Annotated in this window: 60 protein-coding genes and 2 other annotated features (2 of these 62 cut by a window edge); of the genes, 34 read left to right on the forward strand and 26 right to left on the reverse strand. The window is 39.3% G+C overall.

Going from position 1 to position 57,671, the window contains the following annotated elements; translation table 11 throughout:
- The 7 genes from MK805_RS18120 to MK805_RS05545 all read right to left on the reverse strand — a co-directional run.
- Positions 1-372, reverse strand: the start of a protein-coding gene (locus MK805_RS18120; protein ID WP_420833054.1) for a TraX family protein. Its footprint begins 405 nt before the window's first position; the window shows 372 of its 777 coding nt (coding positions 1-372); the start codon lies at positions 370-372; its stop codon lies off the left edge, out of view.
- Between the two features lie 21 nt (positions 373-393).
- Positions 394-1,158, reverse strand: coding sequence for an ABC transporter permease (locus MK805_RS05525; protein ID WP_240874554.1), 765 nt, complete (start codon positions 1,156-1,158; stop codon positions 394-396).
- A gap of 1 nt (position 1,159) precedes the next feature.
- The gene (locus MK805_RS05530; RefSeq protein WP_240874558.1) at positions 1,160-2,071 is read right to left on the reverse strand and encodes an ABC transporter ATP-binding protein; all 912 of its coding nucleotides are present in this window, start codon (positions 2,069-2,071) and stop codon (positions 1,160-1,162) included.
- Between the two features lie 126 nt (positions 2,072-2,197).
- Positions 2,198-3,115 carry a sensor histidine kinase gene (locus MK805_RS05535; protein WP_240874560.1) on the reverse strand — a complete coding sequence of 306 codons (918 nt, stop codon included), beginning with the start codon at positions 3,113-3,115 and terminating at the stop codon, positions 2,198-2,200.
- A 1-nt stretch (position 3,116) separates the two neighbouring features.
- Positions 3,117-3,818 (reverse strand): response regulator transcription factor, encoded by a 702-nt coding sequence (locus tag MK805_RS05540; RefSeq protein ID WP_240874562.1) that lies wholly within the window; start codon positions 3,816-3,818, stop codon positions 3,117-3,119.
- 228 nt (positions 3,819-4,046) lie between these two features.
- Positions 4,047-4,178 carry a hypothetical protein gene (locus MK805_RS17795; protein WP_255724520.1) on the reverse strand — a complete coding sequence of 44 codons (132 nt, stop codon included), beginning with the start codon at positions 4,176-4,178 and terminating at the stop codon, positions 4,047-4,049.
- Between the two features lie 75 nt (positions 4,179-4,253).
- Positions 4,254-4,934: a TetR/AcrR family transcriptional regulator gene (locus tag MK805_RS05545; protein ID WP_240874564.1), complete on the reverse strand. Its 681-nt coding sequence runs from the start codon at positions 4,932-4,934 to the stop codon at positions 4,254-4,256.
- A 163-nt stretch (positions 4,935-5,097) separates the two neighbouring features.
- On the opposite strand from MK805_RS05545, the gene MK805_RS05550 reads away from it, so the two are divergent.
- The 3 genes from MK805_RS05550 (at position 5,098) to MK805_RS05560 (ending at position 8,773) form a co-directional block, all read left to right on the forward strand.
- Positions 5,098-6,081, forward strand: a complete 984-nt coding sequence (locus tag MK805_RS05550; protein WP_240874566.1) for an aldo/keto reductase — start codon at positions 5,098-5,100, stop codon at positions 6,079-6,081.
- A 767-nt stretch (positions 6,082-6,848) separates the two neighbouring features.
- A complete protein-coding gene (locus MK805_RS05555) occupies positions 6,849-8,024 on the forward strand; it encodes an alpha/beta hydrolase family protein (protein ID WP_240874567.1) in 1,176 nt (391 codons plus the stop codon).
- Positions 8,025-8,317: 293 nt separating this feature from the next.
- Positions 8,318-8,773, forward strand: coding sequence for an SRPBCC family protein (locus MK805_RS05560; RefSeq protein WP_240874573.1), 456 nt, complete (start codon positions 8,318-8,320; stop codon positions 8,771-8,773).
- 163 nt (positions 8,774-8,936) lie between these two features.
- Here the strand turns inward: MK805_RS05560 and MK805_RS05565 are convergent, their stop codons facing one another.
- From MK805_RS05565 to MK805_RS05575, 3 genes are all read right to left on the reverse strand, one after another.
- Positions 8,937-9,656, reverse strand: coding sequence for an MBL fold metallo-hydrolase (locus MK805_RS05565; RefSeq protein WP_240874575.1), 720 nt, complete (start codon positions 9,654-9,656; stop codon positions 8,937-8,939).
- 81 nt (positions 9,657-9,737) lie between these two features.
- The gene (locus tag MK805_RS05570) at positions 9,738-10,331 is read right to left on the reverse strand and encodes a TetR/AcrR family transcriptional regulator (protein WP_240874576.1); all 594 of its coding nucleotides are present in this window, start codon (positions 10,329-10,331) and stop codon (positions 9,738-9,740) included.
- Positions 10,332-10,555: 224 nt separating this feature from the next.
- Positions 10,556-11,899: a helix-turn-helix domain-containing protein gene (locus MK805_RS05575; RefSeq protein WP_240874577.1), complete on the reverse strand. Its 1,344-nt coding sequence runs from the start codon at positions 11,897-11,899 to the stop codon at positions 10,556-10,558.
- A 328-nt stretch (positions 11,900-12,227) separates the two neighbouring features.
- Here MK805_RS05575 and MK805_RS05580 point away from each other — a divergent pair, with 328 nt between their 5' ends.
- Entirely contained in the window at positions 12,228-12,476 is a 249-nt protein-coding gene (locus MK805_RS05580; RefSeq protein WP_240874579.1) for a hypothetical protein, read from the forward strand.
- Between the two features lie 40 nt (positions 12,477-12,516).
- Positions 12,517-12,819, forward strand: coding sequence for a hypothetical protein (locus tag MK805_RS05585; RefSeq protein WP_240874581.1), 303 nt, complete (start codon positions 12,517-12,519; stop codon positions 12,817-12,819).
- A gap of 69 nt (positions 12,820-12,888) precedes the next feature.
- On the opposite strand, the gene MK805_RS05590 is transcribed toward MK805_RS05585, so the two are convergent.
- Complete coding sequence (locus MK805_RS05590; protein WP_240874583.1) at positions 12,889-14,808, reverse strand: MATE family efflux transporter; 1,920 nt, start codon at positions 14,806-14,808, stop codon at positions 12,889-12,891.
- A gap of 330 nt (positions 14,809-15,138) precedes the next feature.
- Between MK805_RS05590 and MK805_RS05595 the strand changes: the two genes are divergently transcribed.
- Both MK805_RS05595 and MK805_RS05600 read left to right on the forward strand, forming a co-directional pair.
- Complete coding sequence (locus tag MK805_RS05595) at positions 15,139-15,990, forward strand: Rpn family recombination-promoting nuclease/putative transposase (RefSeq protein ID WP_240874585.1); 852 nt, start codon at positions 15,139-15,141, stop codon at positions 15,988-15,990.
- 39 nt (positions 15,991-16,029) lie between these two features.
- A complete protein-coding gene (locus MK805_RS05600) occupies positions 16,030-16,257 on the forward strand; it encodes a hypothetical protein (RefSeq protein WP_240874587.1) in 228 nt (75 codons plus the stop codon).
- 192 nt (positions 16,258-16,449) lie between these two features.
- Here the strand turns inward: MK805_RS05600 and MK805_RS05605 are convergent, their stop codons facing one another.
- Positions 16,450-17,799, reverse strand: a complete 1,350-nt coding sequence (locus tag MK805_RS05605) for a tetratricopeptide repeat protein (protein WP_240874588.1) — start codon at positions 17,797-17,799, stop codon at positions 16,450-16,452.
- A 180-nt stretch (positions 17,800-17,979) separates the two neighbouring features.
- Between MK805_RS05605 and MK805_RS05610 the strand changes: the two genes are divergently transcribed.
- Positions 17,980-18,144: a hypothetical protein gene (locus MK805_RS05610; RefSeq protein ID WP_240874589.1), complete on the forward strand. Its 165-nt coding sequence runs from the start codon at positions 17,980-17,982 to the stop codon at positions 18,142-18,144.
- 635 nt (positions 18,145-18,779) lie between these two features.
- Entirely contained in the window at positions 18,780-19,661 is an 882-nt protein-coding gene (locus MK805_RS05615; RefSeq protein WP_240874591.1) for an SMP-30/gluconolactonase/LRE family protein, read from the forward strand.
- A 135-nt stretch (positions 19,662-19,796) separates the two neighbouring features.
- On the opposite strand, the gene MK805_RS05620 is transcribed toward MK805_RS05615, so the two are convergent.
- The 5 genes from MK805_RS05620 to MK805_RS05640 all read right to left on the reverse strand — a co-directional run bounded on the left by MK805_RS05620 (position 19,797) and on the right by MK805_RS05640 (position 24,807).
- Positions 19,797-20,903: a GerAB/ArcD/ProY family transporter gene (locus MK805_RS05620; RefSeq protein ID WP_240874594.1), complete on the reverse strand. Its 1,107-nt coding sequence runs from the start codon at positions 20,901-20,903 to the stop codon at positions 19,797-19,799.
- An 18-nt stretch (positions 20,904-20,921) separates the two neighbouring features.
- Entirely contained in the window at positions 20,922-21,128 is a 207-nt protein-coding gene (locus MK805_RS05625) for a hypothetical protein (RefSeq protein WP_240874595.1), read from the reverse strand.
- Positions 21,129-21,131: 3 nt separating this feature from the next.
- Entirely contained in the window at positions 21,132-22,346 is a 1,215-nt protein-coding gene (locus tag MK805_RS05630; protein ID WP_240874597.1) for a Ger(x)C family spore germination protein, read from the reverse strand.
- A complete protein-coding gene (locus MK805_RS05635) occupies positions 22,339-23,925 on the reverse strand; it encodes a spore germination protein (protein WP_240874599.1) in 1,587 nt (528 codons plus the stop codon). The genes MK805_RS05630 and MK805_RS05635 overlap by 8 nt, the downstream gene beginning before the upstream one ends.
- Before the next feature lie 549 nt (positions 23,926-24,474).
- A complete protein-coding gene (locus MK805_RS05640) occupies positions 24,475-24,807 on the reverse strand; it encodes a MerR family transcriptional regulator (RefSeq protein ID WP_240874602.1) in 333 nt (110 codons plus the stop codon).
- Positions 24,808-24,993: 186 nt separating this feature from the next.
- Here MK805_RS05640 and MK805_RS05645 point away from each other — a divergent pair, with 186 nt between their 5' ends.
- The 9 genes from MK805_RS05645 (at position 24,994) to MK805_RS05685 (ending at position 33,452) form a co-directional block, all read left to right on the forward strand.
- Positions 24,994-26,190 carry an MFS transporter gene (locus tag MK805_RS05645; protein WP_240874605.1) on the forward strand — a complete coding sequence of 399 codons (1,197 nt, stop codon included), beginning with the start codon at positions 24,994-24,996 and terminating at the stop codon, positions 26,188-26,190.
- A 171-nt stretch (positions 26,191-26,361) separates the two neighbouring features.
- Positions 26,362-26,889, forward strand: a complete 528-nt coding sequence (locus MK805_RS05650; protein ID WP_240874607.1) for a hypothetical protein — start codon at positions 26,362-26,364, stop codon at positions 26,887-26,889.
- A gap of 273 nt (positions 26,890-27,162) precedes the next feature.
- Positions 27,163-28,851 (forward strand): arginine--tRNA ligase, encoded by a 1,689-nt coding sequence (gene argS / locus MK805_RS05655; protein ID WP_240874609.1) that lies wholly within the window; start codon positions 27,163-27,165, stop codon positions 28,849-28,851.
- A gap of 44 nt (positions 28,852-28,895) precedes the next feature.
- Positions 28,896-29,017, forward strand: a sequence feature (ribosomal protein L20 leader region).
- A gap of 24 nt (positions 29,018-29,041) precedes the next feature.
- Complete coding sequence (infC, locus tag MK805_RS05660) at positions 29,042-29,563, forward strand: translation initiation factor IF-3 (protein ID WP_240875140.1); 522 nt, start codon at positions 29,042-29,044, stop codon at positions 29,561-29,563.
- Positions 29,564-29,583: 20 nt separating this feature from the next.
- Positions 29,584-29,781: a 50S ribosomal protein L35 gene (gene rpmI, locus MK805_RS05665; RefSeq protein ID WP_028777459.1), complete on the forward strand. Its 198-nt coding sequence runs from the start codon at positions 29,584-29,586 to the stop codon at positions 29,779-29,781.
- Positions 29,782-29,802: 21 nt separating this feature from the next.
- A complete protein-coding gene (rplT, locus tag MK805_RS05670; protein ID WP_240874611.1) occupies positions 29,803-30,156 on the forward strand; it encodes a 50S ribosomal protein L20 in 354 nt (117 codons plus the stop codon).
- A 240-nt stretch (positions 30,157-30,396) separates the two neighbouring features.
- The gene (locus tag MK805_RS05675) at positions 30,397-30,804 is read left to right on the forward strand and encodes a hypothetical protein (RefSeq protein ID WP_240874613.1); all 408 of its coding nucleotides are present in this window, start codon (positions 30,397-30,399) and stop codon (positions 30,802-30,804) included.
- 156 nt (positions 30,805-30,960) lie between these two features.
- On the forward strand, positions 30,961-32,631 hold the full coding sequence (ilvD, locus tag MK805_RS05680; protein ID WP_240874615.1) for a dihydroxy-acid dehydratase: 1,671 nt from the start codon (positions 30,961-30,963) through the stop codon (positions 32,629-32,631).
- 224 nt (positions 32,632-32,855) lie between these two features.
- Positions 32,856-33,452 (forward strand): hypothetical protein, encoded by a 597-nt coding sequence (locus MK805_RS05685; protein ID WP_240874617.1) that lies wholly within the window; start codon positions 32,856-32,858, stop codon positions 33,450-33,452.
- 282 nt (positions 33,453-33,734) lie between these two features.
- On the opposite strand, the gene MK805_RS05690 is transcribed toward MK805_RS05685, so the two are convergent.
- The 4 genes from MK805_RS05690 to MK805_RS05705 form a co-directional block, all read right to left on the reverse strand.
- Positions 33,735-35,297, reverse strand: coding sequence for a SagB family peptide dehydrogenase (locus MK805_RS05690; RefSeq protein ID WP_240874620.1), 1,563 nt, complete (start codon positions 35,295-35,297; stop codon positions 33,735-33,737).
- A gap of 14 nt (positions 35,298-35,311) precedes the next feature.
- Positions 35,312-37,255, reverse strand: a complete 1,944-nt coding sequence (locus MK805_RS05695) for a TOMM precursor leader peptide-binding protein (protein ID WP_240874622.1) — start codon at positions 37,253-37,255, stop codon at positions 35,312-35,314.
- The gene (locus MK805_RS05700) at positions 37,252-39,015 is read right to left on the reverse strand and encodes a hypothetical protein (protein ID WP_240874624.1); all 1,764 of its coding nucleotides are present in this window, start codon (positions 39,013-39,015) and stop codon (positions 37,252-37,254) included. The genes MK805_RS05695 and MK805_RS05700 overlap by 4 nt, the downstream gene beginning before the upstream one ends.
- A 116-nt stretch (positions 39,016-39,131) precedes the next feature.
- Positions 39,132-39,404 carry a heterocycloanthracin/sonorensin family bacteriocin gene (locus tag MK805_RS05705; protein ID WP_240874629.1) on the reverse strand — a complete coding sequence of 91 codons (273 nt, stop codon included), beginning with the start codon at positions 39,402-39,404 and terminating at the stop codon, positions 39,132-39,134.
- Positions 39,405-40,093: 689 nt separating this feature from the next.
- Here MK805_RS05705 and ilvB point away from each other — a divergent pair.
- The 8 genes from ilvB to MK805_RS05745 all read left to right on the forward strand — a co-directional run bounded on the left by ilvB (position 40,094) and on the right by MK805_RS05745 (position 48,122).
- Positions 40,094-41,827, forward strand: a complete 1,734-nt coding sequence (gene ilvB, locus MK805_RS05710; RefSeq protein WP_240874631.1) for a biosynthetic-type acetolactate synthase large subunit — start codon at positions 40,094-40,096, stop codon at positions 41,825-41,827.
- A complete protein-coding gene (ilvN, locus tag MK805_RS05715; RefSeq protein WP_240874632.1) occupies positions 41,824-42,327 on the forward strand; it encodes an acetolactate synthase small subunit in 504 nt (167 codons plus the stop codon). Before ilvB ends, ilvN begins: the two co-directional genes overlap by 4 nt.
- Positions 42,328-42,503: 176 nt before the next feature.
- Positions 42,504-43,514 carry a ketol-acid reductoisomerase gene (gene ilvC / locus MK805_RS05720; RefSeq protein WP_240874633.1) on the forward strand — a complete coding sequence of 337 codons (1,011 nt, stop codon included), beginning with the start codon at positions 42,504-42,506 and terminating at the stop codon, positions 43,512-43,514.
- 31 nt (positions 43,515-43,545) lie between these two features.
- On the forward strand, positions 43,546-45,111 hold the full coding sequence (locus MK805_RS05725) for a 2-isopropylmalate synthase (RefSeq protein WP_240874634.1): 1,566 nt from the start codon (positions 43,546-43,548) through the stop codon (positions 45,109-45,111).
- 3 nt (positions 45,112-45,114) lie between these two features.
- Positions 45,115-46,191, forward strand: a complete 1,077-nt coding sequence (gene leuB, locus MK805_RS05730) for a 3-isopropylmalate dehydrogenase (protein ID WP_240874635.1) — start codon at positions 45,115-45,117, stop codon at positions 46,189-46,191.
- Positions 46,192-46,958: 767 nt separating this feature from the next.
- Positions 46,959-47,114 carry a hypothetical protein gene (locus tag MK805_RS05735; protein ID WP_240874636.1) on the forward strand — a complete coding sequence of 52 codons (156 nt, stop codon included), beginning with the start codon at positions 46,959-46,961 and terminating at the stop codon, positions 47,112-47,114.
- A 184-nt stretch (positions 47,115-47,298) separates the two neighbouring features.
- On the forward strand, positions 47,299-47,490 hold the full coding sequence (locus MK805_RS05740) for a hypothetical protein (RefSeq protein ID WP_240874637.1): 192 nt from the start codon (positions 47,299-47,301) through the stop codon (positions 47,488-47,490).
- Positions 47,491-47,939: 449 nt separating this feature from the next.
- Positions 47,940-48,122 carry a hypothetical protein gene (locus MK805_RS05745; RefSeq protein WP_240874638.1) on the forward strand — a complete coding sequence of 61 codons (183 nt, stop codon included), beginning with the start codon at positions 47,940-47,942 and terminating at the stop codon, positions 48,120-48,122.
- A gap of 10 nt (positions 48,123-48,132) precedes the next feature.
- Here the strand turns inward: MK805_RS05745 and MK805_RS05750 are convergent, their stop codons facing one another.
- Positions 48,133-48,387, reverse strand: a complete 255-nt coding sequence (locus MK805_RS05750) for a hypothetical protein (RefSeq protein ID WP_240874639.1) — start codon at positions 48,385-48,387, stop codon at positions 48,133-48,135.
- Positions 48,388-48,598: 211 nt separating this feature from the next.
- Here MK805_RS05750 and MK805_RS05755 point away from each other — a divergent pair, with 211 nt between their 5' ends.
- Positions 48,599-48,832 (forward strand): hypothetical protein, encoded by a 234-nt coding sequence (locus tag MK805_RS05755; RefSeq protein ID WP_240874640.1) that lies wholly within the window; start codon positions 48,599-48,601, stop codon positions 48,830-48,832.
- Positions 48,833-49,006: 174 nt separating this feature from the next.
- Here the strand turns inward: MK805_RS05755 and MK805_RS05760 are convergent, their stop codons facing one another.
- Positions 49,007-50,215 carry a PhoH family protein gene (locus MK805_RS05760; RefSeq protein ID WP_240874641.1) on the reverse strand — a complete coding sequence of 403 codons (1,209 nt, stop codon included), beginning with the start codon at positions 50,213-50,215 and terminating at the stop codon, positions 49,007-49,009.
- A 275-nt stretch (positions 50,216-50,490) separates the two neighbouring features.
- Positions 50,491-51,531, reverse strand: a complete 1,041-nt coding sequence (locus tag MK805_RS05765) for an aldo/keto reductase (RefSeq protein ID WP_240874642.1) — start codon at positions 51,529-51,531, stop codon at positions 50,491-50,493.
- A gap of 228 nt (positions 51,532-51,759) precedes the next feature.
- Between MK805_RS05765 and MK805_RS05770 the strand changes: the two genes are divergently transcribed.
- The 3 genes from MK805_RS05770 to MK805_RS05780 all read left to right on the forward strand — a co-directional run bounded on the left by MK805_RS05770 (position 51,760) and on the right by MK805_RS05780 (position 53,114).
- A complete protein-coding gene (locus tag MK805_RS05770) occupies positions 51,760-52,443 on the forward strand; it encodes a thioredoxin domain-containing protein (RefSeq protein ID WP_240874643.1) in 684 nt (227 codons plus the stop codon).
- Positions 52,440-52,853, forward strand: a complete 414-nt coding sequence (locus MK805_RS05775; RefSeq protein WP_240874644.1) for a disulfide oxidoreductase — start codon at positions 52,440-52,442, stop codon at positions 52,851-52,853. Before MK805_RS05770 ends, MK805_RS05775 begins: the two co-directional genes overlap by 4 nt.
- Positions 52,854-52,949: 96 nt before the next feature.
- The gene (locus tag MK805_RS05780; protein WP_240874645.1) at positions 52,950-53,114 is read left to right on the forward strand and encodes a sporulation protein YjcZ; all 165 of its coding nucleotides are present in this window, start codon (positions 52,950-52,952) and stop codon (positions 53,112-53,114) included.
- A 196-nt stretch (positions 53,115-53,310) separates the two neighbouring features.
- On the opposite strand, the gene MK805_RS05785 is transcribed toward MK805_RS05780, so the two are convergent.
- Positions 53,311-53,466: a DUF6364 family protein gene (locus MK805_RS05785; protein WP_240874646.1), complete on the reverse strand. Its 156-nt coding sequence runs from the start codon at positions 53,464-53,466 to the stop codon at positions 53,311-53,313.
- 65 nt (positions 53,467-53,531) lie between these two features.
- Here MK805_RS05785 and tnpB point away from each other — a divergent pair, with 65 nt between their 5' ends.
- Together tnpB and MK805_RS05795 are read left to right on the forward strand one after the other, a co-directional pair.
- Positions 53,532-54,647, forward strand: a complete 1,116-nt coding sequence (gene tnpB / locus MK805_RS05790; RefSeq protein ID WP_240874647.1) for an IS200/IS605 family element RNA-guided endonuclease TnpB — start codon at positions 53,532-53,534, stop codon at positions 54,645-54,647.
- A gap of 123 nt (positions 54,648-54,770) precedes the next feature.
- Positions 54,771-55,862: a M42 family metallopeptidase gene (locus tag MK805_RS05795; protein WP_240874648.1), complete on the forward strand. Its 1,092-nt coding sequence runs from the start codon at positions 54,771-54,773 to the stop codon at positions 55,860-55,862.
- 25 nt (positions 55,863-55,887) lie between these two features.
- On the opposite strand, the gene sspI is transcribed toward MK805_RS05795, so the two are convergent.
- Entirely contained in the window at positions 55,888-56,097 is a 210-nt protein-coding gene (gene sspI, locus MK805_RS05800; RefSeq protein ID WP_240874649.1) for a small acid-soluble spore protein SspI, read from the reverse strand.
- A 47-nt stretch (positions 56,098-56,144) separates the two neighbouring features.
- On the opposite strand from sspI, the gene MK805_RS05805 reads away from it, so the two are divergent.
- Complete coding sequence (locus tag MK805_RS05805; RefSeq protein ID WP_240874650.1) at positions 56,145-56,954, forward strand: TrmH family RNA methyltransferase; 810 nt, start codon at positions 56,145-56,147, stop codon at positions 56,952-56,954.
- A 105-nt stretch (positions 56,955-57,059) separates the two neighbouring features.
- Positions 57,060-57,275: a binding site (T-box leader), on the forward strand.
- Positions 57,276-57,310: 35 nt separating this feature from the next.
- Positions 57,311-57,671, forward strand: the 5' portion of a protein-coding gene (gene pheS / locus MK805_RS05810) for a phenylalanine--tRNA ligase subunit alpha (RefSeq protein ID WP_240874651.1). Its footprint extends 641 nt past the window's final position; the window shows 361 of its 1,002 coding nt (coding positions 1-361); the start codon lies at positions 57,311-57,313; its stop codon lies off the right edge, out of view.

Here is a 57,671-nt window from a genome sequence, read left to right on the forward strand (position 1 = left end):
TAGAAAGAAACCAATCCATAATGCAACTTTTTTATACCTTGTAAGCCGGACGGTTGCTAACGTAATCAGAACTCCCATTAAAAAAAAGGTGGCGAAAATATTATCTGCAATCTGAAACTTTGCATCGGGAAAGAATGCTTGTAAGATACAGCTTCCGACAGCCATAACAACTGATCCTATATAAATTCGGACCAAATATTTCTTTCTGCTGCGCGTATGAATGAGTCCCTGGACGATGCAGAACATAAAAACGGGAATGGAGATTCTGCCGATCCATCCAAAAACAACGGGAAAAGTATCGGGAAAAGATCCTTCAAGGTTATCCATCAACATCGCTACAAGAGCAATGATTTTCAAAATAAAAACAGTCATCTATTTATTCCCTCCATCCCCTTAAGATCCACTGTGCACATCTGCCCGGTTGTAATATTGAATGCAAAAGGTTAGGGAGACAACAAATGTAAATATTAGAATGATCAGCGCAGGTGCTGCATAAGGATTTGGACCAGGTTGAGCAATACCTTGAGCTAGATTACGAACAGGCCAGTAAGGAGCCAACCAAGGGAAAAGGATGCTATGCATACTATGTCCTGCCTCACTGATGCCCGCGAAGATGGAGACTATCGATCCTAAAATGGCATTAGGCATAATGGTTTTTCCTACCATGCTTAAAGCTGCTGCCACAGGAATCGTGCCAAATGAGAGTATACAGATCATGATGTTCATCTTCATCCCTAACCATACTATAGAAACATCTAAATGATGCTTGACTAGTATTGTGGAAACAATCGAAAACACAAACGGCAACCAAACAGTTAGCACAATGAGTGAAAATACTACCAACAGTTTTGCTATAAAGAATATGATTCGTGAGGCTGGGTATGAAAAAAGTTGATTTATCGTACGTTCCTGATACTCACGTGTTATAATGTATCCGATCATCAGAGCGAACAAAGCAGGCCCAAGTATGGTTACTACCATCCCTTGACTGTAAAACATATCTTGCATATCAAAAGCTAATGGAATACCTGCAGGAGATATTTTCGGGAATAATGCCTTTGAGCCCATTAGGCATGCTGGCAGTACTCCTAAAAGAACCAGCCAATAAAGCTTTGTATTCTTCAGTTTCATTATCTCTGTATAAAAAACGCTAAACAAGTTATTCACCTCCTGTCAATTTAAGAAAATAGTCTTCTAGGCTATCTCCAGATAGTACAATCTTCTTTACACCGATATCATTTTTAGTCAACGTAAGATTGATCTTCTCTGGTTGATCAAGCTGCTCGTAAAGACGCAGGATACCAGGTTCGGTTACGAGATAATCGGTAATGTTAAGTTTCTGCTCCAAAACATAGGCAGCCCTCTGCCCATCATCAACCTTAATTTCCAGATAGTGTCTCGTTTTTTTCTGTAAGGTCTCGTAGTCAATTTCCTCTAAAAGCCTTCCCTGATGAATGATCCCGATTCTATTCGCTACCTGTTCGACCTCACTTAACAAATGACTGGAAATGATAAAAGTGATGCCACGTTGTTTGGTCAGATCCAAAAATAGTTGCCGAATTTCCTTGATTCCTCCTGGATCTAAACCGTTGGTAGGCTCATCCAGGATCAGGAGTTCTGGATGATGAAGTAAGGCTCGTGCGATTCCTAGTCTCTGCTTCATTCCTAAGGAATAATTTCTCACTTTCTGATGTTTTGCATCGAGCAGGCCGACAGTGGTCAGAACCTCGTCAATGCACTCCTTATTGCCCATCCCCATCAGACGACGATGAATCTCTAAGTTATCAACTGCATTCAGGTTAAGATAAAATCCCGGATACTCGATAATGGCTCCAATACGTTCTAGAGCCTTATTTCGATTACCATTCAACTCTGCACCAAATAATTCGACCTCTCCTGCTGATGGTCGGATCAGTCCCATGAGCATTCGCAGGGTGGTCGTCTTACCAGCACCGTTTTGCCCTAAAAAACCGTAGATATCTCCTGTTTTAATAGTCATGTTAAGGTCATTAACCACCACTTTGTCTTTGTAGCGTTTTGTTAGATGATATGTTTGTAAAACATAGTCCACAGTTAGCACTCCTTTCGATACTTACTATATAGGAGAGTCCTAACAACCCATATAAAAATTCCTTACAAAGTCCTTAAATTTAATCCATGAAAGTTCAGGAAAGTACTTCTAGTTAGTGTTGATCGTCTACCCCTTGGTTAGACAAAATGAAAAAATGGTTTTCTTGTTTGGTGTACTGGTTACCGTAATTCGACCTCCCTGTTTTTCAACCAGATTTTTTGTAATGGTCAGTCCTAGACCAGTACCCTGAAGGGAAGAATTCCTCGACGCTTCTCCTGTATATAGTCGATCGAAAATATGAGGTATATCTTGGGCTGGGATGCCTTTGCCTCTATCCCAAACGTCTACCCAGACAAGGCTTTCTTCCTCTCGGAGAGCAATACCTATTTCCTTGCCGTCTGTACCATAGCGCAAGGAGTTTGACAGAAGGTTGTTTAAGATACGTCGTAAACAGACCTTATCAACTTGGACATAAAGAGGAGTTTCTGGGAGTTTGATTGTAGGTGTAATCTCAGCTTTTACAAAATCAGGATAAAAACTAAGAATAATCTCAGGTACGATCTTTACTAGGTTGATTTTTTCAAGCTTCAGTTCAAAATCATCTGCTTCCAGCTTTGCCAATTCAAAAAAGTCTTGTAAAAGAACCAGCAAAGCATTCCCTTTTTCGGTGGTTATCCGAAAAAAATCTTCTCTTTCCCTTACTGTGAGTGTTGAATCGTGTTTCAATGCCTCCATATAGCCTAGGAGAGAGGTCAGTGGGGTACGTAAATCATGCGATATGTTGGCAATCATCCGTTTCCGCTCTTCCTCTAAAAAAGTGATTCGTTCAAAACCGTTCTGAAAATAATCTATAAGCCGGTTTAACTCTCCTCCCATGTCTTCCATGTTCTTATGCGAAGTCCGCAACCGATAACGCAAATTAAGATTGCCAGTTTGAATTTCCCGTGTGATCTTGCTTATCTTTTTTATTTCACGAATAAGCTGGAAGTGTCGATGCAAGAGAAACAGGATAAAGCATAGGAGAGCAAGCGAAATGAACAGCATACTAACACTCCTCCCCCAGTTTATAGCCAAACCCCCACACTGTTTGAATATAAACAGGATTAGATACGTCTGGCTCTATCTTCGTTCTAAGTCTATTGATATGAACCATAACTGTATTGTCATCAGCCATACTTTCTTCCTGCCAGATGGCTTGGAATATTTGAGATTTACTAAAAACACGAGTGGGATTTGCTAGAAACAGTTTTAAGATGGAGTACTCCTTAGCAGTCAAAAGTTTTTTCTGTCCGCCCAAAGTAACTTCATATGTACCTGTATGGAGTTCTAAATCGCCGTGTTTAAATATCTTTGGTTCCGCTTGTGCAGTATCTGAGTTAAAATCCATATACCGACGAAGCTGAGCTTTAACCCTAGCGATTAGTTCTCCGATTGTAAACGGCTTGGTCATATAATCATCCGCCCCAAGTCCTAATCCAAGTATTTTATCCATTTCTCGATCTCTAGCAGACAAAATAATCACTGGGGTTGTTTTCTTTTCTCGAATTTTGCGTAAGATCTCCTGACCATCAACTTTAGGCAGCATCAAGTCTAAAATAATGAGTTGGTATTCATGGTTGGAAAGATATGAGAGTGCTTCTTTTCCATTATAGACAGAATGTGTATGAAAACCCTCTTTATTCAAGTATCTAGCCACCAACTGGTTTATTTCCACATCATCTTCAATAATCAAAATTTGAATATCCATTTGTTCTCCTCCATTAATGCTTAACAAAAACATCTGTAGTTTTCATGCAATCTGGTTCTAGTGGAGTGTATGTTTATAAAATTCTAGTATAATAAATTATAGCAAAGCTCCCCTTTTTTCAGGTGTTAGGAGAAAGGCATTTCTATACTATTTAAAAAGGTATATAAATTAAAACCACCACTCATCAGTGGTGATTTTTTTATTATCACAATCTAAATGGGTTTAATATTATTTCACATACTTCCGTGTGGCCTCTTCTTTGTATTTATCTAATTGATCAGCTGGATTCATCACGGCATCTCCCAAACCAAGTAATAGTATGTCAATCATCTCATCACAAATGGGGGCTGGGTGTTTCAATAAAACATCTGTACTTTCTGTATCTTCTAAGTATTCATCAAGAACGGGTAAAAAAAGATAGCAATTTTGCTATCATTAGTGATTTTTATACAGGTTTTTGGTAATTTTTTGAGCCATGTACTCCATTTTCGACATCATTCTGGAATCATCTACTGATTGAAGTTTTTCGGGTTTGAATAATTGGAGTTTTTTCAACTTGTAAAAATCAAAGAGTACTTGGTTAATTGTTAAGTTATTTACCATTAAATATTTGACATCCAGCATGTTTTGCAGTAATTCATCTTGCAGGATGAATAACTTGCCATTGATCTCATTAAAGACGCCTTCTCCCATTCCTTCATCTAAAAAAGTCAATATTTGGTGTTCTCGCAGTTTCAGGGCTTCCCTTAATCGATCATAACTTTCTGGATAACTGCTTTCGAGTTCCTCTAAAAAAACATCAGTAATGTATTCATAAACCAAAACGGACTGTTCAAATAATTCCTGGAATCGATTACCAAATTTTTGATCGGCATCTAGGGAATCCCCTATGAGTTCTTTAATATGATCCACATAAAAATTCACAATACATCCAATAATCTCTTCTTTTGACGGAAAATATTTATATAAGGTAGCCCTGCTTACATCCATCATTTTCGCAATCTCTTCCATACGTAAGGATTGGAAACCGCTTTTTCTCACATAAGGTATTAGCTTCTGAATAAGCTTTGCTCTTATCTCGTTTTGTTTGTCTGCTCCTTTGTTTTCGTTGCTCAATTTGCGTTCCTCCTTCCTTTTATTTTACCTCATACCAACCTGAATTATATACAACATAAACATAAAAAATCAAATAGACAAAAAATGATTTTTTTGTTTACATAGTATTTGGTGTCGTGTTACTATGAATTCAACTTCAAGAAAAGAAAGGAAAGTTTACATCATGAAAACGAGAAAATTGGGAAATAGTGATTTGGTTGTTTCATCTGTTGGTTTAGGTTTGATGGGAATGTCGGGGGGTTATGGTCAAGCAGATGACGAACAGTCCATTAAAACCATACATCATGCTCTGGAACTAGGCGTTACATTGCTCGATACTGCTGATATTTACGGCAATGGTCATAACGAAGAGTTGCTCGGGAAAGCTCTTAAAGGCCGTCGGAGTCAAGCGATCGTAGCTACCAAGTTTGCTTACCTTCCTAATTTTGCAGGAATTAACGGCCATCCAGATTACGTCAAGAAAGCAGTGGATGAAAGCCTTCGTCGCTTAGGGATTGAATATATTGATCTGTACTATCAACATCGAGTAGATCCGAATGTTCCGATCGAAGAAACAGTTGGGGCAATGGCGGATCTCGTTCAAGCGGGGAAAGTTCGTTATCTTGGGCTTTCCGAAGCCTCTGCATCTGATATTCGCCGAGCATATGCAGTACATCCCATATCTGCATTGCAAACCGAATATTCCCTTTGGAGCCGGGAAATTGAAGATGAAATACTGCCTGCCGTAAGAGAATTGGAAATTACTCATGTAGCCTACAGTCCACTGAGCAGGGGATTTATATCTGGGGAGCTTCGCAAATTTGAAGATCTGGCAGAAAATGATGTACGCAAATATATTCCGCGTTTCCAAAAAGAGAACTTCCATAAAAATGTGGACATAGTAGATAAAATCAAAGAAATCGCAGAAGAGAAAAACTGCACTCCTTCTCAATTGGCATTAGCATGGACCATGGCAAATGGCGCTTTGCCCATACCGGGAACCAAACGAATCAAATATTTAGAGGAAAATGCAGCTTCTGTCCATGTGGAACTAACCCCTGATGATTTAGCTCGTATCGAAGCAGTTAGTCCCAAAAATGCAGCACATGGCGGCCGGCATATCGACGGCGAAAAATTCCGGAGAAATTTAGACAAAGTGAATAGCTGATGAAAAGTGCGACAAGGGGACGGTTCTCTTCGTAAAAAATGGTCATTCAGTTACAAAAAACTGGATGACCATTTTTTACGAAATACGAGAAACCTTATTTCGCTACTTCATCTTAGTCGAAATAATTCCAATAACCAAAACCTTCCAATTGATGGAGGGTTATTTGTCATACTCATTTGTAGTGTAACAAAAAGTAAAGATAATTTATACCTAAAAACTTGACAAGATATTAGCTGGTTTGTCGCATTTATATTAAAAAAGATAGCATTTAGCAGCTATCATAATCATATATATCCTTATCCATATAATTCAAAGTTCCGATTTATTGCAACATTTCTCTTGGCGGAGGGTTAGTTTGGTAATGAAATAGTCGTGAGGCTAACGTCCCAAGAATCCGACGGCTTTAGTCGTGTGGAGTAGTCAATTCGATGAATTGCTCTAGGCATAATTAATTTTTAGTCAAAAAAGAAACACTCCCTAATCTAAAAAATGAAGGGGGCGTTTCTTTATTTATAATTTTCAGGGAAATAACTATCTTTTCATGATAGATTTACACCTAAATGAGGCGACCTTCAAATGTGTTCCTCATTCTATTTATCGATTTTCAATAATAAAATATTGATTTTCGATAAATGATAGGTATAATGAATATAACTATCACCATCCTCAAACAACTAATAGACTATGTTGAATTTTATTGGGTTATCAGAATATTTGAATGAAATACTGCAAAATGGTGGACTTAAAAAAGAAGGTGTTACTGAAATATGATTTCCAAAAGAAGTTTACTAAGATTGTTTCTATCCCTAATTGCAATAGGATTAGTTGTGTTGATTTTGTTATCAGCCTATTTTTTAATCCAAAGGAATAAAACTTTGGTATTGCCAAAACCAACAGGAAAGTTTCCAGTAGCTAGAATTGGGTATGATTGGATTGATAAATCCCGATATGAGTATTACTCCAAAATAAAAGGCAAGAAAAGAAAATTATCCATATGGATTTGGTACCCTGCAGAATTAAATAAAAATGCTAAAAAAGCAGAGTATTTCCCCTCAAATAAGTGGGGAATTATCCAAGAAAAGATTTCAGGCTTGCCATATTTACAACAAAATTTTAAAACGATCCATACTAATTCTTTTCAAAATGTGCCTTTATCAACCAGACAAAAGACTTACCCTTTAATCGTTTTTGAACCGGGAATGGGTAATATCGTGTTTAACTACACTACATTAGCCGAAAATCTTGCTAGTCATGGATATATTGTAGTTGGGATAAATCCAACATATAGTTCCGATCCTGTTGTGTTTTCAGATGGAAGTGTTGCATACAAGACACCTAAAGGAACAATGTCAGAAGATGATCTAACAGATGAGCAGATGAATGAGATTGGTTCCCAACTAATTAAAACGTGGGCTGGCGATATGAGATTTGCAATTAACAAATTTGCTGAATTGAATACGATTCAGGGAAGCATGTGGACTGGACGTATTGATATGAAGAATATAGGGGCTTTTGGACACTCGTTCGGAGGAGCAACTGCTGATGAAGTATGTTCGCTTGATAATCGAATTAAGGCTGGGATTGATATCGATGGTTACTTGTACGGTGTCAAAAAAATTCCAGAAAAACCGTTTATGTTTATCATGAGTTATCATCCGAAAAACGAAAGTTATTTCCAAGGGTATGAAAAAATACAGGGAGTTTATAACAGTTTGAAGAAAGATGGGTATCTAATAGAGATCTCCAAAGCAGCCCACCCCAGTTTTTTGGATAATGCTCTCTTTTTTTCACCGATATTAAAGGCTTTGGGTATATTCGGGACAATAAATGGGGAACGTGGTTTGCAGATCACAAACGCTTATATAACTACTTTTTTCGATAAATATCTTAAAAATAGAAACAGCAAATTATTAAATAAAAGTCATCAGACTATCCAGAAGTAAAAATTCAATTAAAATAGAATATTCGCGACGAGAGGGAGGTCCTCTTGTCGCAGTTGTAATAAAAAAATAGCACATTGACTGCAAGCATCGGATCACTCCATGATGAGATGACAGGAAATGATAAGAATACAGGTGTTAAACAGTTTCATATAAATCATAATGCGCGGTTGGTTGATGTATATCAGGCATATATAAAGTGAATGATGGGAATAACTGTAACCTTCTAAGAGTGTAAGAATGAAGTATGAAAATGTACGTTTTTCAAAAAAAGTGATTCAAAGGGGGGGTAATACATGTCGGATCTTAAATTCGTTTATGTGACTTATATTGCAACTACAGAAGAAAAACTATGGGAAGCATTGACAAGCAGTGAGATTACGGAAAAATACTTTTTTGGCACAAAAGTTGAATCAGATTGGCAAGAAGGTTCAACTATTCATTATTCTAGAAATGGACAAGTTACTGATCATGGTAAAATACGAAAATATGAACCACATCACATCCTATCTTTTACATGGAATAATACTGGTGACACAACAGATCGTGAAAAGCCAACACAAGTTACATTTAAATTGAAACAAATAGACTCTATTGTAAAATTAACACTCAAACATGAACATCTATTACCGACTGATTTCGTAGAGGAAGAAGATACTTTTATAGGATTTAACAATGGATGGCCTGCTATTCTTAGTAATTTGAAAAGCCTGCTGGAAACAGGAAAAACGTTGCCCCCGATTTCCACGTAGATTGTCCGACAAGGGGAAGGTTCTTTTGTCGCGTTGGTAATAGAAAAGATAGCAACTTAAACAATTGAAGTCTATGTCACTTGTGCCCTCACTATTTTGAATCTTTTTCCCAAAATATAACCAAAAAGTAACGCAGAAGACTAATTCTGCGTCACTAGGTGTACTAGTTAAGACTGTTAACAATCTTACGGATCTTTGCAGCAGCATTTCTAATAATCGGTTTTCCATGTCCTAGGCAAAGTGTTTCTACATTCATCCTATCTATTTTGCGAACGGATTGTTTAGCTGTTATTAAATCCGGAGTAGCTGCGATTAATGGTAATGTTGGACGATCAGAAGGTAAGTTCATGAGAATATCTCCACCGATCAATATTCGTTGATCCTCCAGCCAAAAACCACAATGTCCTGGACTGTGCCCAGGTAAATCAATCACTTCTAAACCAGGAAATACTTCATCTAAGCGATCCCCTTCTGTAAGCTCAACATGTACAGGTACAGCTATCTGATAGTTAAGCATAGGTTTAAGCCAATACTTACTTACGAGACGATTAAATCCTCCAAGTTGAGAAGGAGAGGCGAATCGAGGCATTTTCTCACCACGAATCACTTCACTCTCATAGCGATGATGTGCATACACCTTTGCTCCTGTTATTGCATGTAATTCAGCAAGACTTCCAAAATGATCCCAATGAGCATGTGTAATAAGAATTCGTTTAATGTCACTTAATTGATAGCCGCCGTGCTGAAGACTCTTCTGGATTCGAGATACCGAATTAGGCTTGCTTGTATCAACAAGGGTGAGGCCATCAGAAGCCTCAATTACATAAACATTCCCCATAATCAAACCTTTCAGTCGATAAATATGTTTTTGAATTTTTTCCATGTGTAGCCCTCCAGATGAGGTTAATAAATGTTTGATTAGGACTAAATAGTACTAATGAAAGTCAAAAAAATATCATAACAATTAAAGTTTAGATGTTGGTTGTAACATTTTCAGTAATGTATCGCGTTCTTTTCGAAAGGAGTCGACATTTTTTTTGATGCTGATAAGCATTAGCATTCCTTCCAACCATGAACTAAAGATAGAAGCGAGCATATTTGCTGGGAGATCGTTACGTATTTCGCCTTGTTCAGCTCCTTGTTGAATGAGTTGAGTAAAATGATCAACTTGCTGTTCAAAAAATATCTCAAGTCGTACACGAACTTGTTCATTCGTTCTACCTGCCTCCACCATGAGAGAGAGGAGCGGACATCCTCCAATGCAGCCTCGTTCCGCTAGTTCTTCTATCAGCATATTTGTATATAGCTTTGTTTTTTCGATCAACGATCCGTGGCTTTCGATGAATAGTTTTTGGAAAGATGTTTCAAGAGTTGAGATGTATGCTTCTAAAACAGCAAGTGTTAGATCATCTTTGCTCTTAAAATGATAATAAATATTGGATTTTGATACACCGCTTTGTTTGACCACATCATCCATCGCTGTGTTTGAAAGACCACGGTAACGAAATAATTCTGCTGCCACTTGAATCACATGATCTTGATTAGTTAGTTTATTCATGATTAGGACTATACAGTACTAAAAATGGAATGTCAATACGCGACAGAGAGAACCGTCCCCGTTGTCGCTCATAATAAAACAACTAACAGATTTGGGAGGCCTATAGATAATAACTAATTTCACAAATTGTTGTATGAGAAAACGAAAGAAGGAGTTATTTTTGATAAAAAAGGAACCTTAATTAGGTTCCAATTATTTAGGTTGGATCTCCGCCTACCATAGAGCTACACCCCCAATTCTATATGAATATTAACATTATAAAATTCATCTTTGTGCTTTGTGAATTCGGTATCATTACCCGTACATGAGTAGCAATAACTTAGATAAAGTAATGCTTGCCGTTCTTTTATTTTGTGATTATGTTGTTTTGCTAAATTCACTGCTTTTTTGTATAAAGGTATTGCTTCGATCATCATCTGTTGTTTGATACAACAGTTACCCATTACAAGAAGTGCTTCGATTTGTCCTAATGCATCATCACTACTCTTACTTATTTTTATTGCGTTTTTAAGTTCTTTTTCAGCCAAATTCCATTTTTTTTGATGCGTGTATAACAATCCTAGTTCTGTATAAGCGGGAATTAACAGGTACTCTTTATCTTTTCGGATTTTATTTTTAAATTCAAGAGATTGCAAATAACATTCTTCTGCTAGTGCTAAGTCTCCTTTTTTTAAATGTATACTACCTAATGTAGCCTGCAATGATACGAGATTATTGAATTCTCTGTTTTGTTTGGCGAATTCGATACCTTGTTTTGCATAGTCTAATGCTTTTTGATACATATTCTGTTTGTTAAGGATGGTAGCATACATTACATACATTTGTAATACTACATTTGATTGAAGTTTATGGAAAGGACATTTTTTTAAGTCTTCACGTAACTCGTCTAAAGTTTGTAACGCTTCTTCCTGTTTTCTCCCTAGTTTATCTAGATAAATAACTTGATTAATCATCAAATTGTGTTTGATAGTTTCTCTGTCTCCGTCAGTAGTGTATTCTTTTAAACCGAGCTCATTGTATTCTAAGGCTTTTATGAGATCGTTTTGAAAGTGAAACGATTTTCCTAATTCATTATAACAAACAGCTTTTATGTTTGATTTCTCCATACCTTGTACTTTATCAATTAGTTTAATAGCACTTATGAGATGAGGTACAGCTGCTTTCCATTTTTTCTTCTCTGTGTTGCAAAGTCCTCTGTAGAAGTGGATAAAGGGGGAGAAACTAGGTAATTCCTCTAAGTTTTCTTCTGAGTTCAATTTTTCGAGTCTTTCTAGTGCTGAATCTGTATCAGCTATGATTAGTTTCTCTAGTCTCTTCAAATGGGAATGTATTGTTCTTTCTTTACTTTCAACCTCCGATTCAACATTTAATAGTTCTTTAGAAAGACCAAAATGAGAAGCATATTTTATTATCATTTCTTCGCTTACATTTGGGAAACCACGTTCTATCAAACTGATAGTGCTGTGTGAAATGCCTACGTCAGGTGCGATAACTTCACAACTTACACCTAGTTTCCTTCTTTCCGCTCTAAGGGTAACACCGATCTGTTCTCGTTTTTCTCGATTCATTCTTTCCACTCTCCGATAATATGATCAAAAATTTCCTATTATCGAGAATATCAAAAACAATGAAAATACTCAATATTAGGTAATTTTATAACATAAAGTGCTATCGGATATAATTTTGCAAATATTGGATAAATATTTTATGATTTTAATACACCTTTCCAAAGAGAGGAAGGTTGTCCAAGCTGCTTCCTTCTTCTCTTTTATTCCTATAAGGGAGGGGTGTTGAAGGTGTAAGAAATGAGAGTATATATTTTATGGCTTTATGCGGGTAGTTATTTTTATATATTTTATGGAATGTCAGTAGTTTTACAGGAGAGTGAAAATATCAATGAGCCTTGACTGGATCATCGAGAATCGCACTATTCCGCTGGAAGTCACTGACGTTCTGCAACAGGTAGCAGACCAATATAACTATTCAACGGATCAGATGTACCAACAAAAGCAAGAAATCATGGATGAACTCCAAGCGAGGGGCAAAGGGTACATCATAAAATTTCTCTTTCCCAATGGGATCGAAGACGAGGAACGCTTCCTTCATGCGTTGATTCGAATGGAAATAAGGCGATTGCAAAAATAAAAAGCAAAGGACTGTGGTTAAAATGGCATTGAAATTATGCGTGGAAGGTAATAGAGACAAAGTGAGAGATTTTGTGGAGGCGATCCGAATTATCCCTCAGTGGCGGTTTTATAGTGGATCAAAGGTGTCAATTGGAGCAGATGAACTGAGGATAGAGTATTTCTTTGATAAAAAGCCTTATGAGAAACCTTCTCTGCAAACAAGAAAAACGTCTAGGCTAACAATTACTAGTTTGGATAATCAAAAAATAGACATCGATTTACTAGATGCAGAGGTTACGGATATGGGGAATGGAACTACTTTTATTCATGGGAGAAATTTTGATATTTTTGCAGATTCGTAATAAGATGCTCAAAATAATTGTCCCCCCTTCCAATTACTTGGCAGGGGGGGATTAGATCGCGGCTAGAGATTAAGCTGCGACCAGAGTCAGTTGATCGATTTTTGCGCGTGCTTCGCGGAAGTCTACCACAGCATGCACGTTTGCATCACGCACGATTTCACCGCGCAGCGATGGGACCTTGGCCAGCTGGTAGTCTACCCCTCTGATATCTGTTGGGGTAGTCGCATTGACTTTTGCGTGTTGGACAAATGCTGCGAAAAATGCACGCGCAGTACTTTGGTTTGGCTTCCACTCTGCACCTGTCAAGAATTCCAGGAATGATTGCAGATTCCTCTTTGTTGCAATGGTGTTCAAGGCGTCGCGGAGGAACATCTCGGCATTTTCCATGGCTGCATCGACAGGGAGGTCTTCTACCGGACCCCTCTTGGCCGATTCGAGCGAACGGAGAGCGTTGTAGGCACGAATCGCCCGAAACACAGGAGCCATTTCCCTGAACGAAGAAGGTGTTAGGCCCTGAGACCCAGCAAATTTCGTGAGATACTTTCTATAAACGAGCCTTTCCCTAGCTTCGTACTGGGATTCCCCCAGAGCGGTCTGTGAGAAATCTCGGGTGAAGATGACTTCGCTGGCTTGCTCTTGATTGACCTGTTCCCGGCGCGGCCTCCAGAAACTCAAAACACGCTCGAAAGCTGCACGAATCGGAAACAGCTCGATTCCAGCATGCTTGAAGTATCCGCAGAGGTAAGCTGTGGAAACGATCCCCAGGAACATGTATTGGATGATTTCTGCAAAGGAAACACCCACCAGCGTTTTGGGCAGGAGCCAGCATGCGATCCCAAAGAGCACAGAGCTCAAGATATAAATGATAGATGCAGTCTGGGTTTGTTTGTGAACCCCCAGTACCTCTCCTACGCATTGATAGATCGTCCAAGGACATTGCACCAATGCATACAAGAGGAGCAGCCTGACTGTCAACTTGATTACTGTTGTGTTGTCTGTGACGAGTCCAACTGCTGGTTCTGCCATGACAAGCAGGACGGTCCATGAAAGAAGCGTACCGATGACTACGGTGCCAAGTGCCCAGCGGATATACCGGGCTACTTGCTTCTTATTTTCGATCATGGGACCAATTGCAAGGCTGATGGAGGAAACGATCCCCCCCATCCAAGAGAGGTAGAAGACTCTCTGGACGACATAGAGGGTTCGAACAGCTGCAAGGTACTCAGGTCCAATCCAAGCAAGAATGGCAAAATAGGGGACCATCATCAGTTGGTTCAAAAAGCTTGCAAACGTGAGCGGAAATGCCTGGCTCAGAATGCTTTTCTGAAGCTTCCAATCCAACTTCCAGTGCAGGTCGCCGCCTGCCTTGTGAAAAAACCTCGCAAGGATCAAACCTGTTCCGAGCAGGGAAGACAGCACCGATGCACATGCCGCTCCGGCCAGCCCAAGGTGCTGCAGGTAGATCAGTACATAGTCCAGTCCCAAGTGGGTGATGATCATTGCCACCTGTGCTGCTGTGGTGGACCATTGCTCCTTTAGCCATCCTTGCAGCCCGTTTGTGATCACACTGAACAAGGCTGAAAGAATGCAGGTTCCACCGACGACTTGCAGATACAGCAGCCCGGTGGAGGTGATTTCTACACCGTAAACCACAAACAATTGTTTCGCGAGGAGGATGGTTCCAACCCCGAATGCGAGGCTTAGTGCACAGCATTGGCAGACGCCTTGGATGATGATCCTCAGTGCCTCTGCCTCGCTTTTTGCAGTAACAATGAAGTATCGGATAGCTGATCCAACCTTCGCATAAAAGCACCACTGGATGACCAAGATGCTTTCGACCACAATCGTGACAGTCTCGATCGCTGACAGCCCGATATGGCTAATGAAGAAGGTGTCAATGATCCCTTCCATTGCAAAGAAGAGGACCAAAAGGGTCGGCTGCCAGCCCAAACGGGCCATTGATTTTAGCGGGTGCTCTTTCTTTCTCATTATCCTTCTCTTTCTATACGGAGGAGCACTTACCACTATTGTAGTCGAAAATTGAAATAATTCATATTTTTATAGGAAATATAGTCCAAGGAGCGACATTACTTGAAAATGATAAGTGTGATTTACTTTTTATGGAGTGAATAAATGCATTTCGTCTGTTTTATCATTTTGCTTTAAGGTTTTGTAGGGAGTAACAATAATATTCCAAAAAATACTTGATTTTTGAAAATAAATCTTTTATTATATCCGCAACGATCCGAACATACATACGATGTAAACAGATAAAGGCTTCGTGATATACTAAATAATAAGCATAGGGGCTGACTTTGCGTGACTTATGATTTACTTGATCCAAAAAATGATTTTGTGTTTAAGCGTATTTTTGGCAGTGAGAAAAATACCCAAATTTTATTGGCTTTTCTTAATTGCATCTTGCATAAAGATGTGGAGGAACCAATACTCACGGAGATTGTTTTGTTAAATCCGTACACCGATAAGGATTCTCCAAGTGATAAGCAGTCCATTTTTGATATAAAGGCAAAAAGAGCGGACGGTTCCATCGTAAATGTGGAAATGCAGTTATTTAACCGGTATGATAATGAAAAACGAGCATTGTACTATTGGGGTAAACAGTATACAGAGCAGTTAAAGGAAGGCGAGCCCTACAAACGGCTGAAAAAATGTGTGGTAATTAACATCTTGGATTTTTCGATTATCTCTAACGACAGGTATCACAACATATTTCGTTTATGGGAAGACAGCGAACGGATTCTTTTTTCGGAGGATGAGGAGATTCACATCTTGGAATTATCCAAACTTGTTGGAAAAAGTGCCCCGAAAACAAGTGGTTTACTCAATTGGTTATTGTTTTTGAAAACCAAAGACAAACGATATTGGGAGGTGTTAAAAATGAATGAACCAATTCTTGGGAAAGCGATGAAGGAATTGGAGTATTTAAGTCAGGATGAAGAAGCCCGCAGACTGTATGAAATGCGTCAGAAGGCCCTTCATGATGAAGCGTCTTCTATTGCAGGGGCGAAAGAAGAAGGAAAGAAAGAAGTAGCAAGTAAGATGCTTCAAGAGCAAATGGATATTCAACTGATATCAAAAGTAACTGGTTTAACAAAGGATGTCATCTTGCAACTAAAATCTAATATTTCAAGTTCTAAACCTAAAAAATGAACCCCTGCTATAACAGAAATAAGAAGAGGAAGAGAAATAATGAATTTTCAAGAAGAAGCACAAAGAGTATACGAAATGCGTCAAAAAGCCTTGCATGATGAAGTATCAAAAGAAGAAGCGTACAAAGAAGCATACAGAGAAGGTAGAATGCAAGTAAAAGAAAGAGTAGCGAAAATGATGTTACAAGAGAAAATGGATATTCAACTGATATCAAAAGTAACCGGTCTATTGGAAGATATTGTTTTAAAGTGGAAAAACAAAAGTTAGTGTGATCCTTACAATGTAATGCTTTAAAGTAACCGTTTGGGTTATTTTAAGGCTTTTTGTTTTCAAAATGAAAAAAGACAGCATTTCTGCTGCCTTAGTAAATTATAATTCCAAATGATTAAAATTTCCTTTTAAATATGTATTATTTGCCAATAGGGTCTTTGCGTCCAAAATAGGTCATGGAGACACCCCCTATACTTGAATCCCCCACTTCATATTGGCTTGAAGTTCAAACATTTTTTCGAGACATTGCATATAGGAAGTGTGGTCTTCTATTTTTTTATAACCATAGCACAAACCTAAAATTACTTCATGTTGTTTTTTTATTAATTTGTATTTTTTTGCTAATTCAAATGCCTTTTGCAGTGGATTTATCGCTTTTTGGTACTGTTTTTGCTCATGATAGCAATTTCCTAACAATATTAAGGAATCTAGCATAGCTAATTCATCTCGATTATTTTCGGAGATCAAAAATGCTTCAGATATGAAGGAATGCGACTTTTCGTATTCTTGTTTCGCGATATATAGTTTGCCTAAGTTTGTCAGTGCGTAAAAAATATCTTGATCTTCTACCTTTTCTCTGATGGATAATGCTTGAAAGTAATATTTTTCAGCCTCGATCGTGTCATTCATGCTTTCATATATTTCTCCGATCGTAATCCAAAGCGACACTAATTTATCAAACTTGCCATTAATTCTAGCTATCCTTACTCCTTCATCAGCAAATTCGAGAGCACTTTTATAATGTTTGGATTTCGTGAGTACCCCTGCAAAAATGACGTACATCTGCAAGATGGCATCTAGGCCGATGAGGGTCAAGACTTTTGTTCCGTCTATAACAGAAAGTCTTTCCCATAGTTGTTCCAATGTCTTTAAAGCTAGCTCGTCTCTATTTAATTGTTCGAGATAGTTTGCTTTATTTAAGAGTAAAAAATAGATGTTTTCTTGTCGTTTACCATCTTCACGAAATGCTTTTATTCCATTTTCCGTATGTTCCAAAGCTTTTTCGATGTCAAGCAGATGATAATAGATTCTTCCTTGTTCATTTAAAGAGGCTGCTTGCAGGTTAGAATCACTCAATTCTGGGCTTTTTTCAAGTAAACGAAGAACTTCACTAAAATGTTTTTCTGCTTTTCGCAGCATAATATCATTATTTTTCTTTCTCTTTCCAAAATAACAACGCCCTAATAAATAGTGGTATAAAGCAGAGAGCCGGCTGTCTCTTTTTAAAAAGCTCCATTCTCCTTCTAATCTATGTAAGGAATTATCGATATCAGCAGATATAATATCTTCTAAATATAGTAGCTCCGCTTCTAATTCTTTTTCTTTTTTCTCCGCTTCACTAATAATGCCGAAGAGTTCACCGCTCATGCCGATTTTTTTAGCATAATACTCCATTTTTTCTTCTGTGACATTTGGCAGTCCGCGTTCGATGTTGCCGATCGTAGCAGCAGATATAAATTCATCTGCTAAACTCTCCATGCTCTCTTTTATTTCCTTTCTCCGTTCTTTTAACTTTGCTCCTAGTATTTTTCTATTCATTTGTTACAACTCCCATAATGGAAATTATTTTTTTTATTATAAATTCGCAAGGGAATAGCAATTTCCTCTAAAAGAACAGAAATACATAATAAATAACCTGATAAATATAAATATTGAAATATTTAGATTTTAGTTTTATAATTCTAATATATACCAAATCGTATAAAGGGAGTCTTTTAGATGCTAAACGTACAAGATATATCGAGAACGAAGCCTCATGCATCAGATTTAACGCTGTATATTGAAGGTGAGGATGGATTTGAATCAGGTTTTATTCATCTTCAAAATGTTACTTTTTTCCGTTCTCCGTCAGGTATATCTATAATTTTTAGCTATGAAGATTAAAAATATAATTTTTTCAATCATCAAAGACCATCCGAATCTAGAATTATCCAAGTGTTTAAACGGTAATAAGTGGGCTAGACATGATGTATTGAATTTCCTAGAGAGATTAGAGTCTTTGTCCCAAGTAAATCTTCATCACTATAAAAAATTTGTAAAGCTATGTGCAAGTGATAAATTAGTAGAATTTTATACGTATCTGAGATTTTGTATGATGAAGGGTGAACTGGAGAGAGCAAGGAGTTGTATTCAACAATGGTTGGAGAAAGACACCCCGTAAATATGTAAAAGAAATCAGAAAGAAACTACCTGATGTGAAGGCATAACACAAACATCTTCGGCTTGTTACCGAAAATAGATTCCACTTTATGAATTCAATAGCGACTCAAATAATGCGAACAGAATAGCGTTTTTTCTATTTTGCAACTTTCTTACAAAAGAAAGTTGCTTTTTTAGGTTCAAAAAGAATCTAGTGGAGGATATTTTTCCTAATTATCAGAAGTGACATGCAATGTTAATTGACGTAAAGATATTCAGTCTCTTGGTGCACGGTTGTTGCTGTAGTCTGCAAGCAGCATTCAATTAGAAGATGTAATGATGTACATTAATCAGCATAAATAATTTGAAGGAGGGAGGAATTGAAGATTACTTCAATAGACTTGATTCTGGACGCTAAAGCTGAACTCGGAGAGGGACCGAGTTGGGATGCCTGTAGGAAAGTTCTTTACTGGGTTGATATTACTAGGTTTAGGCTGCATGTTTATAATCCTTACACGAAAGAACATACCGTTTTTAATACCGGACAGTATATTGGTGCTGTAGTCCCAAGGCAATCTGGAGGGGTAGTTATGGCAATGGAGCATGGTTTCTATGCTTTTGACTTCGAAACAAAAAAAATGACACTGATTGGCACAGTGGAATTAGATAAGCCAAACAATCGGTTTAATGATGGAAAATGTGATGCAGCAGGACGTTTTTGGGCTGGAACGATGAGTCATGACTATACTCCTTATGCGGGAGCATTATATGTACTCGACGCCGATTGGACAATAAGAAAAGTTCTTGACCGTGTAACTATCTCAAATGGAATTACTTGGAATCCAGACAGTTCCATCATGTATTTTATTGATTCTATGACTAAAAAAGTGATGGCATTTGATTATAATTTGGCAACTGCAGAGATGTACAATCCAAGAGTTGTTGCCAAATTCAAAGATGAAAGCAGTATGCCTGATGGGATGACATCAGACGTAGAAGGTATGTTATGGATAGCTGTTTGGAATGGTCACAGCTTGACACGATGGAATCCTAACACATGCGCACTGCTTGAAAGGATAAACATTCCTGCAACTCGCCCTACTTCTTGTGTGTTCGGTGGTAAAAGTTTGAGGAATCTTTACATTACCTCAGCACGTATTGGACTAGAAGAAAGTATATTAGCAAATGAACCTCACGCAGGAGGTTTGTTTGTTATGAAAACAAATGTAAAGGGATTGCCTACTTATGCTTTTGGAGGGTAAGTGATTTTGTAAAAGAGGAAATCAACATCTCTATTCAACATGGAGACATTAAGGTTATCGATGTGAGTAGGGATTGATGAATACTGATGAAGAAAGGAAAGTACGATTAAGGAAGACGCTAGATGTTTTTGTTTTTTAAGACGAGTTTTGTTTCACAAATTTCTTTTTAATTAGTGCCACTCCTAACAAAAGTAAGGGAAAAATAAATCCAAATGTTAAGGCATAAAGCGGCCAAACATTAGTATCAAATGATATAAGGTAACTTAAATTTGGGACGATGATGATAGATAATGGAAGCAAGATCATTGCCATTGGCAATGTAAGCGGGCGATAATCGGAAAGATTTAACGTCTGTGAAAGACATAATACCATGATATAAAAACAAAAGGTTATCTTAAAATAGATGGTAATAAACCAAATGAGCGCAATAATAACTTCCACCCGTTGAATAAATTCACCAATTTCAATTTTCTTCGCTAGTTCAAAACTAGCATAGATATTACTTGCAGAACTTTCGGCACCTAAAACTAATATACTTATCAATGTAATCGTAAATAATACAGTTCCTCCTATTAAGGTTCCGACTAAAAATGCTTTTCCTGCTTTTTTTGGATTTTCTACATTTGGAAATACCATCAAAAACAAAATAAGTTCCAAAAAAGGGAATCCGATATAAGGAAATGAGGATCGCAAGACAGATTTGATTCCTTTTGCTAGTATCGGTTGAATGTGTCTCCATTCGAGGTCTGGAATCAGAAATAGAACAAATATAGAAAATAGCAAAATAATCCATGGGAAAAACCATTCCGAGGTTCGGGCTATATTCGAAATGCCATACCGAACTCCAATTACTACGATGAACAGATATACAATGTGAATCGCTGGAATAGGAGTTTCAGGAAACATGGATGAGGTTAGAAAATCACCGAGATTACGCAAGACAAGTGTATTTATAATGAGAGAAAACGAAAAGAATAGAACCGAAAGAAGTGTACCTAAACCTTTTCCCAAGATTTCTTTACTAGATTCTACTAAGGTTTTGCCGGGAAAGACACTGGCCAACACATTATAGAGCCATACTAACAAAAGTCCAGCGCCCATTCCAACAATAGCGGAAATCCATGCATTTTGTTTTGCTTCAGCAGTGAGTAAGGACGGAATCAATATGATGGAGGTACCAATGATGTATATACTAATCATTTTTTGAAATTGAGTAGCTTCGATTTTCTCTTTTTTTATCATATGGTAGGTACTCCTCTGCTAATATCCGTAAATGATCCTAATCCACTCTAAGGGAGTTGGGACTTCGATTCCGATACTTACGACGATGTTTAGTGATATCCCAGCAAGCAGCAAAATAGAAAAAGTATATAATTCTTTTTGTTTTTTTTGTTTGATAAGAGATGGAGCTTCCATGACTGCGATGATGATCCCGACAACTAGAATGATAATGACAGACCACACCACATTTTATTCCTCCATTCTTTCTGTTAATGATTTTGTGGTTTTAAACATTTTTTCAATTTTTGATTTTACTTCAACCTTTACTTCGAGATCAGAAAATACTTGATCCCAATTTTTTTTCACTCGTTCCCAATATGCAGGGGAACTTCGCTCCACTTCTTCTCCAAATCCAAAAATGTCTGATTTATATTTTTGTTGTACCGTATTTATCGCAGATACGATGGAGTTTTTAACTTGGTTTTCCGTTAATTTTTCTACTTGTGAGATGGTAGATGGTGTTGTGAAATCCATTTCACATTGTGCATCACTTATGACGCCTTTTGTTTTTAGTTTGAGATGGATTACAGGTTTGTTATGCTTCATGATTACTTTGGTATCAGTTTTCGTACGAAGTAGTTCCACCGCTAAGTTTTTGCTTGTGTTCTTTGGGCATTTTAGAACAACAGAAGTACTTTTTATGTTTCCTTGGGTAAAATTGTATCCAATACTTTCTTTCTCATTTAACCAACCCAGCAGTTTATCTTTTTTAAAAACAGCTAGCTCTCCATAGGATAATCTGAGAGGTGTAGAGATTTTCTCTGCATTTTCTTTCTCATTTAGGAACTTTTGATCGCCGGTCATCTTAATTCCTGATAATACTGGTTCTCTTCCTTTGCTGATGATAGCAGAAATAAAGTCGTCAATTTTAACTGCTGTGGTTTCTCCCCATGCTTTGGATGAATTCTCAAGAGCAGATTTCAGTTTCGTTGAAGGCATTTTCTCCAGAGCAGTAAACACTTTTAGAACATCTTGCGCTTCGTGATTTTTAGCTATTGCAACATAAAAATCCCTTCGATATTCATGATCTCGTATGATATGATCTAGAACCTTACTTACACCTTGTTTGGCGAATTTTTCTCCGAAAATAAGTATTTGTAGTTGCCCAACATATATTTTTCTTGTACCCCGATTTGTCATTTTTCTTGCAGCTTCTTGTATTCCTTCTCCTTTTGTTTGAAACAAAATAACAGGGGCAAGGTTGGAACTACCACCCTTTTGTCCTGAAATGCCTTCTGGAATAAGAACTTGATCCGTTAATAAAATTTTCTTATCTGCCTTATCTATTCCAATTGCAACCGCAACTGCTAGATCATTTAATTCACGACGATTCCAACATCCGACGATAAGTACAGTACAAATGACAAAAATGAGTGTCTTGCATAATCTTTTCGTATTAGCCACTTTCTTCAGGCTCCTCTTCGGAAACTGGTGAACTGTTTTCACGAATTACATTTTCTTCACTTAAGATTTTCGGACGTGTCGTCATTTTCCACCAAGGAACGCGTACCAATATATCCTTTTTATCCTTGGGGATGTTGGGAGCAAATGGAGATAGGTAGGGAACGGCAAAAGAACGTAAATGACAAAGATGTTGGATTAGCCAAATGAAACCTGCCATAACGCCAAACAGACCGAAAGAAGCTGCTAGAATCATCATCCCAAAACGCAGTATACGAAAGGCAATTGCCATGTTATAAGAGGGGACAGTGAAACTGGCAATCGCTGTGATAGAAACGACTATCACCATTGCTGGTGAAACGATACCTGCTTGGATTGCTGCTTGACCAATTACCAATGCCCCTACAATGGAAATTGCTTGGCCAACTGTTCGTGGCAGACGAGTTCCCGCCTCACGTAAAAGTTCAAACGTGAATTCCATTAGTAAAGCTTCAATGAAAGCAGGAAATGGTATTCCCTCTCGCTGAGATGATAAACTGATTAATAATTGTGGAGGAAGCATGTCTTGATGAAAAGTCGTAATGGCAATATATAAGGCTGGGCCTAGCAAGGATATAAACAAAGCGATAAAACGAAGTATGCGTAAGAGTGTTGAAATATCAGCACGCTGATAATAATCTTCAGCTGTTTGAAAAAATTGCGTTATAATTGCTGGAACCATTAGAACAAAAGGTGTGCCATCAATCAAAATGGCGATACGTCCCTCTAGTATCCCAGCCGCAATCACATCAGGTCTTTCGGTATTATAGATTGTGGGAAAAAGAGTAAATGTTTTATCTTGGATTAACTCTTCGATATATCCACTTTCCAATATCCCATCGATTTCAATACGACTGATTCGTTCTCGAACTTCTTTTACGACTTCTTCCTTGACAATGCCGTTAATATACATAATAGAAACACTGGTTTTCGTGACACAGCCCACTTGGAAATTTTCCAGCCATAGGTTAGGGTCTTTGATCTTTCGCCGTACTAAAGAGATATTTGTGGCAATATTTTCAGTAAATCCTTCCTTTGGCCCCCGTATTACGGTGTGGGTGGTAGGTTCCTCGATTGCACGCTGTTCCCATCCTTTGGAAGTAAGCAATAAACAGCGATCATATCCTTGACATAAGAGAACAGTATCCCCAGATAAAATTGCCGTTAATAAGGTGTCAAAGCTTTCCGTTTCTCGGATACCACCGATCGGAAGTAATAATTTTTTTATCCCATCTAGCAAGTCTTTGTTTTCCGATGGCATCGTTTGGGAAGGATTGTTTTCATTAAGTGACATTAAAGGTTCCATAATGAATTGATTGACTAATTTTGCATCTGCCAAACCGGACGTATAAATGATTGCTACATCATCTTTACCGAAAATCCATTTTCTTACTATGATATCTGGGCTATTACCCAAAGATTTTGTAATCTGTTGAATATTGTCTTGGAGTTCTGTTTTTAAAACAAGTATTTCACCGGTGTTAGTTTTTTTCGCTTTGGTCATCTGAGAACGCTTGGTTTTGGTAAATGATTTGGTTTTCATATGAGAATAAACTCCTAGAAATAACTTAATATCCAGTTTTCCTTTTAGTAAATAATTGTATACATATTTTGGGGATTAAGAGGGATATCGTAATATAAATTAGCATTGCTTATCCGTATTCAACTGATAGCCCCGAAGCTTATATTTTTTGACCAAGTTAAATTTTTGCTTGTGCACTCTGTTCGTTTTCATACCAAACTTTGTGCTTGTTCCCACTATCATCTCGATAGGAGATGGGAAGGTACTTGAGCAAGGTTATCGTAGTAAATATTAGCTCCAGTGGCTAGAGCGATCCTGTTAGCTTTTTGGGGAGACACCAGCTTTGCAGGCTTGTTGTCTTTCTTATAAGGTACAGTCCAATTATATCCATACAAAGGAAACCCCATCATATGTCATCAACACCACAAAATCAGCTATTTTTCTATGAAAAGCATAATCATGTTCCCAGCACAAGTAAGAGAAATATTGCAAAAAAATGAACCGACGTCGATGAAGAAGTCGGTTTCTGTTTACTGGAAAATGTATATTCTTTGTTAAGAAATATGAGATCTAATCTTGCTGATCAAGATATTTACTGAGACCTAACATGGTTTGGTTTATATTTTTGATGCGATTTTCTACTTTTTTTGCAGCAGCATCAAGCGTATACCCATCGGCTAACAGCTCTTGAATTAGGATGATTTTTTTGATGTCCAAATAACTATATTTTCGTGTTCCTCCCTCACAATCCTTCTTAGATTGAATGATTCCTTTATCTTCCCAATACCTTATTTTTCTTGTTGGTAATCCTGTTATGTCTGAAACTTCACCAATTCCAATCACCAATTTACTGAGAAGTTGATAATCAAAAAGCCATTCTTCATTAGATGGATGTTCGCTCATATTTTTCACCTCTATTCTCCAACTATTGTAGATATTTTACATGAAATGAAACAAAATCGCAAAAATTTATACGTAAGTTATTGACTTTTATTGTAGATAAGTTACAATATAGGTAATAAATAAACAAACAAGGCTAATTATTTTCGCTGATTGTTTTTGCGGAACAAGCTTCTTGGGAGGTACAACATGGAAAAAGCATTAAAATCTTCTTCGTTTTTGGCAGCAAGTAAAAACTATGTTCTTCTATCAGCAGTATTATTTTGGTGCGGTTTAATAATCGTATCTGGCTTATATGTGACGATCCCTTTATTTTCTAGTATTGCGAGTGCTTTTCACATATCATTGAATCAAGCATCTTGGTCTGGGAGTATGTATTCCTTTTGTTATGCGATTGGGTTTTTATTATTTGGCTCTTTTGGGGATCGTTTTGGCAACAAACGAATGATTTTGATTTGTTTAGGTTTGTTGGCGATTATCTCTCCCTTAATAGGTTTTATTCATCAATTTCAAGTTTTGCTAGTGCTAAGAAGTCTACAGGGTTTCGTTGCTGCAACTTTTGTTCCTGCTGCTCTTTCTTATGTCGTCAAAGTATTTCCAGTAGATAAAAGGGTGACAACCATTGGAATTGTAAGCTTTGGTTTACTTACAGCAGGGGTTTTGGGGCAATTGTTCAGCAGTTTGGTCAACCAAAGTTTTTCATGGGAATATTGCTTTTATTGGATAGGAATTATTTATTTTTTCACTTTTGTTCTTTGTTTATTTGCTATTCCAAAAGAGCCAAATAGTGATAAAAAAATAAGTTTATTCCCATCTCTGCAAGATTTTCGTAAAGTGTCTACGGATAAGAAGCTGGTATTATGCTATGTGATCGCTGTTTCGGTATTACTATCTTTTGTCGGTATGTATACAACTCTTGGAGGCTATCTGGTTCAGTTGTCAAAAGATATAAATGATCAAACATTGCTAGTAATTCGTGCCATTGGTATAGTCGGGATGATTACGTCTTTATATGTAGGACGTATGGTTGCAAGGTTTGGGGCATTTGTAGTACTTCGAGGAGGTTTAACATTAGCAGTAATTGGTCTTGTACTACTTGGGGTTTTTACTAATATACCTTTTTTAGTCATCATGAGTGTAGTTTTTGTAGGGGGGATATCGGTATTGATCCCTAACCTTATCGGGATAGTGAATCAATTAGGCGGTGAATTGCGAAGCACAGCGATTTCGGTTTATACTTTTATCTTATTTTTAGGAGCAACAATTGCTCCATCGCTCGTCATTAATTTGGTACCAGTAGTTGGGTATGCATTTACATTTGAAATCTTAGCTTTATTTTTAGGTTTAGCTTTGGTAACATCTTTATTTTTAAAAGAAAGCAAATAAGGAATTCAGACATTTATATATATTGATGAAAAGATAGTTCAAGGTACAAAAGATAAAAACAAAGGAGCAACCATAAAAGATTGTTCATATTCTAATCGGAAAAAAGATTGTCCTGAATCTTTGCAAAAAGTATAATTTTATTTATGTGCACAGTCTTATCGCGAAAGGAAAATGAACATATTGGTTGCGAGAAAGTTTGGATGGTTAATTGGTAGTTTATTATTGGTTATTGTATTAGCCGGTTGCGGAAATAGTGGAGTTTCCACGGATGTACTTGAGCCGCTTTGGACAAAACAAGTGAATCAGGAAGTAACACCTTGGATGAAGGATGTATTTGCTCCTGTTTCTTCGAAAGTATCTTCGGAGCTTATCTTTTACTCGGATACCAATTGGGATGTTCCAGAAGACAAGCTCCCTAATTACAAATATGGTTTACAACATGCCAAAGAAACCGTAAATGGTGATTTGGACCCGTTGCTAGTGGTTCATGTGAAGTTGAATGAACCCTTTGAAGCCTATGAAATCAATCAATTAAAAGAACAAATATGGTCTGCTATCCAGCAATTGAAAATAAACGGAATCAAGAGTGGGAAAATAAAATTGGAATATGGGCAGCAGACATATTTCAGTGGTCCCATTCAATCCATCAATGAACCCGGAGATATGGAGCAGTATTTCACTATCAACTCAAAAGGTTAGGAAAGCTTGACCGCAAGGCATTTTTTTGGTACATATAGTCATTATCTATATCGGTAAAGAAAGAGTAGGAAAATATCAATCATTGAAGCGAACTGAGGATGGTGTGAGCTCAGTATGAGTATTTTCCGAAACGCATTCTTGTTAACTGCTGATCGGGGAACGCCTCGTTATCAAGGGTGAAGTGGTGCTTTTAGCACAAGCGGAGTGGTACCGCGGGCAAAACGCTCGTCTCCTTTTAGGAGATGGGTGTTTTTTATTTTAGGAGGAATGAAAATGGATTACAAACGCATTGTTGCTGTGCAATTATCGACTTGTCTTGGTGATATTTTGCGGGTAGAGGAAATCGAAAAAGTAATCGAGAAACCAAAAAAACAAAATCTAGGGGATTTTGCTTTTCCATGTTTTGTTTTAGCGAAGCACTGGAAAAAGGCGCCAAATGTGATAGCAAACGAGTTAGCACCTAAAGTCGTACATGATTTGTTTCAAAAAGTAGAAGCAGTAGGGCCTTATGTCAATGTTTTTCTTGATCAGAAGCAAGTGAGTAAGCAAATTTTAGATGAAATTTTGCGATTGGGTAATCAGTATGGAGCAAATAAAAATGGAAAAGGGGAGACAGTGACGATCGATTTGTCGTCCCCGAATATCGCAAAAGCTTTTTCCATGGGACATCTGCGTTCAACCGTAATTGGCAACAGTATAGCCAACATCGCTGAAAAAAACGGATATCGTCCTGTTCGAATTAATCATTTAGGTGATTGGGGTACCCAATTTGGGAAACTGATTGTTGCTTATCGCAAATGGGGAGATGAAGATGCCGTTCGTAAAAATCCAATCTCTGAATTAATGAAGTTATATTTGCGTTTTCATGAGGAAGCAGCAGATGATCCATCTTTAGAAGAAGCGGCTAGAGAAGCATTTAAACTGCTGGAAGAGGGAGATGCAGAAAACTTTGCTTTATGGGAGTGGTTTCGTGAGGAATCTCTTCACGAGTTTATGCGAATCTATGATCTGTTAGGTGTTCAATTTGACTCCTTTGCTGGGGAAGCTTTCTATAACGATAAAATGGAAGCTGTTGTAAAACTTTTAGAGGAAAAAGGTTTGCTGGTGGAAAGTGACGGAGCAAAAGTAGTTTCTTTGGAAGAGGAAGGTTTACCGCCTTGTTTGGTTCAAAAATCGGATGGAGCAACACTTTATGCCACAAGGGATTTAGCTACAGCGATCTATCGGAAAAAGGAGTATAACTTTATAAAGTCCCTTTATGTTGTAGGCAGTGAACAGAGTCTGCATTTTCAACAATTAAAACTAGTGTTAGAAAAAGCAGGCTTTCAATGGGCAAAAGATATGGAGCATGTTTCATTTGGGATGATGCTGCGTGACGGCAAAAAAATGTCGACCCGCAAAGGTCATGTTGTCTTACTTGAAGATGCTTTGACAAGTGCGATTGACCGGATTCGAAAAATCATTGAAGAGAAGAATCCTGCTTTAGGTGAAAAAGAAAAAGTGTCTCATGACGTGGGGATTGGCGCAGTTATTTTTCATGATCTCAAACATTTCCGTACGAACGATGTAGAGTTTTCCATGGAACAGATGCTTAACTTTGAAGGGGAGACTGGTCCTTATCTTCAATATACACATGCTCGCTGCCATTCACTGCTCAGAAAAGGGGAATATACACCTAGTACAGAAGCATTAGAGGTAGAAGATGAAGAAGCATGGCCAATTTTGTCTTTGTTAAAAGATTTTGATCAAGTAGTAAAATTGGCTTGGCGTGAATATGATCCATCTAAGATCGCTAGATTTGCTTTGGACTTAGCTCGTACACTCAATCAGTATTATGCGCATGTCCATGTTCTATCAGATGAGCAGAATAAAACTGCTAGATTAAATCTCATTTTTGCAACAGCGACAGTGTTAAAAGAAGCTCTCCGTATACTAGGGCTCCACGCTCCAACAGAAATGTAATCGAAATTTGACAGGGATGCCAAAGACATGCTAGAATAACAACATTGTGTAAGCAGAAGCGCCCGCTTCTCACCTGGTCGACGCAATTAGGTTGTTGCTAGGTTAGTTGAGGAATACCGTAAATTTTTTACGTGTGGGCGACTTTCGTCCACACTTATTTGCATTGGCAATTCCCAATACTGGAGGTGTAATTATTAGCAAAGAACAGCAACAGGTCAATGAAGCGATCCGCGCTCGCGAAGTGCGACTCATAGGGGCAGATGGTGAGCAACTTGGAATTCAGCCACTCAGAGAAGCACTGCGTTTGGCGGGGGAACAAAATCTCGACCTTGTCAATGTAGCTCCACAGGCGAAACCACCGGTTTGTAGAATTATGGACTACGGTAAATACCGTTATGAGCAAAGCAAACGTGAGAAAGAAGCACGTCGAAACCAAAAAATCGTTCAATTAAAAGAAGTTCGTCTCAGTCCTTCTATTGAGGATCATGACGTTCAAACCAAGCTCAAAAACGTAGTGAAGTTTTTAGAGCAAGGCGACAAAGTGAAGTTGAGCATTCGTTTCCGCGGACGGGAAATCACGCACCAAGATCTTGGTCGTCGAGTGCTTGTACGGATGGCTGAAGAAGTCAAAGAAATCTCTGAGGTTGAAAGACATCCTAAGTTAGAAGGACGTCAAATGATTATGATCTTAACTCCAAAATCGTCAAACTGACATCGAAGGGAGTATATACGATGCCTAAAATGAAATCTAAAAAATCAGCTACCAAACGTTTTAGTAAAACAGGTACTGGTAAAGTGAAACGTAATCATGCATTTACTAGCCACTTGCTGGAAGGCAAATCTGCGAAACAAAAACGTAAATTGCGTAAAAGTGCCATCATGGCTAAAGGTGATACCAAACGCATCGAACAATTAATCGCTTATAAATAGAACGTTTAGGAGGGAATTTTAATGGCAAGAGTTAAGGGTGGTACTGTTACCCGTCGCCGTCGTAAACGCGTGCTGAAACTGGCTCGTGGATACTTCGGTTCCAAACACCGTTTATTCCGTACTGCGAAGCAGCAAGTAATGAAATCTCTTATGTATGCATATCGTGACCGTCGTCAGCGCAAACGTGATTTCCGTCGTCTTTGGATTACACGTATTAATGCAGCTGCTCGTATCAATGGTTTGTCATACAATAAATTGATGCACGGATTAAAAGTTGCTGGTGTAGATATCAACCGCAAAATGCTTGCTGAATTAGCTATTTTTGATGAAAAAGCTTTTAGTGAACTTGTGCAAGTTGCGAAAAAAGCACAATAAGCTCTCATTCTCTTTTTAAATCTCATAGATATTATCTATGAGATTTTCTTTGTCCGTTTTTAATTTTGGATTGGAAATAAAAGTAAACCATTTAGTACTAAGTACTATTTTGACAAATATTGATAACAATTTAAACATTGGATGTTCTATGTGTAGGATATAATAAATAAGTGATGACTTATAAAAAGAGAGGAATAGCCCTCTGTTTCTCTAATCCATATTCAAAGGAGTAGGGGCTGAATGCTGGTTAATTGGATCAAACTAGAGTATGAACAGTACGGGCATTTAGATGCACAAGGCAATTTGTGTTTACCCCTTGAGTATGCAGAGGACTTTGTCCGTATTTGTTTTCAACACAATATTGCACTTGTCGGCGTAGATTTTATTTTTCGGGCAGAAGATGACAACTACTATCATATAACTAGCCTTGATTGTCGAGAGATCATTTGGAGTTTTGCAGATTGGAATCATTTGGTAGATTATTGTAATCAAATTGTATGGAATGTCATTGTGCAAGAAGGCAGTAAAGAAGGAACGGAATATTTTATCCCTTATTTAATGGAAGAGTACGATTGGTTGATGCAAAAGATCACAAATGAACACGACAGTCTGGAAGATGGTTCTAGTTATGCTAGTGGTAATTTTTGAGAGAGCAGGCGCAAGAAAAGCCCTGCTTTTTTTTATGCAAATATGATAGTATATAATCTAATTTAGTAGATAAAAGTTTTATCTTTTCTACAAAGCCTTCAGAGGCTTGCCATATTGGTAAGTTTTTTTATTATTTTATAGAGTAGGTGAGCTATAGTGAGAAGTGACAAAATTAAAAAAGGTGTAGACCGAGCACCCCATAGAAGTTTACTTAGGGCTGCTGGTGTGAAAGAGGAAGATTTCGGGAAACCATTTATCGGAATTTGCAATTCATTTGTAGAAATTGTACCTGGTCATATGCATTTAAATAAATTTGCTGAAGTAGTAAAAGATGCCGTTCGTGCAGCTGGCGGGGTACCATTTGAATTTAATACCATTGGTGTGGATGATGGTATCGCAATGGGACACATCGGTATGCGTTATTCTCTTCCCAGTAGAGAAGTCATCGCCGATGCAGTGGAAACAGTAGCTCTTGCACACTGGTTTGATGGTCTTATCTGTATCCCGAATTGTGACAAAATTACGCCAGGGATGCTGATGGGAGCAATGCGGGTTAATATTCCTACCATTTTTATCAGTGGCGGACCGATGAAAGCTGGGATGACACCATCAGGGAAATCAATCGACTTGGTATCTGTGTTTGAAGGGGTAGGAGCTCACCAAGCCGGAAAAATAGATGATAAAGAGCTATACGAATTAGAACAATTTGCATGTCCAAGCTGTGGTTCTTGTTCAGGGATGTTTACCGCTAATTCGATGAACTGCTTAGCAGAAGCGCTGGGTGTAGCTTTGCCGGGCAATGGTAGTATTTTGGCAGATACACCAGAAAGAAAGGTGTTGGCACAAAAAGCTGCTGCTCAGATCATAAAGCTGATCGAAGCAGATTTGAAACCAAGCGATATTGTGACACAAGAATCCATCGATAACGCATTTGCACTCGATATGGCAATGGGTGGTTCTACCAATACGGTTTTACATACATTGGCTATCGCTCATGAAATCGGAGTGGAGTACCCGCTGACGAGAATCAATGAAATCGCAGCAAAAGTGCCAAATCTATGTAAAGTGAGTCCTGCTGGCAAGTGGCATATGGAAGATATAGATCGTGCTGGAGGAATTCATGCGATCTTAAATGAGTTATCCAAAAAAGAAGGCATTTTAAACCTTGATTGTAAAACGGTCACTTTAAAGACATTAGGGGAAAATATTCAAGAGCATAAAATTTTAGATGAAGAAGTCATCCATCCAATTACAAATGCTTATAGTGAGACAGGCGGATTGTGTGTTTTATTTGGAAACATTGCCCCAGATGGTGCAGTAATCAAAACGGGTGCGGTCGATCCTTCGATCAAAACATTTAGTGGACCAGCTGTTATCTTTGAATCCCAAGATGAAGCGATCGCCGGTATCTCCTTTGGAAAAGTGAAGTCTGGAGATGTTGTCGTCATCCGCTCTGAAGGACCAAAAGGCGGTCCAGGAATGCCAGAAATGCTTTCTCCTACTTCTGCGATCATGGGTCGAGGATTAGGAAAAGAGGTTGCATTGATTACTGATGGCAGATTTTCCGGTGCGACTCGCGGGATAAGTATCGGACACGTTTCTCCAGAAGCCGCGGACGGCGGACCGATCGCTTTTGTGGAACAAGGAGACATCATTCACATCGACTTGATCAACCGGACAATAGAGTTAGAAGTATCCGATGATGAGCTAGCAAGACGGAGAGAGAACTGGACACCTCCAAAAATTGAGGTTGGCGGACGTTTCTTGCGACGTTATGCGAGTCTTGTTACCTCCGCAAATACGGGAGCAGTTTTGAGGGATAATTAGTAGAAAGACCACTTCTGAATTTTTTTAGAAGTGGTCTTTCTTATGAGTATAAAAATTTTAAATGTGTTTTTATTACGTAGAAAATCAAAGTTTGAACTATATTGATTTATATTTGATTTTCTATTTTGTTAGTTAAAAATATTAGGATGAATTTTGAGTTGACAGGAAATTCGGGTATCTATATGATGATAATAGTACAACCCCTCTCACGAGAAAGGTCGACAATGGCCATCAACATGACCAAGGGAAAGACCGTCAATCTCAGCAAGCCGGTTGGTGTACCCGACGGACTCATCAAGCTCCACCTCGATTGGGAGGTCGGGCGTGATGAGAACGACAACCCGGTGGACGTTGACGTCGACCTCGGGCTGCTCTACGAGCTGAAGGACGGCACCAAGGGTGTCGTCCAGGCTCTGGGCAACAGCTTCGGTCGGCTCGACGGGCCTCCGTGGTTCAAGCTCAACGGTGATGACCAAACCGGTGCAACTTCCGGGGAGATCATCAGTGCTTTCTACAGCCACGCGGAGGAGGATGTCGAGCGTGCGGGAGTCTTCGCCTACGTCTACAGGGGTGCTCACTCGCTGAAGGCGGCGAAGAATGCCCGCACCACCATCTATGTGCCTGGTCTGGAGGAGCGTGTGATCTGGCACGGCGAACACAATACCAGGTACTGCGCGATCGCCCTCCTCACCAACACGGGGACTGGCTTCGACGTTCGGATGGACGTGAAGCCGATCAGCGGCGGCATCATCCGCAGCGGCCACCGGAAGATCGACCGACACTGGGGCTGGGGCATGAACTGGACCCCCGGTCGTAAGTGATCCTTAGGGATCGCTTGTGAGATCGTTCTCCCTGTGGTGGATACACTACAGGGAGAACCCGCTTTGTAAGGAATTTTTTATTTTAAATAAATGGATCGCCTGTTAAAAATGAACTGCACTCCTATTGTTAATTTAACTTAACAACTGGAGTGCAGTTTTTCAATGATTAAATATTCGTTGAAGTCAAGACTGATTACTAGTCATTCTTAGAAGATATGTAATTCTCTAATAACTGAAGAAATGTACAAGGTGAATATCTCATGCTAAAAAGCTAGATGCCTTTTATTTCAGAATTCCTTCCCATTTATGTGACGATTGAAACGGACCAATCGGTATTTGTATCAAACTCTTATAGCTGTTTTGATCAAAAGAATACAAGAAGTCAATCATCTTTGTATCAAATCCTAGTAATGGATGAGCGCCGAATCCTATACTAGCTGCGGAAAGTGCCAATCGTTGTACGAGTATCCCAGTTTGCATTTGCTGTGTGCGATACCCTCTTACCCCCAATGCTTCTTTATGGTAGATGGGCTTGCCGAAAATATGTAAACAGATCGGAACTTGAAAGATATTAATATGAGGTTCGAGTGTAGATTGCTGTAAATAAGTTCGGAAGTCTCCTCTTCGCAGGAGGCTTAAGGCATTTTTTTCTGAATCATATACATAAAGCCCATTTGGGATATCTTCAATGTGATGAAAGTATCCTGCTATTATTCGTTCGTTTGGATCAGCTATTTCGCTTAGATCATTAACATAATCCATTTGTTCCGTTGCTGTTTGAAGAATGGTAGTGAGCTGCTTTTTCGTTACGGGTTTTAAAGTGAAGTTCATTCCAGGAGAAGTTCTTCTTTTACAAATGGTATAGAAGGATGGTATGGATTCTCGATTAGGAGATAGTGGAATGGTTTCGTCTGTTTTTGGGAGATCACTTTTTTTAGGTGAGATCCAAGTGAAATCCTGTGTCGTGTTTTGCAAGGATTGCGTATGTATTTTATCAATTAAAGGGTAAGGATGGATTTTTTTTGATTTCAGCCGGTAATCGTGATGGATTGTTGGTAATTGTCTGCACAATGTTTCGCTTGTTAATACATCCTTGTATTTTTGTTGGAATTGTACTTTCTGTTTATCTGCAGACAGAGTTATGATGGCATAAACACTTTCTTGCACTGTAGTGAGCCCTAGCAAATGATTAGCTGCTTTATCAAGAAATTGATAGTAAACCGTTTTTTGATAAGGGACTTGTTTGGTACATTCTAATAATTGTCCAATCACAACACCGCTGTCTAATCCTTGCAGACGGTAAGCGAAGTTATGGTATTTAAAAAAGTTTTTCCAAAAAAGAGTCGATAAAAATACAGTGGCGAAACAGTTTGTGATTGTACCTCGTTTGCCTAATAAATCGGTGATAAACGCTGCAAAATCTCCTTCTCGTAATAGGACTAAGGCATGTTGAGCAACATCGTAGTGATAAACTCCTTTTGGTATATCTTTGATTTGTAGATAAAGGTATATTTCATTTGGATAAAGGGCTCCACCAGAAGGGACAAATTTTCTACATACAGTAGAATACTGGTGCTTGCTATTTGCCTTGTCTATTGGAATAGCAGAATGGACAACTTTTGTCATTCCATAGACATACCACAATAAATGACCAATGTCTTGTATGTTAGGAGTCTGGGTAGTTGGATTAAAATTTTCTGGTATCTCACGAGATAATCGAATGAATGGTTTTTGCTGATACTGTTTATAAGGTAGTGGAGCATCATTCCAATCCACTTCCCAGTCCACCGGTTTTAACTTCTCTGGATGATCATGAAGATAAGAGAAAAAAGTATCGCTGTCCATGTTTTCCTCCTCTTTTATGGGAATGGATGAGGATGAGGATTAAGCTGCTCCATTGTCAGCGTGTTTTTCGTATAGCCAAGTTTCTTTGGGATTTCAAGTACCCTCGGCAATCCTGTAAGCCGAGTTAAGTGATGGCCAAATGTCATAGGAAGCATACCTGGAATAATCACTTTCACACAGTGTAAATTTTGTTTTCGTAATTCGCTTGTAGTTTGATTGACAACGAATATGTGTCTATGTTGTTGTCTAAGAATCTGGATGACATGCTCAAGATCCTCTTTCAGATCGGTTTTAGACACGGGCGGACATTGTATGTCTCGAAATGTCTGCACATTTTCCTTTTGTTGGAGTAAAAAATCAAGCCGGTGTTCTGTCTCGGGTATGCTGTACAACATGGAATGATCCGGCATTTCTTTGACCAGATGCGGTTTATCGATCATGTTTACATACTTTTTCCGCTGCTTTTCCGCCTTAGCATCTAATGTTAGCATCATTCCAGCGAGTTCATGGAGGGCATTTTTCGTCGCTTTTACAGGATCAAAGTGTGTCCCTGCTGCACAGATCAAATGAAATCCTCTGTTCTTTTTGTTTCTAGCAATCGCCCAAATACTGGGGATTTCATGTTCCATTGTCGCGTTAAACAGATGTATTTCATAACCTGCTATTTCATGGATACGATGGAGCATCAAATCTAATTCTGTGTCCCCAGAAGAAAAAGGATCAATTCGAGGCAATGGCAATCTAGCATACCATGTCAGCAAAAAAGCATCACGTTCTAAAATTTCCATGATCCCATGGAAGATGGCTTCTTCTAGACTTCCTCCTAATGCACATCCATTGGAAGTTTCATAGACAAATCCTTTGCCCCCTCCAAGGCTGTAGTAGGCCAGAAGTTCTGGGACGAGGATTGGTTTTTGTTCTGTGATACAGTAACTCCACACCCAATTCATTTTTTTCTCAGGATCAAATGCTTGGAAAGGGAAATCAGGTAGCGAGTATTGTTCTTTGGAATGTGTGCCTACTGTTTGCGGATCAAGGGCAACCTTTTGTAAATGGGAGTAATGATCATGAACAATCGTACGGCTTCCTCTCGGTGCAATGCCACAGGAACGTTCTAGCCCTTCAAATATCGCTGTAATTTCACTATCGCCGAAGCGGTGTGTTCTGCCGGCTGTTGCTTCTTGGCCAATAGTAAGAGGCAGATATACACTTGCGGAAGCAAAGGGTGATAAGGGATCGTGAACATTGCCCATCAATACACCTGTTCGATTTCCATAATAGGTTTGTTTTAAAGTATCTCTCCATAAAATTAGTGATGTAACCCGAAAACTATCTTCTGCTACCTTAGGATTGGATTGCAAATGAATCTCTGCTCTACTAGGGGTATCATCTGGAAGGGTATTACAAATGGTACAAAGTGGGTCAGCAATTATGGTATGTGTGCTTGTTTGCAAGGTATGTAAGTTTACAATTATTACCGTATCCTGCAAATTTGATTGCTGTTCAAAGATTTGGGAAACTTCTTGTACGAGAAGGTGTTTCAAGTGATGAATAGAGAAGGTAGAAATTTTAGGATCAGCTAATGCAGAAGGCTGTAGCGATAATTGATGATACAGTTGCCACATTTCTTTGCGGTCTTTTCCGCTCATTAGCAATCGACGATCCGCGCAATGAAAACATACTCCCTTAGAATGAACGAACGGACCAATAATACCTTCCCCAAACTGGATAAAACAGCGTAACCATGGGATAGAAGTAGAAGAGACGATCTGCTGAACTTCTCGATGAAGACGAGCATTCCAATTGTCACTTAGTACAAGCAGTAAATCTGCATTTCTCCACGTTTTGTCTTGCCAAGTTGATCCCAGCGGGTGGATGGTATAATTCATTTCAAGTGCTTCAGCAGTTGCCGTTGCTAAATGTCCATCTCCTATAATTCCTATAGTCGGTTTTGTCATGATATATCCTCCCTGATTGTCACCGCAACAACAGAGAGGTTTTGGGAAATGATATCTTCTAGTTTTATATCAAATACTTGCAGATATTTATTTTGTAATTTCAAATGACGAGTAATAATTTCTAGCGAATTTTCCGTTGATTCCAATGGGATATGCTGGAGAAGAAGATGATCAATAGATTTATTTTGTATGATGTGTAAAGCTTTGTGCAATGCAGCTTGCAATGCCATCTCTGTATGCAGTCCCACACTGCCAAACCAAGAATCATTGGCTTCTACCCAGCCAATAGGAAAACCATAGTTGTGATCCTCTATGTAGAGGGTTGGTTTTGTGCCTAATAGGCTGATGCATTCTACAAAATATTTGCTTTGCTCTCCCTCCATTTGCATTGTTTGCGGATCAGTAGGTATATTTTTTAAGCCAGCTTCCAAGTACTTGAGGAAAGCACGGCAAATTGCTTCTTGACGAGTTGCCCCGGCACCAATTGCTGCTTTTTCTTTTAGATCGTGTGCGATTTCTGGAAACAAACGAGAAGCATATGCTTCCAAGCCGCGTAATCCTGCTTCATGACGTGCTTCTAGATGTGTTAATGCTGAACAAATAATGGAAATGGTCTTCTCTTGTTCTAGTGGATCAGCTATTTTTACAAGACATTGCGATAAAGGTAATTGCAACAAATTTTCTGGTCCGAAAGATCGAAATATCCCTGTTGCTTCAGAGGTGATATGAGTAAAGACACTTTGTACATTTATGATTGGAGAAGGAGACAACCATTCAGTTGAAGCTAATGGTTTTATTGTTTTATTGGCCTTATGAAGGAGTGGATGGGAAAAAAAAGAATGCCATTTTCCTTCTAAGGTCTGCATATCAAGCAAGAAAACTTGTCGTTTTTCTACTGGCATTACTCCATTGACTAGTTGAAACCAGCGGAATGCCAAGAGGTTCGCAAGGATAGATATTGCGGTAGGATTGATTTCTTTGTTGCTGTGGTCTGTCGTTTTTGCTAGTCTTCGCCATGCGGATTCCCAATCTATTATCGGTCCTACCATTCCTGTATTTTGATAGGTGACAGCAGGGATAAAATGTTTGTTTTCTTGCTTGCAAAGTGTTGCTAGATTTATTATTTGTTCTGTATCTGTTTCTTTTCCTGCAAATAGAACAGAGCCGTAGGGCTGAATCATTTTTGACCAAGGTTGTATCTCACTTGGAGTAATATCAGTGATATTTACCGAAGAGTCTGTTTCTAGATAGTTAATACGTTCGAGATTTGTGTTCGATTTATCAGTAAGAAAAAGAGCAATCTTTTGGAGTCCAGATTCTATAAGAGAAGATATCAGCGAAGTAAGAAAGGAACCATGCCCAATAACTAGTAGATTTTCATGGCGGTATTTTTCAAAGTGATAAGCACCAGAGCCAACATGATGATCTAAATAGTCAATTTGTGATTGGTAGCGTTTTATTATCTTTTCACTTAGGCTGTGAGGTTTATCTTTGCTAACATCTCGAACAAATCCTTCTTGCAACAATAGGTTTGAAAATTCATAAATTCTTTGCTGGTGAGTATCAGGTAAGCCTTTCGTAATTGCATGCATGGTATGGGTACCATCAAACATAGGGATTAGCTTTTCCATCCACTGGTATACATTGGAGCCTTGCATTCGGAAGGAATGTCTGTGGTTGCGAAAATAGATACCGCCTTCAAAATCAGGAACATAATAGGTGTCTTGATTTGCTTTTAATCGTGCAGTTGGAAGCATCATTGATTTATCCTCACCCCTAAAGGCAACTGTTCTTATACTTTATGTAGGTATATTTGTCTACTTGCACCATGAAAATAGCCCTGTTGTACAGGGCGTTGAATTTGTTGATAATTTTTTTAGAAAAATGGAAAAAATGGATCGAATAGAAAAAGAGGTGAACAACCTCCACAACCACCACAACCTCCGCACCCACCACAACCGAAGCAACCACCACAACGACGGAAACCACCACAACCTCCGCAGCGGAATCCACAGCGTTGAGCTAATTCTAAATCTTCGTGCTGCCCATATTGCTCAAATTGCTCCATATACTCATGCCATGGTGTCACTTCGCTTTTGCTGTATTCATCAACACTTAATTCTTGAAGTTCTTTTTGAAATTCGCTCATTTTTTAACCTCCAACAAGCATGTTTTCGGGAGGTAAGCCGTGATAATAGCCCTCCTCGACAAGATATATGTATGATGAAAAAGGAAATCGGTTACAAAGCAAAAGTGTTAATTTTGATCTTTTTATGGTATATTTATGTAAGCTGGTTAATATTTTCATCAATCCCATTTACATGAGAAGTATCATAAAGATAATTTCACTATCAACAAGTAATCAGATAAAAATTTATAGAATTATCATGATAGCGCTATCATTTTTGTAATATAAAATATCCGGATAATGGGTTGACAATCGAAAAGTGTGATCGATATAATAGCACCTAAATAATAAAAAAATAACTGTATTTCTCAAAACTTAAAAACAAATTGAATGGAATTCATAAAACAATGACGAGGATATGAGTGATTTACCAATACGCGTCACAGAGATTTTGGGATATTGCTGAGACCCAAAACCGTAAGTATTTTGCTTCTCACCTCTGAGTTACATGCCGAAAGAGTAAAAGCTTACTCAAGTAGATCATGATCGGTTGTCGCCGTTATCGACCGAGTACAAATATGTACTTGATGAGACTGTATGCTGTGAAGCATCAGTGAACTTGGGTGGTACCACGAACTGTTCGTCCCAATTGGTGATTTTTCACTTGGGATCGTACGGTTTTTTTTATTTGGAAAAAAGGAGGAATTACTTTGGCTCCCCAATTAGAATCAAAGACAAATTCTATTGGCTTGGATGAAAAAAAGTACACAGGATCTGAAATTTTGCTTCGTTCTCTCGTAGAAGAAGGAGTAGACATGATTTTTGGTTATCCTGGGGGTGCAGTCCTTCCTATTTATGATTCGCTGTACGATGGTCATGTTCGTCATATGTTGGCAAGACATGAACAAGGTGCAATCCATGCAGCAGATGGCTATGCGAGAGCCACAGGTAAACCAGGTGTAGTAATGGCTACTTCAGGTCCAGGTGCTACAAACTTGGTAACAGGGATCGCTACAGCGATGATGGATTCGATTCCTCTGGTTTGTATTACCGGGAATGTGCCACTTAGTCTATTGGGAACAGATGCATTTCAAGAAGCCGACATTACAGGTATTACGATGCCGATTACGAAGCATAACTATCTCGTCAGAAGTGTAGATGAGATTCCGATAATCGTAAAAGAAGCTTTTACCATTGCTGCAACAGGAAGACCAGGACCCGTTCTAATTGATATTCCAAAAGATGTATCTCAAGCTGTCAGCACCTTTTCTTATCCAGAAAAAGTGGAAATTAGAGGGTTGCATGCTCCGGAGAAACCAAGTCAAATTCAAATCTCCCGCCTTCACCAAGTAATTCAACAAGCCCAGCGTCCTGTGATCTTAGCTGGTGGTGGAGTAGTTCGAGCAAATGCACAATCAGAACTGATTGAATTTGCTGAAAAATCCAACATACCTGTAACTACAACGTTAATGGGACTAGGTGGATTTCCCAGCAGAAACCCGCTTTGGCTAGGGATGCCAGGAATGCATGGGACTTATGCCGCCAACCATGCATTGCTAGAATGCGATCTGTTGATTGGAATCGGAGCCCGGTTTGACGACCGTGTAACGATGGGCAGAATTGATAAATTTGCAACAGGTGCAAAAATTATTCATATCGACATTGATCCAGCAGAAATTGATAAAAACGTACACACTTATGTACCAATTGTCGGAGATGTCAAAGAGGTACTAGCTGCTGCGAACAATGGGTTACCTTCTGCTGACTCGAGTAACTGGTTAAGCCTCTGTGATTCTCGGAAAAAGGAATATCCATTGCAATATAACGATTCAGATGAAAATGGTCTAAAACCCCAATGGGTAATTGAACATTTAGATGAAACAACAGACGGAAAGGCCATTGTAGCAACAGATGTTGGGCAACATCAAATGTGGGTAGCTCAGTACTATCAATTTTCAGAACCCCGCTCGTTGCTTTCCTCTGGAGGGCTTGGAACGATGGGCTTTGGTTTTCCCGCTGCTATCGGAGCACAACTAGCATATCCAGATCGTACGGTTATCGCTGTGACAGGTGATGGTGGTTTTCAAATGACTGCCCAAGAATTGGCTGTTATTGCATTGGAAAACATCCCAGTAAAAGTAGTGATCATCAACAATCAATGTTTGGGTATGGTACGGCAGTGGCAAGAAGTATTCTACAAAGAGCGTTACAGTGAAGTAGACTTGTCTGGAAGCCCTGATTTTGTAAAACTAGCAGATGCTTATGGTGTGAAAGCTTGGCGTGCGAGGAACAAAGAAGAAGCGATGCAAGCTTGGAAAGAAGCACTCTCACATCCAGGACCAGCAGTACTCGATTTCTGGGTAAATCCAAACGAAAATGTATATCCAATGGTTGCTCCAGGAACAGGATTAGATGAGATGATGATGGGAGATGAAGAGCAATGAGGCATATTTTCTCCGTATTAGTAAATAATCGCCCACGTGTCTTAGCTCGTGTCTCCAGTCTTTTGGGACAACGTAACTTTAACATTGAAAGTATTAGTGTAGGGAAATCAGAAGAGAAAGATTTATCTCGGATGATCATCGTCACCGGCGGTGATGAGCGAACCCTCAATCAATTGTCCAAACAACTGTCCAAGTTGATTGATGTAATTGAGGTAAAAACCATCACAGAAACAACAAGTGTAGAGCGTGAATTGATGCTCATTCGAGTAGCAGCTGGACCAAATGTGCGAATGGAAATCCAAGGGATTATTGATCCGTTCCGGGCAAATGTAGTAGATGTGGGACATGATTCTCTCATGTTACAAGCTACAGGGGATCGGGCGAAACTAGACACTTTGACAGAGCTGCTTCGACCATATCATATTTTGGAAATTGCCCGTACTGGTGTAATTGCACTCAGTCGGGAAATAGATAAAATTTCACTTACTACCGTTATTTAAAGACCAAGTTGGAAAATTCACTAAAATCATGTTCCAAATCCGCTCAATATGCATGTTTTCCGCGTCTGTTGTAAAGAACACAAAGGACGCTTCAGCCAAGCATATTTCGCTGGGAGTATCAGTATCTATTTTTGCTTGAGTAGTTTAAATAATTTAAAAATTTGGGGGAATAAAACATGAGTAAAATGTATTACGAAGGCGATGCAAATCTACATCTTTTCAGTGGCAAAACAGTAGCAGTAGTTGGATATGGCAGCCAGGGACATGCACAAGCACAAAACTTGCGCGATAGTGGTGTAAAGGTTGTAATCGGGCTGCGCCCAGGAAAGTCTTGGGAGCAAGCGGAAAACGACGGATTCCAAGTTCTTTCAGTAGATGAAGCAGCAAAACAAGCAGACGTAATCCAAATCTTGCTGCCAGACGAGCATCAAAAAAAGGTATACGAAACTCAAATCAAAGACAATTTGGAAGCTGGAAATGTATTGATGTTCTCTCATGGATTTAACATTCATTTCGGACAAATCGTAGCTCCAAAAGATGTGGATGTTATCCTAGTTGCTCCAAAATCACCTGGACATTTGGTCCGCCGTGTATATCAAGAAGGATTTGGAGTACCATCTTTGATCGCTGTTCACCAAGATGCGAGTGGAACTGCAAAAGATGTAGCACTTGCTTACTGTAAAGGAATTGGAAGTACCCGTGCAGGTGTTATCGAAACGACATTCAAAGAAGAGACAGAAACAGACCTATTTGGAGAGCAAGCTGTACTTTGTGGCGGAGTGTCCGAACTCGTGAAAAATGGATTTGAAACACTAGTCAATGCAGGTTATCAGCCAGAAATCGCATATTTTGAGTGTTTGCATGAGCTGAAGTTGATTGTCGACCTCATGTATGAAAAAGGTCTGAGCGGAATGCGTTATTCCATCAGTGATACTGCTGAATATGGAGATTATGTAAGTGGAAAACGTGTAGTAGGTGCTCCTTCCCGCCAAGCGATGGAACAAGTTTTAAAAGAAATCCAAGATGGAACTTTCGCTAACAATTGGATTGCGGAAAACCAAAATGGCCGTCCAGAATTCAACAAAATCGCAGCTAGTGAAAAAGAGCATGCTATCGAGCAAGTAGGAAGCAAATTACGCCAAATGATGGTTTGGGTAAACAAAGAGCCAATTGGTTCCAATAACTAATAAATAAGAAGAAAAGGAGGAGCAACGAAAAATGCGGACGATTCAGATTTTTGATACCACTTTGCGTGATGGAGAGCAGTCACCTGGTGTTACGCTAACTAAGGGAGAGAAGGTGGAGATCGCCCTCCAACTCGAGCGACTTGGTGTAAATCTTATCGAAGCAGGATTCGCTGCTTCTTCACCTGGAGACCGGCAAGCTATCACAGCAGTTGGGAAAGCAGTAAAAAATGCAACTGTTTTAAGTCTGGCGCGTTGTGTAGAAAGGGATATCGATCATTCCTGGGAAGTTTTGCGAGAAGCAAATTCTCCTGCAATTCATTTGTTCATCGCTACTTCCCCCATACACCGCGAGTTTAAGCTAAAGATGAGCAAAGAGCAGGTGATGGAGCAAGCTCTAGCTGCTATTCGTCACGCAAAACGATATTTTTCCATGATCGAGTTTTCCTTTGAAGATGGAGGCAGAACAGAGATCGACTTTTTGACGCAAATGACAAGAGCAGTGGTCGAAGCTGGTGCGAATATTGTAAATATCCCAGATACTGTCGGTTATCTGGCTCCGATCGAGTATGGAAACATTTTTCGTACGATAAAAGAACGAGTTCCTGAGACAGAAAGTGTCATTTTAAGTGCACACTGTCATGATGATTTAGGGATGGCTGTCGCCAATAGTTTAGGTGCGATTGAAGGTGGGGCTGGACAAATCGAAGGAACCATCAATGGTATTGGAGAACGTGCAGGGAATGCAGCAATCGAAGAAGTAGTGATGGCCTTAAAGACGAGAGCATCCCATTATCAAGCACAGACCACCATCAATCACCAAGAAATCAGTCGTACAAGTCGTTTGGTGAGCAAATTGACAGGTATGGTGGTTCCAGGGAATAAAGCGATTGTTGGCGCAAATGCTTTCGCTCATGAATCGGGAATTCATCAGGATGGGATGTTAAAACACCCTGAAACCTATGAGATCATGACACCAGAAACTGTTGGTTTGGAAGAGAGCCGTTTGGTATTGGGCAAGCATTCAGGTCGACATGCATTTAAAGATAAATTAATTCAATTGGGTTATCCTCAAGATGAACAGCAAATCAATCATTTGTTTGAACGGTTTAAAAACCTAGCTGATCGCAAAAAAGAAGTCTTAGATGAAGATATCATCGCGTTAATAGAAGAGAAAATTGGAGAGAGATCAGAATATTTCCGTCTGCTTTCTTTCCATATATCTTATGGTAGTCATGCAGTACCAACTGCTACTTTGCGGATAGAAGAAGCATCTGGTGAAGTCAAAGAAGAGGCAGCTTGTGGAAATGGTTCGGTCGATGCCATTTTCAAAACGGTAGATCGAATTACGAATGAAGAAGTGGAACTAGCTGATTATCGGATTCATTCGGTCACACACGGCAAAGATGCACAAGGAGAAGTATCTGTACAACTCAAACAAGGGAATCTTACCGTTCGAGGCCGTGGTGTGAGTACGGATATTTTGGAAGCAAGTGCTAGGGCTTATCTTGATGCAGTAAATCGCATAGTTGCAAGAAAAACGGATCGAGAACCAGAGGGTGTATTGAAAACTGCTGCTACTCTGTCAAAAGGGGTGTAAGGTTTGGCAACAAAAAAAGATATAGTAGTGATACCAGGTGATGGAGTAGGTACAGAAGTAATGACAGCAGCACTTGCTGTATTGGATATTGTACAAAAAAAGTATAACTATGAATTTACCTACCATGAGGCTCTTGCTGGTGGAATTGCTACCGATACAGTAGGGGTTCCTTTGCCAGAGGAAACACTGGAAAAAGCAAAAAGAGCAGATGCGATTTTGTTCGGAGCAGTAGGCGGGCCAAAATGGGATAATCATCCCCCGCATCTACGACCTGAACAAGCATTACTTGGACTGCGCAAAGAATTAGGACTTTACTCCAATTTACGGCCGATTGTTCTCTTCCCAGGATTAGAAGAGAGTTCTACTTTAAAAGCAGAAGTCATCCAAGGTGTTGATTTTGTTGTCGTCCGCGAGTTGACTGGTGGTATATACTTTGGGGACAAACAGCGGGCTAAAGACAGTGAGGGAAAAGAATATGCTTCTGATCTTCTGCTCTATCATGAGCATGAAATTGAGAGAATCGTACGTCTTGCCTTCCAAATGGCTCAAAATCGCAAAAAACAGCTCACTTCTGTAGATAAAGCGAATGTACTTGAAAGCTCACGATTATGGAGAACGGTAGTAGATCGAGTGAAGACAGATTATCCAGATGTAAATGTGGAGCATATGCTGGTAGATAACTGTGCAATGCAACTTGTACGCCGTCCAGCTTCCTTTGATGTCATTGTAACAGAGAATATGTTTGGAGACATTTTGAGCGATGAAGCAGCAATCCTTACTGGATCGATCGGGATGTTACCTTCTGCCAGCTTAGGAGAAGGATCACTCGGATTTTACGAACCTGTTCATGGCTCAGCACCAGATATCGCCGGTCTTGGTGTCGCTAACCCGACAGCAATGATTCTATCGATGGCAATGATGCTTCGCTACTCTTTTCAAGATGAGCGAGCTGCTGCTGATGTAGAGAAAGCAGTAGAGCAAGTCCTACATATGGGTTATCGTACACAGGATACAAAATCCGAGCAGGATAAAACGTTGACGACGATGCAGTTTGCAGAAAAAGTAGCTAGTTTGTTATAGCATTGCGAGCGAGAAAACCCACGGTTTAAATCGTGGGATGAAAGCGAGCGCTGGACGAATGGAGGAAATTTCCACCAGTCCAATCTTTGAAAAACAACTTTACAAACAAGTATTCGCATGGTAATATATGTATAGTCGCAGTATACGAAAACCAAGTTGTTCGCGGCAAAGAAAAAATCAACATACATAAACCGTGGGGCACACGGGGTTAGCTTGGTAATGAAATAGTCTTGAGGCTATCGTCCCAAGAATCCAACGGTTTTAGCCGTACGGAGTTGTCAAATCGGGCCAGCATACAAGGATTATGTTTAAAAAATAAATAAAGAGACCTAATCGAAATGATTAGGTCTCTATATATGATAATGTTAATACATCAAAATCAGCTATAATTTTTAGTGGTTGCAATCTGGCTCGTTACAATAACGCATTCAAAGCACCTCCTTTGCAGAAAGGAAATGATTTTCTATTATTATATCAAAACAAGAAACTATAAAAAAGAATAATAAGAAAATTTGTTATTGGAATATTCCCCTTCTTGAAAAAGCTGCTGGTATTTTAAAAAGTACAGAAACAGGAGAATTCCATTCTGTTTTGAGCTCATTTCTTGGTAATTAATTTTATAAGGTGGATTATGGGGAAAAAAGTGCTTCTACTTTTGTGATATAATTTATCTAAGATAGTTGATATTAGCCTTGAAATGGCTTTTGTCTCAATAGGATAAAACTATGTATTCATAATGTAGAATACCTGAAAAGGTGGGATGCGCTGTGGATAATAAAAATAACTTGATATCTCAATTTAAAAAACTTCCGACTGAACGCAAAGCCATGATCGCGGAGACAGCTGTCGTAATTGTGGGATGGTTGGCGAAGAAGGCTATTCATTATTACCAGCATCGAAAGAAGAAAAAGGAAAGCATCTAAGCTTTCCTTTTTTGTTGAGGTATATGGAATAAATATAAATAAGTAAGTAAGAAGTGATGAATGACAGAAATATTTTCCCTCTTTTATTACTTTTGTGTATTTACGAAATTCCATTTTTAAAATATAGTAATAGTGCAGGACAAACCACTACTTCTCTCACTTTCCGGTGAGGGAAAGGACTGATATGACCTACAGGGACATCCAGCTCAACGTCCTGATCGACCGCGAGAACAGGCTCCGGAAGAAGCTCGGGATCGCGGACATGTCCATCATCCCGGACATGTCCACTTACCCGGAGGACGTTCGCGCCCAGTTCGCGGAGATCGAGCGGGAGCTGGCGGTGCTCGCCGGCGAGAAGCCCGGTGTCGTCGTCTGACGAACCTGATCAGTCACCCGGAGTGGAGCAACGTGTGCTCTGCTCCGGGAACAGCATATGATAGTAGGTATATAGAAGAAAGCTACTATTTCAATAGAGATGGTAGCTTTTTAAATGCGTCTAACATGGGGTCATTCTCTATAGTGAAGCAACAGATAGTAGTTTTTGTTTGCTCACGGCAATGGTGTCCATTGTGAAGTGGAATCGGAAGGAAACCATCGGCAAAACTTCGGCCTAAGAAAAACGAACTTCAAAAGAAGGCTACCATTCCCAAGACGAATTTTCATATCAAAACCCAGAGCTGGAAAGGAATAATAGAGGACAACTGCAAAAGATTTGGCAGTTGTTTTTTATATGTATAAATGTTTACAAATCAACATGATAGTCCTATACTTTGATTGTAAGTAATTCCAACTTCTCTTATCGTTTAGATGAGAGAAAGGACTGATATGCTGTACACCGAAGACCGCCAGTTCAAGGTACTCGACAGCCTGATCGGCCGTGAGTTGGAGCTGCGCGAGCGGTTCAACGTTCACACTCCCAAGATCCCGGACGACAAGCGCCACCTGTTCACGGAGATCACGGAAGGGCTGGAGGTGCTCACCGGCGAGAAGGCTGGTGTCGTCGTCTGAACTTGATCAGTCACCCGGAGTGGAGCAACACGTGTGCTCCGCTCCGGGAACCGCATTTAATAGGAAAACATATAGATGAAGCTACTATTTCAATAGAGATGGTAGCTTTTTGTTGTTTTACAGCTGATCTTTTTCTAGCAATTTCACTTTGATAAATGTAGGGTAATTTTACTTTTCCATAGTAGTCTTCTCCATGGAAAACTTCAGAAAAACGGCGTATCCCATTTTTTTGACCTTTGTAACTACTATGGTCTACTTGAGGCATCAAAGTCCCCATCAATGATGAGTTTGGAGTCTTTACCAATTCGTTATACGGACAATTTGATTAAATCTACATTTAGAAAATCAAATGAGAATGATTTATCATTAAATTTTGCTAATTTGACATTTTTATATTTACAAAATAGAAAAACTGCAATATAATCAAATCAGACATAAGCTTCCCAAACACGAAACTCGAAGGGAAACCCAACACCATGACCACGACCGCGCAGACGGAGGAGACCAAGATGTTCGAGCCGACCGCCGGCACCGCCGCCGACCCGACCGACACGAAGTTCGAGCCGACCGCCGGCACCGCCGCCGACCCGACCGACACGAAGTTCGAGCCGACCGCCGGCACCACCGCCGACCCGACCGACACGAAGTTCGAGCCGACCGCCGGCACCGCCGCCGACACGACGACCGCCGCGGCCACCATCTCCGGCTGACGCCGGCGTGGGCATGGGGCCGGCGGGGTGATGCGGACTAACCGTATCAACCCGCCGCCCCACCCGGGGACGGAGTACATGAGAAATCATGGACTCCGCCCCGGACCCTGTATAAAATGGTTGATCACATAGATAGAAAAGCTGCCATACTCCAATGAGATGGCAGCTTTTGTTTTACATCTGATCTGCTTTTCTAGCAATTTTACTTCGATAAATATAGGGCAGTTCTACTTCTCCATAGTAGTCTTCGCCACGAAAAACTTCAGAAAGACGGCGCATCCCATTTTTTAGACCTTCGTAACTGCTATGGTCTACTTGGGTATCAAAGTCCCCATCGATGATGAGTTTGGAATCTTCGCCAATCCGTTGTACCGCCAGTTTCATCAAATCCACATCTAAGTTTTGCGCTTCGATGATATAGACGATTGCCCGAAGTCCAGTTGTATCAAAGCCGCGAATATCACTAAATGGCAAGAGTAACAGCTTTGGTGGTTCTTTTTCTTTGCCTTTTAGCAATTCTTCGACGATCATTTTATCTCCAAATTTGCTGCATAACATCGAACCAATCGCAGAGTCCATAATCTTCTCATCTCTTGTTCCCGGGTAAAAGCCTAGTTTGGCACTGTTTCGGGAAGCCATCGGGTTTACAAAACAGATTAAACGGTCGTACTTGCCTTTTTCGATTTCCCGCATGGCATAACTTAAAGCAATTAATGATTTCCCTGAACCTGCTTTTCCTTTGATCATGGTGATAGTGTTAGAACGTAAACTATCTAGTGCACAGCGTTGATAGGCATCTTTTGGTGAAAATTTGCCAAAATAGGTAGTATCAAACCCTCTTGGACGCACATAGACATGTGTATCCCCTGTCCACTTTAATAGATCTGCATAGTTTTCCCCATCTTTAATCACCAAGTATTGATTAGTCAGAAGTCCGAAATGATTCTGGTCCAGATTGTGGCATAATGCAGCATATCTTTCATCTTCTACATCACATTCTAAGTAACCCTCATATCGTTCTTCTTGTGATACGACTTCTAACAAGGGAATTTTAAAACCTCTTGCTTTTTGTTTTAGGAGCAAATCATATGTGATCAAGCCATACTGATTGTCGATACAACATTGCAATATTTTATTATCAGCATAATGAGCATCGAAGTCACTTCCAAGCTCAACGTTATAATCTTTTACATCGAATACAATGTCAGCTTGATGATATTCCAAATATCGAGTAGCAGCACGTGCTTGGAAGGCAAGTGCTTGATTCTGCGATAGTTTGTGTTTTTCTAACTCTCGTAAAACCATAGAAGGAATGACAATATGCTCATGATCGAGTTTTTCCATACTGTTTAATAATACATTGGTATCGACTACATATCTCATGGAGGCGGATATCCCCCGTTCTTAGATTATTATTTTCAGTTTCTCCCATTTTACAAAAAACGAAGTATGCATTTTTTGGTAGATAAAAATTTTAATCTACTTTATCTAGTGCACTGAGTTTCTAGGAATCAGGCAAGAAATTGATAGAAAGAAACAGTGGAGGTAGGTAGTTGATAACGTTTAATATCTTCTATTTTATGACAAAAGAGAGAGTTGGAACCAGTTCTTTTATCTAAATTTTAGAGAAAAAGAGGAATCCATCGATTCCTCTCTTCTTATTGTTTTACTGCTACTGGTGTTGGTTTGGATTTGCTGTTGGAAAAGGGCTGCTTAAGAGCTTCTTTTTGTCCGTTTTCCCACAACTCTTCTATTTTGGCTAATTCTTCAGCAGTGAATGGTGTTTTTTCACTTGCTTCTGCAAACTCCTTTAAATTTGCTTCACTCGTAATGTTTGGTAATACCGATTTTATGGCAGAACTAGCAAGAGAATAGAGAATAGCAGCTTGTCCGATTGTGCGGTCTGTTTCTTTGTAAAGAAAGCTCCAATCGCGAACTGCTTGTACACCTGCTTGCATCCATTTTACAGGTCTATGGTTACGATGGTCTGATTTGTCAAAGTGTTTGTCTGGATCATAAGAACCATCGAGCAGTCCAGAAGCATGTGGAACACGTGCAATCAAAGAAGTGCCAGCTTCTTCCGCTGCCTTGATCAAGTCTCTTGCAGGGTCTTGCTCGATTAAGTTATTGATGATTTGAGCCATATCCATTTTTTGTTTCAAAATGGTAGCAAGACCTTCTTCTCTCCAGCCGATATCTGGACCAAGCGCAACTCCGTAACTTCTAATTTTTCCTTCTTCTTTCAAGCGTTCCAGCGTTTCCATCACTTCATCACTGATGATAGCTTCCATGCGGGCATTGTGCAGTTGGTATACATCAATAGTCTCGATATTTAAGCGTTTAAGACTAGCTTCACATGATTTGCGAATGGATTCTTTGTCCCAGTATTGAGGTAGTTCGCTATGTCCACCATGACGATCTCCCCGCTTTGCATATATGTCATATCCAAATTTAGTGGCGATGACGACTTGATCAAGTAATCCTTCTAGTGCTTCTGCAAGCAAAGTTTCTCCTTTACCTTGTCCGTATACATCAGCTGTATCAAAAAAAGTTATTCCATAATCTTCATAAGCTGATCTTAGTAATTTTTTTGCTAATGTCTCGTCTTTCACTCCCCACCAAGGTGTAGCGACAGACCAGACCCCAAAACCAACTTCTGAAACTTTTTTATCTACGTTTTTCATTGAACGATATTTCATCAAATATCCTCCCTGTTCTAACAAGATCAAGTATGTAATCTAGCATTTCCTTATCAAATTCATTGTATCACATTGCATAGCCTAACACTTTATCATGACCAATAACAAGATGAACTACTCCAATTATTTTCCTACATATTAGAAGGTGAAATTTTTCACTATCCCTGATATTATTTTCTTTGTACATTCAAATAAACTTGATATACACAAACAATAGAGGTGAAGTCGGTGGCGAATAAGAAAAAATCCCGAGACATGCAAGGTTTAGTGGTAGGTACCATTCTCGTATTAGTACTAGCACTTGGAGTTTATGGGGTAATCAATCAATTTACTGGAAGCAAACAAGAGGCTGCGGACAAAGTGTATCCGATTGATTATAAAGGACAACCTTTCATAGGGAAAGAAAATGCGCCTGTAAAAATTATGGAATTTGGTGATTTTAAATGTCCTGTCTGTAAACAGTTTCATGATACTATTTTCCCTCGTTTGAAAAAAGATTTTGTAGATACAGGAAAAGTTTCTTTCTACTTTACCAATACACAAGTAATTGGTCCGGATTCCTTAACAGCAGGAGAAGCAGGAGAAGCAGTATTTAAACAAAATCCACAAGCTTTTTGGAAATATTATGATGCAATTTACAAGCAGCAAGGAAATGAAAATGTAAAGTGGGCAACTCCTGCTTTTCTTGTTGATTTGATTAAAAAGAATATTACAGAAGTAGATGCCAACAAAGTTTCCGAAGATCTAACAAAGAAAACATTTGAAAAAGAAACACTAGCGGATAATACAAAATATAACAATACCGGAATCAATGGTGTACCATTAATTATGGTAAATGGAAAACAGATTCAAAATGGTTTATCATACAGCGAAATTAAAGCAGCGATTGAGAAAGAGTTGCAAGCCAAATGAGATCATTAGCGGATCGTTTTGGCCTGTATTTCGCTTGGTTAGTATCGATTGTAGCTATGGGTGGAAGCCTTTATTTTAGTGAAGTCTTAGGCTTAGTTCCCTGTGTTCTATGCTGGTATCAACGCATTCTCATGTATCCTTTAGTGATTCTTCTGGGGATTGCCACATATCGACAAGATAAAAAAATATCTACCTATGTGCTACCTTTATCTTTAATTGGATTGGTTATTTCGGCATATCATATTCTTATTCAAACTTTCCCAAACCTAGCTTCAGAAGCATCTTGTCAAGCTGGTGTTCCTTGTACTGTAGATTCTCTTCATCTATTTGGTTTTATTACCATTCCAATGTTGGCAGGCACAGCTTTCCTGTTGATCAGTATTAGTTTTTTGCTTATGCGCAGATCATAAAATAGGTCGAGAAAGTGTGTGTATGTCCATTGCGAATCTTCCTTTTGAACATAAGGTATGGATATAGAGAAAGTGTTACAAAAGGAGGATAACGACATGAGTGGATGTGGAGGTTTTGGGTTTTTAGGAACTGGTATCGGAGTTCTTATCGCTATCATTGTCATCATTGTCGTACTAGCGCTCATTTTTGGCTGGTTTAGCTGGGGCTTTGGTGGCTTGGGTGGCTTTGGGCCTGGCTTTGGTGGTTTTGGATGTTTTTAAATCCTCCTTTGGAGGGTTTTTTTGTTTTAAAAATATTTTGACCAACCAAATTTTTTGTAGCATAATGATTGGATATGAAGTAACAATAATCCTCATTGGTTTTAAATACATTAAATTTTTATCTCATCTTTGCGCCGAGAATACCCTCATCTTCCACAAGTGGAGGATGAATCGGTGAGTCAGACGAGGGAGGGATTTATCCCTCTCGCAAGTCTGACAACTCTTTGAAATAGTTCTTCAACAATCTTTCGATGATCTTGCTTGCATCTGTATTCTCTTTTACTGCTTGCATTTTCAATTGTTGAATAAGCTCACTATCTAAAGTAGTAGTAAATTTTTTTCTATCGCCCACTTAATCATCTCCTTGTTTTAATACGTGTTTACGTATATGATATAAGATAAGGAGGTGAAAAGCAAATGCATAAGGCATTCAAGTTCCGTTTGTATCCAAACCAAAAGCAAGCCATACTCATTAACAAATCCATTGGTTGTAGTCGATTCACATTTAATCACTTTCTAGCTAAGTGGAATGAACAGTATGAACAGACAGGAAAAGGATTGACTTACAATACTTGTGCTTCTCTTCTGACTCAGTTGAAAAAAGAATTAGAATGGCTGAAAGAAGTGGACTCCACCTCTCTTCAAAACTCACTAAAAAACCTAGCTGATGCCTTCTCTCGCTGTTTCAAAAAGCAAAATGACAAGCCACGATTTAAAAGTTGCAAAAATCACATTCAATCCTACACCAGTCAATGTGTAAATCAAAACATCGAAGTAGAAGGCAATCGAATCAAGCTCCCTAAGATTGGTTGGATGAAATTTGCCAAGTCTCGTGAAGTAGAAGGGCGTATTCTCTCAGCTACAATTCGTCGCAATCCCTCTGGAAAATACTTTGTTTCTGTTCTTTGTGAAAGAAGTACCTGTCCCTACGTTCCAGTAAACAAAGAAAAAGCGGTCGGGATCGACTTAGGCTTAAAAGATTTCGCTATTTTTTCTAACGGTGAGAAAGAAAACGCACCCAAGTACTTCCGAAAGTATGAAAAACAATTAGCTAAAGCACAGAGAATCATGAGCAGACGCACCAAAGGTGGGGCAAATTGGCATAAAGCACGAATCAAAGTCGCTCGAATTCACGAGAAGATAACGAATGCTCGTCATGACTTCTTACATAAGCTGTCAACCAAGCTGATTCACGAAAACCAAGTCATCAGCACGGAAGACTTGCAGGTGAAGAACATGGTCAAGAATCACAATTTGGCTAAATCCATTACCGATGCATCATGGTCAGAGTTCGTTTCCATGCTTGAATACAAATCTAAATGGTATGGAAGAACCCTTGTAAGAGTTGGAAAGAATTTCCCATCTAGTCAGCGTTGTTCTTGCTGTGGATACAAAAACAAAGAAGTGAAAGAACTCAAATTAAGAGAATGGACATGCCCAGAATGCAATGAACACCATGATCGAGATATCAATGCTGCCATTAACATTTTGCAAGAAGGTTTAAGATTAATCGCCGTAGGGACTATGGTTTGAGCTTGGTCAATTTTCCTAGGGTGCTAGGAATTACCCAAGAATCCCACATCTCTAAGCGTTAGCGTAGGTGGAGGGAGTGTTCAAGGGGTAATAAAGGAATACAGAAAGGTAAAGTGGTGTTTTATGTTGCAGACAACAACGACACGGCATTCGTTTGCCACTATGCTACAAGAATTGGTTGATGTTGCTGGTCCTCCAGGTCATGAGCGAGCTGTGAGACAAGTGATGCAAAAGTGGATAAAACCATGGTCAGATGAGATAATAACTGATCGACTAGGCAGCTTGATTGCTCGAAAAGGATTATCGGGTCCAAAGGTAATGCTGGCGGCTCATCTGGATGAAATCGGTTTCATGGTGACAAGAATTACAGAGGAAGGTTATCTTCGGTTTCAAACATTAGGAGGATGGTGGAGTCAAGTACTGCCAGCCCAACGTGTTGAGGTGCATTCACGAAAAGGTAAATTTTTAGGGATTATAGGCTCCAAACCTCCTCACCTTATGCCGCCAGACGAGCGAAAAAAAGGGATAAACATAGATGATTTATTTATTGATTTAGGTTTAGAGTCACTTGAGGAAGTGGAAGCATTAGGTATTCGGCCTGGAGATACTGTTATTCCTTATTCTCCTTATACGCAAATGAGCAACCCGAATCGTGCAGTTGGGAAAGCCATGGATAATCGTATTGGCTGTGCTGTTGTAACGGAGGTACTATATCGTTTATCCCAAGGAGTACGTCATCCCAATCAAGTATTTGCTGTGGGAACGGTAATGGAAGAAGTAGGTCGGAGAGGAGCTAAAACTGCTACAGCAGTTGTAAAGCCAGATGTAGCTTTTGCGATTGATGTAGGAATTGCTACAGATACACCAAAGATTGGTTTTACGCCAACTTCTCTTCATCTTGGAAAAGGTCCCGTACTCGCTCTTTATGATGCTGGGCATATCGCTCATCAACCTTTATTACAATTGGTACGAGAAGTAGCTGAGGAAGAAGGAATACCTTACCAATATGAGGTTGTTACGCGTGGCGGTACAGATGCTAGTCATATACATGTGCATCATCACGGTGTGCCAACTCTCACTTTGGGAGTGCCTTCTCGCTATATTCATAGCCATACCTCTATTATCGATCAACGAGATGTTGATCATTTGGTTAATTGGCTATTAGCATTGACAATGCGACTCGATCGCCGAACGATTGAAAAACTAACGAGGTAAAAATAAAAGCCACCATCGGTGGCCTTTATTTTTGTATTTTATTATGCAATGTCTGAATCATGTGTTGTTGTTCCGACGGATCGCTATTTTTCCAAATTACTTCAAACAACACCCCAAGACCAGGAAGGAGCTTTTCTTCACCTTGGGTAATCGAATCTTCGATTAAGCCAGTCAGTTCGCTGTTATCCATATGTTGAATATTTTGGATAACTGCGCCCCGTATGTTAAAATTCATGTACTATCACCTCATAGATCTCCTATGTGAATGAAGGAGAATTTTTCATGTACTTTTCCATAACTTCTCCCCAAAACCAACAATTTAAACGTTGGAAAAAATTACTGTCCAAAAAAGGCCGCCAAACAGAGGGAGCTTATTTAGCAGAAGGTGTCCATTTATTACAAGAAGCCTTGACAGCAAAAGGGGAAATTAGGTCCATTATCATTAGGGAAGGATTTGTAGACTCAGAAAAATGGATAGAAGCAAATCAAGCCCATACACCTGTTTATCAATTAAGTGCACCTATTTTTTCAAAATTGATTGATACAGAGTCACCACAAGGTGTCTTAACTGAAGTCACTATACCTCATTGGGATATCGAAACACAGCTAAAGGAAAGTAACTTAATACTTTTGCTAGATGAAATACAAGATCCAGGTAACCTCGGCACAATCTTGCGAACCGCATCCGCCACTGGAGTTGATCTTGTAGTGTTGGGAAAAGGAACCGTTGATCCATACAATAGCAAGGTAATTCGTTCGACGATGGGGGCTGTTTTTCATTTACCCATTTTAGAGGCAGATTTACTGGAAGTGATTCCCATGTTAAGGCAGAAGAATATAACAGTAGTAGGAACTTCCCCTCATAATGGTGTATATTCTTTTGATTATCTGTTTCCGACTAGAGTGGCGATTGTTCTAGGAAATGAGGGAAGAGGAATACAAGAAGCTGTTTTACAGCAGATCGATCAAGCTTTGATGGTTCCTATGGTAGGAAGAGCGGAGTCCTATAATGTATCCATCACAGCAGGGATACTTCTGTATGAACAACTTAGGCAGCATCACCACTTAAAAATGAATGAACCAAAGATATGATTTTAATATTTTCAACAAATCATCAAAGATATCATGAATATTGACTTTAGGAATTGCAAGTTTTTCTCCGATCCGATATAATGGTTGCGATCTTTATTCATTATATTTTTGGCAATGACAGAGACAGAACACAATGTATCTATTACAGGGAGGAAAAGTCTTGACTGGAAGCTTTTCCATAGCGCTACTTGTGTTATTCACTCTCGAGCTGCCCCTTGAAACTTCAGTAGGGGGGACCGGCAAGCTGCTGCCGTTATCAGCAAAAAGTGGGGGAGATATTTCTCCTCAACAAGGGTGGTACCGCGAACTCTCGTCCCTTTGGGATGGGAGATTTTTCTTTTTAAGGGGAGTGTGCGATGCGTGATCGATTATTAGCACTGCAAGAAGAAGCGTCCAGGGCAATTGTTGATGCACAAGATCTGGAAACGCTTAGAGAAGTAAAAGTAAAATACCTTGGAAAAAAAGGTGAAATTACTGGTGTCTTAAGAGGGATGGGAAAGTTATCAGCAATGGAACGCCCTCTTATCGGAGCGTTAGCTAATGATGTACGTGCGACTCTCAGTACATTGATTGAAGAAGCCGAAGCAAAACTGGAAGAAGCAAAATTGGCTGAGAAATTAGCAAATGAAAATGTGGATGTAACGCTTCCTGGTAAGGCTATTACTATTGGATCTTTACATCCAATCAACGCAGTGCTTGAACAAGTGGAAGATATTT

Source organism: Shimazuella soli (assembly GCF_022511585.1).
GTDB classification, from domain to species: domain Bacteria; phylum Bacillota; class Bacilli; order Thermoactinomycetales; family Thermoactinomycetaceae; genus Shimazuella; species Shimazuella soli.

Coding starts and splice junctions, on each gene's coding strand:
- MK805_RS05535 (WP_240874560.1), bottom strand. CDS start 3,115: ATGCTGTTCATTTCGCTTGCTCTCCTATGCTTTATCCTGTTTCTCTTG.
- MK805_RS05540 (WP_240874562.1), bottom strand. CDS start 3,818: ATGGATATTCAAATTTTGATTATTGAAGATGATGTGGAAATAAACCAG.
- MK805_RS05550 (WP_240874566.1), top strand. CDS start 5,098: ATGAAAACGAGAAAATTGGGAAATAGTGATTTGGTTGTTTCATCTGTT.
- MK805_RS05555 (WP_240874567.1), top strand. CDS start 6,849: ATGATTTCCAAAAGAAGTTTACTAAGATTGTTTCTATCCCTAATTGCA.
- MK805_RS05560 (WP_240874573.1), top strand. CDS start 8,318: ATGTCGGATCTTAAATTCGTTTATGTGACTTATATTGCAACTACAGAA.
- MK805_RS05565 (WP_240874575.1), bottom strand. CDS start 9,656: ATGGAAAAAATTCAAAAACATATTTATCGACTGAAAGGTTTGATTATG.
- MK805_RS05570 (WP_240874576.1), bottom strand. CDS start 10,331: ATGAATAAACTAACTAATCAAGATCATGTGATTCAAGTGGCAGCAGAA.
- MK805_RS05575 (WP_240874577.1), bottom strand. CDS start 11,899: ATGAATCGAGAAAAACGAGAACAGATCGGTGTTACCCTTAGAGCGGAA.
- MK805_RS05580 (WP_240874579.1), top strand. CDS start 12,228: ATGAGCCTTGACTGGATCATCGAGAATCGCACTATTCCGCTGGAAGTC.
- MK805_RS05590 (WP_240874583.1), bottom strand. CDS start 14,808: ATGAGAAAGAAAGAGCACCCGCTAAAATCAATGGCCCGTTTGGGCTGG.
- MK805_RS05600 (WP_240874587.1), top strand. CDS start 16,030: ATGAATTTTCAAGAAGAAGCACAAAGAGTATACGAAATGCGTCAAAAA.
- MK805_RS05605 (WP_240874588.1), bottom strand. CDS start 17,799: ATGAATAGAAAAATACTAGGAGCAAAGTTAAAAGAACGGAGAAAGGAA.
- MK805_RS05610 (WP_240874589.1), top strand. CDS start 17,980: ATGCTAAACGTACAAGATATATCGAGAACGAAGCCTCATGCATCAGAT.
- MK805_RS05620 (WP_240874594.1), bottom strand. CDS start 20,903: ATGATAAAAAAAGAGAAAATCGAAGCTACTCAATTTCAAAAAATGATT.
- MK805_RS05635 (WP_240874599.1), bottom strand. CDS start 23,925: ATGAAAACCAAATCATTTACCAAAACCAAGCGTTCTCAGATGACCAAA.
- MK805_RS05640 (WP_240874602.1), bottom strand. CDS start 24,807: ATGAGCGAACATCCATCTAATGAAGAATGGCTTTTTGATTATCAACTT.
- MK805_RS05645 (WP_240874605.1), top strand. CDS start 24,994: ATGGAAAAAGCATTAAAATCTTCTTCGTTTTTGGCAGCAAGTAAAAAC.
- MK805_RS05650 (WP_240874607.1), top strand. CDS start 26,362: ATGAACATATTGGTTGCGAGAAAGTTTGGATGGTTAATTGGTAGTTTA.
- argS (WP_240874609.1), top strand. CDS start 27,163: ATGGATTACAAACGCATTGTTGCTGTGCAATTATCGACTTGTCTTGGT.
- rpmI (WP_028777459.1), top strand. CDS start 29,584: ATGCCTAAAATGAAATCTAAAAAATCAGCTACCAAACGTTTTAGTAAA.
- rplT (WP_240874611.1), top strand. CDS start 29,803: ATGGCAAGAGTTAAGGGTGGTACTGTTACCCGTCGCCGTCGTAAACGC.
- MK805_RS05675 (WP_240874613.1), top strand. CDS start 30,397: ATGCTGGTTAATTGGATCAAACTAGAGTATGAACAGTACGGGCATTTA.
- MK805_RS05685 (WP_240874617.1), top strand. CDS start 32,856: ATGGCCATCAACATGACCAAGGGAAAGACCGTCAATCTCAGCAAGCCG.
- MK805_RS05690 (WP_240874620.1), bottom strand. CDS start 35,297: ATGGACAGCGATACTTTTTTCTCTTATCTTCATGATCATCCAGAGAAG.
- MK805_RS05695 (WP_240874622.1), bottom strand. CDS start 37,255: ATGACAAAACCGACTATAGGAATTATAGGAGATGGACATTTAGCAACG.
- MK805_RS05700 (WP_240874624.1), bottom strand. CDS start 39,015: ATGATGCTTCCAACTGCACGATTAAAAGCAAATCAAGACACCTATTAT.
- MK805_RS05705 (WP_240874629.1), bottom strand. CDS start 39,404: ATGAGCGAATTTCAAAAAGAACTTCAAGAATTAAGTGTTGATGAATAC.
- ilvN (WP_240874632.1), top strand. CDS start 41,824: ATGAGGCATATTTTCTCCGTATTAGTAAATAATCGCCCACGTGTCTTA.
- ilvC (WP_240874633.1), top strand. CDS start 42,504: ATGAGTAAAATGTATTACGAAGGCGATGCAAATCTACATCTTTTCAGT.
- MK805_RS05725 (WP_240874634.1), top strand. CDS start 43,546: ATGCGGACGATTCAGATTTTTGATACCACTTTGCGTGATGGAGAGCAG.
- MK805_RS05740 (WP_240874637.1), top strand. CDS start 47,299: ATGACCTACAGGGACATCCAGCTCAACGTCCTGATCGACCGCGAGAAC.
- MK805_RS05745 (WP_240874638.1), top strand. CDS start 47,940: ATGCTGTACACCGAAGACCGCCAGTTCAAGGTACTCGACAGCCTGATC.
- MK805_RS05750 (WP_240874639.1), bottom strand. CDS start 48,387: ATGCCTCAAGTAGACCATAGTAGTTACAAAGGTCAAAAAAATGGGATA.
- MK805_RS05755 (WP_240874640.1), top strand. CDS start 48,599: ATGACCACGACCGCGCAGACGGAGGAGACCAAGATGTTCGAGCCGACC.
- MK805_RS05760 (WP_240874641.1), bottom strand. CDS start 50,215: ATGAGATATGTAGTCGATACCAATGTATTATTAAACAGTATGGAAAAA.
- MK805_RS05765 (WP_240874642.1), bottom strand. CDS start 51,531: ATGAAATATCGTTCAATGAAAAACGTAGATAAAAAAGTTTCAGAAGTT.
- MK805_RS05775 (WP_240874644.1), top strand. CDS start 52,440: ATGAGATCATTAGCGGATCGTTTTGGCCTGTATTTCGCTTGGTTAGTA.
- MK805_RS05780 (WP_240874645.1), top strand. CDS start 52,950: ATGAGTGGATGTGGAGGTTTTGGGTTTTTAGGAACTGGTATCGGAGTT.
- tnpB (WP_240874647.1), top strand. CDS start 53,532: ATGCATAAGGCATTCAAGTTCCGTTTGTATCCAAACCAAAAGCAAGCC.
- MK805_RS05795 (WP_240874648.1), top strand. CDS start 54,771: ATGTTGCAGACAACAACGACACGGCATTCGTTTGCCACTATGCTACAA.
- sspI (WP_240874649.1), bottom strand. CDS start 56,097: ATGAATTTTAACATACGGGGCGCAGTTATCCAAAATATTCAACATATG.
- MK805_RS05805 (WP_240874650.1), top strand. CDS start 56,145: ATGTACTTTTCCATAACTTCTCCCCAAAACCAACAATTTAAACGTTGG.